Origin of the sequence: Gordonia sp. 852002-51296_SCH5728562-b (assembly GCF_001665475.1) — a bacterium.
GTDB lineage: Bacteria > Actinomycetota > Actinomycetes > Mycobacteriales > Mycobacteriaceae > Gordonia > Gordonia sputi.
The window spans coordinates 1-48,279 of sequence record NZ_LZMI01000007.1 but is presented as its reverse complement, the minus strand read 5'-3'; the positions used below and the strand labels follow the sequence as shown (position 1 = coordinate 48,279).

Annotated in this window: 41 protein-coding genes, 1 tRNA gene and 1 pseudogene; 35 read left to right on the top strand and 8 right to left on the bottom strand. The window is 65.1% G+C overall.

Translation table 11 applies throughout. From position 1 onward, the window contains the following. Positions 1-235: 235 nt before the first annotated feature. Positions 236-308: transfer RNA gene (locus A5766_RS01115), tRNA-Arg, on the top strand. A 50-nt stretch (positions 309-358) separates the two neighbouring features. On the opposite strand, the gene A5766_RS01110 is transcribed toward A5766_RS01115, so the two are convergent. Further along, positions 359-742, bottom strand: a complete 384-nt coding sequence (locus A5766_RS01110) for a hypothetical protein (RefSeq protein ID WP_005205762.1) — start codon at positions 740-742, stop codon at positions 359-361. Between the two features lie 191 nt (positions 743-933). Between A5766_RS01110 and A5766_RS01105 the strand changes: the two genes are divergently transcribed. From A5766_RS01105 to rho, 7 genes are all read left to right on the top strand, one after another. After that, entirely contained in the window at positions 934-1,629 is a 696-nt protein-coding gene (locus A5766_RS01105; protein WP_231894510.1) for a class II glutamine amidotransferase, read from the top strand. 156 nt (positions 1,630-1,785) lie between these two features. After that, entirely contained in the window at positions 1,786-3,438 is a 1,653-nt protein-coding gene (argS, locus tag A5766_RS01100; RefSeq protein ID WP_005205760.1) for an arginine--tRNA ligase, read from the top strand. Next, positions 3,435-4,853, top strand: coding sequence for a diaminopimelate decarboxylase (gene lysA / locus A5766_RS01095; protein WP_005205759.1), 1,419 nt, complete (start codon positions 3,435-3,437; stop codon positions 4,851-4,853). The genes argS and lysA overlap by 4 nt, the downstream gene beginning before the upstream one ends. 78 nt (positions 4,854-4,931) lie before the next feature. Continuing rightward, a complete protein-coding gene (locus A5766_RS01090) occupies positions 4,932-6,239 on the top strand; it encodes a homoserine dehydrogenase (RefSeq protein ID WP_039855539.1) in 1,308 nt (435 codons plus the stop codon). Beyond that, positions 6,232-7,326, top strand: a complete 1,095-nt coding sequence (gene thrC, locus A5766_RS01085; protein ID WP_005205757.1) for a threonine synthase — start codon at positions 6,232-6,234, stop codon at positions 7,324-7,326. Before A5766_RS01090 ends, thrC begins: the two co-directional genes overlap by 8 nt. A gap of 19 nt (positions 7,327-7,345) precedes the next feature. Then, on the top strand, positions 7,346-8,284 hold the full coding sequence (thrB, locus tag A5766_RS01080; protein ID WP_174273049.1) for a homoserine kinase: 939 nt from the start codon (positions 7,346-7,348) through the stop codon (positions 8,282-8,284). A gap of 399 nt (positions 8,285-8,683) precedes the next feature. Beyond that, the gene (rho, locus tag A5766_RS01075; protein WP_005205755.1) at positions 8,684-10,702 is read left to right on the top strand and encodes a transcription termination factor Rho; all 2,019 of its coding nucleotides are present in this window, start codon (positions 8,684-8,686) and stop codon (positions 10,700-10,702) included. Positions 10,703-10,759: 57 nt separating this feature from the next. Here the strand turns inward: rho and A5766_RS01070 are convergent, their stop codons facing one another. The 4 genes and pseudogenes from A5766_RS01070 to A5766_RS01055 form a co-directional block, all read right to left on the bottom strand. Further along, positions 10,760-11,299, bottom strand: coding sequence for a CGNR zinc finger domain-containing protein (locus A5766_RS01070; RefSeq protein ID WP_039855515.1), 540 nt, complete (start codon positions 11,297-11,299; stop codon positions 10,760-10,762). A 197-nt stretch (positions 11,300-11,496) separates the two neighbouring features. Continuing rightward, a complete protein-coding gene (locus A5766_RS01065) occupies positions 11,497-12,519 on the bottom strand; it encodes a heme transporter (protein WP_231894509.1) in 1,023 nt (340 codons plus the stop codon). A 35-nt stretch (positions 12,520-12,554) separates the two neighbouring features. Then, positions 12,555-14,426: a sulfite reductase subunit alpha gene (locus A5766_RS01060; protein ID WP_064903101.1), complete on the bottom strand. Its 1,872-nt coding sequence runs from the start codon at positions 14,424-14,426 to the stop codon at positions 12,555-12,557. A 1-nt stretch (position 14,427) separates the two neighbouring features. Next, positions 14,428-19,829: pseudogene (locus A5766_RS01055) on the bottom strand (glutamate synthase-related protein). A 409-nt stretch (positions 19,830-20,238) separates the two neighbouring features. Between A5766_RS01055 and rpmE the strand changes: the two are divergent. The 15 genes from rpmE to A5766_RS00980 all read left to right on the top strand — a co-directional run bounded on the left by rpmE (position 20,239) and on the right by A5766_RS00980 (position 33,621). Then, positions 20,239-20,466 carry a 50S ribosomal protein L31 gene (rpmE, locus tag A5766_RS01050; protein ID WP_005179448.1) on the top strand — a complete coding sequence of 76 codons (228 nt, stop codon included), beginning with the start codon at positions 20,239-20,241 and terminating at the stop codon, positions 20,464-20,466. A 165-nt stretch (positions 20,467-20,631) separates the two neighbouring features. Beyond that, entirely contained in the window at positions 20,632-21,738 is a 1,107-nt protein-coding gene (gene prfA, locus A5766_RS01045) for a peptide chain release factor 1 (RefSeq protein ID WP_005205741.1), read from the top strand. A gap of 80 nt (positions 21,739-21,818) precedes the next feature. Beyond that, positions 21,819-22,667, top strand: a complete 849-nt coding sequence (prmC, locus tag A5766_RS01040; RefSeq protein ID WP_005205740.1) for a peptide chain release factor N(5)-glutamine methyltransferase — start codon at positions 21,819-21,821, stop codon at positions 22,665-22,667. Positions 22,668-22,702: 35 nt separating this feature from the next. Next, positions 22,703-23,356, top strand: a complete 654-nt coding sequence (locus A5766_RS01035; RefSeq protein WP_064862745.1) for an L-threonylcarbamoyladenylate synthase — start codon at positions 22,703-22,705, stop codon at positions 23,354-23,356. Next, positions 23,356-24,573, top strand: a complete 1,218-nt coding sequence (locus tag A5766_RS01030; protein ID WP_005205736.1) for an MraY family glycosyltransferase — start codon at positions 23,356-23,358, stop codon at positions 24,571-24,573. Before A5766_RS01035 ends, A5766_RS01030 begins: the two co-directional genes overlap by 1 nt. A gap of 341 nt (positions 24,574-24,914) precedes the next feature. After that, on the top strand, positions 24,915-25,331 hold the full coding sequence (locus A5766_RS01025) for a hypothetical protein (RefSeq protein ID WP_005205734.1): 417 nt from the start codon (positions 24,915-24,917) through the stop codon (positions 25,329-25,331). After that, the gene (gene atpB / locus A5766_RS01020) at positions 25,328-26,098 is read left to right on the top strand and encodes a F0F1 ATP synthase subunit A (protein ID WP_005205732.1); all 771 of its coding nucleotides are present in this window, start codon (positions 25,328-25,330) and stop codon (positions 26,096-26,098) included. The genes A5766_RS01025 and atpB overlap by 4 nt, the downstream gene beginning before the upstream one ends. An 86-nt stretch (positions 26,099-26,184) precedes the next feature. Further along, positions 26,185-26,442, top strand: coding sequence for a F0F1 ATP synthase subunit C (locus A5766_RS01015; protein ID WP_005179417.1), 258 nt, complete (start codon positions 26,185-26,187; stop codon positions 26,440-26,442). Positions 26,443-26,491: 49 nt separating this feature from the next. Next, positions 26,492-26,995, top strand: a complete 504-nt coding sequence (locus A5766_RS01010; RefSeq protein WP_005205728.1) for a F0F1 ATP synthase subunit B family protein — start codon at positions 26,492-26,494, stop codon at positions 26,993-26,995. Between the two features lie 2 nt (positions 26,996-26,997). Continuing rightward, positions 26,998-28,350 (top strand): F0F1 ATP synthase subunit B/delta, encoded by a 1,353-nt coding sequence (locus tag A5766_RS01005; RefSeq protein ID WP_064903098.1) that lies wholly within the window; start codon positions 26,998-27,000, stop codon positions 28,348-28,350. Positions 28,351-28,428: 78 nt separating this feature from the next. Next, positions 28,429-30,057, top strand: a complete 1,629-nt coding sequence (gene atpA / locus A5766_RS01000) for a F0F1 ATP synthase subunit alpha (RefSeq protein ID WP_005179408.1) — start codon at positions 28,429-28,431, stop codon at positions 30,055-30,057. A 62-nt stretch (positions 30,058-30,119) separates the two neighbouring features. Next, positions 30,120-31,058 (top strand): F0F1 ATP synthase subunit gamma, encoded by a 939-nt coding sequence (locus tag A5766_RS00995; RefSeq protein WP_005179406.1) that lies wholly within the window; start codon positions 30,120-30,122, stop codon positions 31,056-31,058. Positions 31,059-31,105: 47 nt separating this feature from the next. After that, complete coding sequence (gene atpD / locus A5766_RS00990) at positions 31,106-32,554, top strand: F0F1 ATP synthase subunit beta (RefSeq protein ID WP_005205724.1); 1,449 nt, start codon at positions 31,106-31,108, stop codon at positions 32,552-32,554. A gap of 9 nt (positions 32,555-32,563) precedes the next feature. Continuing rightward, positions 32,564-32,941, top strand: coding sequence for a F0F1 ATP synthase subunit epsilon (locus A5766_RS00985; protein ID WP_005205722.1), 378 nt, complete (start codon positions 32,564-32,566; stop codon positions 32,939-32,941). A gap of 236 nt (positions 32,942-33,177) precedes the next feature. Continuing rightward, positions 33,178-33,621 (top strand): DUF2550 domain-containing protein, encoded by a 444-nt coding sequence (locus tag A5766_RS00980; RefSeq protein WP_005205720.1) that lies wholly within the window; start codon positions 33,178-33,180, stop codon positions 33,619-33,621. A gap of 37 nt (positions 33,622-33,658) precedes the next feature. Here the strand turns inward: A5766_RS00980 and A5766_RS00975 are convergent, their stop codons facing one another. After that, on the bottom strand, positions 33,659-34,255 hold the full coding sequence (locus A5766_RS00975; RefSeq protein WP_005205718.1) for a cob(I)yrinic acid a,c-diamide adenosyltransferase: 597 nt from the start codon (positions 34,253-34,255) through the stop codon (positions 33,659-33,661). A 70-nt stretch (positions 34,256-34,325) separates the two neighbouring features. Here A5766_RS00975 and murA point away from each other — a divergent pair, with 70 nt between their 5' ends. The 12 genes from murA (at position 34,326) to A5766_RS00915 (ending at position 46,540) form a co-directional block, all read left to right on the top strand. After that, positions 34,326-35,582, top strand: coding sequence for a UDP-N-acetylglucosamine 1-carboxyvinyltransferase (gene murA / locus A5766_RS00970; RefSeq protein WP_039855512.1), 1,257 nt, complete (start codon positions 34,326-34,328; stop codon positions 35,580-35,582). 4 nt (positions 35,583-35,586) lie between these two features. Then, positions 35,587-35,895 carry an ArsR/SmtB family transcription factor gene (locus tag A5766_RS00965; RefSeq protein WP_005205714.1) on the top strand — a complete coding sequence of 103 codons (309 nt, stop codon included), beginning with the start codon at positions 35,587-35,589 and terminating at the stop codon, positions 35,893-35,895. 202 nt (positions 35,896-36,097) lie between these two features. Beyond that, positions 36,098-36,808 (top strand): energy-coupling factor ABC transporter permease, encoded by a 711-nt coding sequence (locus A5766_RS00960; protein ID WP_005205712.1) that lies wholly within the window; start codon positions 36,098-36,100, stop codon positions 36,806-36,808. Further along, complete coding sequence (locus A5766_RS00955) at positions 36,805-37,200, top strand: PDGLE domain-containing protein (RefSeq protein WP_005205710.1); 396 nt, start codon at positions 36,805-36,807, stop codon at positions 37,198-37,200. The genes A5766_RS00960 and A5766_RS00955 overlap by 4 nt, the downstream gene beginning before the upstream one ends. Before the next feature lie 2 nt (positions 37,201-37,202). Continuing rightward, positions 37,203-37,979: a cobalt ECF transporter T component CbiQ gene (gene cbiQ / locus A5766_RS00950; RefSeq protein WP_005205708.1), complete on the top strand. Its 777-nt coding sequence runs from the start codon at positions 37,203-37,205 to the stop codon at positions 37,977-37,979. Further along, positions 37,976-38,734: an energy-coupling factor ABC transporter ATP-binding protein gene (locus tag A5766_RS00945; protein WP_005205707.1), complete on the top strand. Its 759-nt coding sequence runs from the start codon at positions 37,976-37,978 to the stop codon at positions 38,732-38,734. The genes cbiQ and A5766_RS00945 overlap by 4 nt, the downstream gene beginning before the upstream one ends. Before the next feature lie 179 nt (positions 38,735-38,913). Continuing rightward, positions 38,914-40,206, top strand: a complete 1,293-nt coding sequence (gene mdo / locus A5766_RS00940) for an NDMA-dependent methanol dehydrogenase (protein WP_005205706.1) — start codon at positions 38,914-38,916, stop codon at positions 40,204-40,206. 154 nt (positions 40,207-40,360) lie between these two features. Beyond that, the gene (locus A5766_RS00935; RefSeq protein WP_005205705.1) at positions 40,361-41,629 is read left to right on the top strand and encodes an AAA family ATPase; all 1,269 of its coding nucleotides are present in this window, start codon (positions 40,361-40,363) and stop codon (positions 41,627-41,629) included. 15 nt (positions 41,630-41,644) lie between these two features. Beyond that, a complete protein-coding gene (locus A5766_RS00930) occupies positions 41,645-43,171 on the top strand; it encodes a VWA domain-containing protein (RefSeq protein ID WP_005205703.1) in 1,527 nt (508 codons plus the stop codon). A 92-nt stretch (positions 43,172-43,263) separates the two neighbouring features. Continuing rightward, positions 43,264-44,448, top strand: a complete 1,185-nt coding sequence (locus A5766_RS00925; RefSeq protein ID WP_082965411.1) for an iron-containing alcohol dehydrogenase — start codon at positions 43,264-43,266, stop codon at positions 44,446-44,448. After that, complete coding sequence (locus A5766_RS00920) at positions 44,445-45,884, top strand: MadS family sensor histidine kinase (protein ID WP_005205697.1); 1,440 nt, start codon at positions 44,445-44,447, stop codon at positions 45,882-45,884. The genes A5766_RS00925 and A5766_RS00920 overlap by 4 nt, the downstream gene beginning before the upstream one ends. Next, positions 45,881-46,540, top strand: a complete 660-nt coding sequence (locus A5766_RS00915) for a MadR family response regulator transcription factor (RefSeq protein ID WP_005205696.1) — start codon at positions 45,881-45,883, stop codon at positions 46,538-46,540. Before A5766_RS00920 ends, A5766_RS00915 begins: the two co-directional genes overlap by 4 nt. A gap of 70 nt (positions 46,541-46,610) precedes the next feature. Here the strand turns inward: A5766_RS00915 and mftM are convergent, their stop codons facing one another. After that, entirely contained in the window at positions 46,611-47,501 is an 891-nt protein-coding gene (gene mftM, locus A5766_RS00910; protein WP_231894508.1) for a mycofactocin oligosaccharide methyltransferase MftM, read from the bottom strand. Positions 47,502-48,044: 543 nt separating this feature from the next. Next, positions 48,045-48,279, bottom strand: a 235-nt coding sequence (locus tag A5766_RS24820; RefSeq protein WP_231894507.1) for a hypothetical protein, incomplete at its 5' end; no start/stop codon positions are given.

Here is a 48,279-nt window from a genome sequence, read left to right as displayed (position 1 = left end):
CCCCCCCCCCCCCCCCCCCCCCCCCCCCCCCCTCCCCCCCCCATATCTTGGGGGCACAGCCCGCATGGGGCCCCCGCCCCCCACCAACCCCCTCAGATACGACACACATCTGGAGCGCTCGGCCCCGCACGTCAGCCGGCCATCCCAGCACCGACGGTCCGCCACGGTTCTGACACGCGTACCGACCGGGTTGGGATCTGTTGTCGCCGTGGGTTAGGCTTGCTGCGCCCGATGAGCCCCCGTAGCTCAGGGGATAGAGCGTCTGCCTCCGGAGCAGAAGGCCGCAGGTTCGAATCCTGCCGGGGGCACAGTTATATTCTCCCGGCCTCCCGTCGTGGGCATCGCTCCCCGGACAGGCCTAGCCTTCAGCCCCCGCCACGAAGCCCGACGCCGCGTCGTCGGCGAGGCCGACGTACAGGCGCCGCCACGGATCGTCGCCGATCAGCTCCCACTGGTGACCGCTGCCGTCGGTGTCCTCGGCAACAAGTACGACGCCGGGCTCGAGCCGAAAGCGCTCGCCGTCGCGGGTGATGAAATCGAGGACTCCAGCAAGTGTGATCACGTACTGCCGACGCGGGGCGGTGTGCCAGGCGAACGATCCGCCCTGCGCTGTCTCCTGAAAAGCCGCCGTAGTCGTCGCCGTATCGGACGACCGCAACGTGCCGGCGTCGAGAGAGATCGTGCCGTACTCGACGTGGGATCGGCCGCCGTCGTCGTTGAAGAGTCGAATCGCCGAGATCATGCCATGAACTCTACGAGCTCGTCGCCGTGATTCCCGCGCGCAACGGCGCACCCTGTTAGCGTCGAAACCATGTGCCGCTGGCTTGCCTACGCTGGTCTCCCATTCGCATCGAAGACCTTCTCACCAGGCCCTCACACTCACTGGTCGATCAGAGCTTCGAGGCGCGGCAGTTGTACCTTCCCGGTGCGCCGATGACGTCGATGTTCCGTAACCACGCGTGGCCGACCAACGGCGACGGATTCGGTGTCGGATGGTGGGGTGATCGCAGCTTCCCGGGTCAATACCGCGATGTACGGCCCGCATGGAGTGACGCAAATCTGCATCGGCTGGCCGAACAGGTCTCCTCGCCGATGTTCCTCGCCCACGTCCGGGCTGCGCTGGGAGGCACGATCGATCGAGCAAACTGTCACCCATTCCAGTACGGGCGGTGGCTGTTTCAGTACAACGGCGAAATCGGCGACTTCTTCCGGCTCAAGCGCGACCTCACACTCGACGTGGCGCCCGAGCTGTATCCGTTCATCGAGGGCAACGCCGACACCGAACTCTGCTTCTACCTCGCGTTGACCTACGGACTCGACACCGATCCCAAGGGTGCGTTGGCGCGCCTGGTCGGGCGTGTGGAGCAGGCGCGCACCGACAACGGCGTCGGCGCCCCGTTCAGTGCCACGATCTGCGCCGCCAACGGCGAGGAGATCTACGCGGTGCGCTACTCGAGCAATCGGGCGTCGAATTCGCTCTATCACTCGGTAGGCACGATGCGATTGACCGCCGGCGACCGCGGGGGAGATATCGAACTCCCCGCTGACGGGCGCATCGTGGTGTCCGAACCATTGGAACTCGAGTACCGCGATACCAAGTGGGTCGAGATTCCGGAGTGTCGATCGTGACCGTTCGTTCAGGGGTTGAACCCACGATCGAACCCTTCACACCGACCGTGCTCCCTCACGAGCACGCCTCCTAGAGGCTTTCGGCTACCCGTACACCGACGCCACCTACCAGGGGCGTTGTCGCCCGAAGAATGCAGGCCAATAGGATGGTGACCTGTGACTCCCGCCGACCTCGCTGCATTGCTGAGTGCCGTGACCCGGACCGTCGTGTCCGACCACGGACTCGACGCTTCTCTGGTGCCCGACTCCGTGGTCGTCGAGCGCCCGCGCCTCGCTGATCACGGCGACTACTCGACCAACGTCGCACTCCAACTCGGCAAGAAGCTCGGCGTCAACCCGCGTGAGCTCGCCGGCTGGCTCGCCGACGCATTCTCCGCGGCTGACGGAATCGACAAAGCCGAGGTCGCGGGCCCGGGATTCGTCAACATCTGGCTTGCAGCGGCCGCTCAGAACAGCGTGATCGAGACCGTCCTCACCAACACCGTCGACTACGGCAGGGGCGACGAGTTCTCCGACAAGACCATCAACCTCGAGTTCGTCTCCGCCAACCCGACCGGCCCCATCCACCTCGGTGGCACCCGGTGGGCCGCCGTGGGCGACGCGCTCGGGCGGGTGCTGGCCGCACGCGGGGCGAAGGTCACCCGCGAGTACTACTTCAACGACCACGGCTCGCAGATCGACAAGTTCGCACGGTCACTCGAAGCGTCGGCACTCGGTGAGCCGACGCCCGAGGACGGTTACGCGGGCGAGTACATCGTCGAGATCGCGAATCAGGTCGTCGAGGCGGTACCGGGCGTACTCGAGCAGCCGCAGGAGCAGCGTCGCGAGACCTTCCGCTCGGTGGGCGTCGAGCTGATGTTCGACCACATCAAGTCGAGCCTGCACGAGTTCGGAACCGACTTCGACGTGTTCACCCACGAGAACTCGATGTTCACCTCGGGCCTCGTGGAGGAGTGCATCGCCGAGCTGCGCGCAAACGGAAACCTCTACGAATCCGACGGCGCGTGGTGGCTGCGCACAACGAACTTCGGCGACGACAAGGATCGCGTCGTCATCAAGAGCGACGGCGAGGCCGCCTACATCGCGGGCGACATCGCCTACTACCGCGACAAGCGCAACCGCGGTTTCAACCTGTGCATGTACATGCTCGGCGCCGACCACCACGGCTACATCAAGCGACTCAAGGCTGCGGCCGCGTCACTCGGTGACGATCCCGACACCGTCGAGGTCCTCATCGGCCAGATGGTCAACCTCGTCCGCGACGGCAAGCCCGTGCGGATGAGCAAGCGTGCCGGCACCGTGATCACGCTCGACGATCTCGTCGACGCGGTCGGAGTCGACGCCGCGCGCTACGCACTCATCCGCTCGTCGATCGACGTCAACATCGACATTGACCTCGACCTGCTGGCCAAGCAGTCCAACGACAACCCGGTCTACTACGTGCAGTACGCACACGCGCGGTTGTCGGCGATCGCTCGCAACGCCGACGAACTGGGCCTCAAGCCCCGACTCGAACACCTCGACCTGCTCGACTCCGACACCGAGGGCGATCTGATCCGCACGATCGGCGACTTCGACGAGGTGGTGGCCACGGCGGCGCAACTGCGTGAGCCGCACCGCATCTCGCGCTACCTGGAGTCGCTCGCGGGTGCCTACCACCGGTTCTACGCCCATAATCGGGTGCTGCCACAGGGCGATGAGGAACCCGGTGACATCCACGGCGCGCGCCTTGCGCTGAGCGCGGCAACCCGTCAGGTGCTGCGCAACGGACTCGATCTCATCGGCGTCAGCGCTCCGGAGCGGATGTGAACGCGCATCCGGCGGGACCGCGCCACGCCGAGACCCAAGCGGCACCGCAGTTGGCCCAGCAGCCGAATGACCCTGCCGCGGTGGCGCAGATCCCCGCAAACGTCTTCCCGCGCAATGCTGTTCGTGCCGAGTCCGGTGAGCTGACCATCGCGGGCGTCGGAGTAGGCGAGCTGGCCGAGACATTCGGCACCCCGCTGTTCGTGCTCGACGAGGATGATTTCCGCTCCCGCTGCCGCGACATGATGACCGCGTTCGGGCCCTACGGACGTGTGCACTACGCGTCGAAGGCGTTCCTGTGCAGCGAGGTTGCGCGCTGGGTCGACCAGGAGGGTCTGTCACTCGACGTCTGTTCGGGTGGTGAGCTCGCGATCGCCCTTCACGCGGGCTTCCCGGCCGAGCGAATCGCCTTGCACGGCAACAACAAGAGCCTCGACGAACTCGACGCGGCACTCGAGGCCGGTGTCGGTCACATCGTGCTGGACTCGATGATGGAGATCGAGCGCCTCGACCGCTTGGCGGGCGAGCGCGGCGTTGTTGCCGACGTACTGATCCGCGTGACGGTCGGCGTCGAGGCCCACACCCACGAGTTCATCGCCACGGCGCACGAGGATCAGAAGTTCGGATTCGCGCTGTCGGGCGGCGTCGCCATGGAAGCGGTTCGACGCGTCTTCGCCACCGACAACCTGCGACTGGTGGGGCTGCACAGCCACATCGGCTCCCAGATCTTCGACATGGACGGTTTCGAGCTCGCGGCACATCGCGTGCTCGGATTGCTGCACGACGTCGTCGACGAGTTCGGTGTCGACAAGACATCGCAGATGTCGATCGTCGATCTCGGTGGGGGACTGGGTATTTCGTACCTTCCCGACGAACGTCCGCTGCCCATCGCCGACGTCGCCGAGACACTCGCCGCCATCGTCCGCCGCGAATCGGAAGCGGTTGGCCTGCCGATGCCGACCATCGCCGTCGAACCCGGTCGCGCGATCGCGGGGCCGGGCACCATCACGCTTTACCGGGTCGGGACCATCAAAGACGTCGAACTCGGCGGCGGGTCGGTGCGTCGCTACGTGTCCGTCGACGGAGGCATGAGCGACAACATCCGAACGGTGCTGTATCAGGCCGAGTACGACGTGCGGTTGGTCTCACGGGTGTCCGACGACGACGCGGTGGTCAGCCGCGTCGTCGGAAAGCATTGTGAGAGTGGCGACATCGTGATCAAGGACTGCTGGCTACCCGGCGACCTCGAACCCGGCGATCTGATCGCCGTCGCGGCGACCGGTGCGTACTGCTATTCGATGTCGAGCCGATACAACATGGCGATGCGGCCGGCTGTGGTCGCGGTGGCCGACGGTACGGCGAGGGTGATTCTTCGCCGCGAGACACTCGACGACTATCTGCGGCTGGAGGTGAGCTGAATGAGCAACGGTGCAGGACAAGAAGAATCAGCAGGACAAGACAACTCGGTAGGGCAAGACCAATCGGCGGGACAAGACATGACAGCGCAGGACAAGACGATCGGCGTCGCGGTCCTCGGTATGGGCAACGTGGGTTCCGAGGTCGTGCGGATCATCGAGGACAACGCCGCCGACCTGAGGGCTCGGGTCGGTGCGCCCGTCGAATTGCGCGGCGTCGCGGTGCGTGATCTGACTCGACCACGCAAGATCGCTCAGGAACTGATCACCGACGACCCCGCGGCACTCGTGGCACGCGACGATGTCGACATCGTCGTCGAACTCATGGGCGGAATCGACCCCGCACGCGAATTGATCCGCACCGCACTGCAATCGGGCAAGTCTGTGGTGACTGCCAACAAGGCGCTGCTCGCCGAGTACACGGGCGAACTCGCCACCGCGGCCGCCGACGCGAAAGTGGATCTGTACTTCGAGGCGGCCGTCGCCGGAGCAATTCCGGTGGTGCGTCCGCTGATGCAGTCCCTCGCGGGCGACACCGTCGAGCGAGTCGCCGGAATCGTCAACGGCACCACCAACTTCATCCTCTCGGAAATGGCCGAGACCGGTGCCGACTACGCCGAAACCCTCGCAGAGGCAGGACGTCTGGGTTACGCCGAGGCCGATCCGACGGCCGACGTCGAGGGTTACGACGCGGCAGCCAAGGCCGCGATCCTCGCGTCGATCGCGTTCCACACTCGTGTGACCGCGGCCGATGTCTACCGCGAGGGCATCACGAACGTGACGTCCGACGACCTGGTTGCGGCGAAGAAGTTCGACTGCACGGTCAAACTTCTCTCGATCTGTGAGCGTGTGCGGGGTGACGATGGTGCGCAGCGTGTGTCGGCGCGTGTCTACCCGGCGCTGATCCCGTTGTCGCACCCACTCGCAACGGTCAACGGGGCGTTCAACGCGGTCGTGGTCGAGGCCGAGAACGCGGGAAGGCTCATGTTCTACGGACAGGGTGCCGGCGGTTCGCCGACGGCATCGGCGGTGCTCGGCGACATGGTGATGGCTGCGCGAAACAAGGTGCACGGTGGTCGCGGACCACTCGAATCGACCTACGCGTCGTTGCCGATTGCGTCGATCGACGAAGTGCCCACCCGCTACTACGTCTCCATGCGAGTCGCCGACAAGCCCGGTGTACTCTCGCAGGTCGCCAACGAATTCTCGAAGCGATCGGTGAGTATTGCCGCAGTCCGTCAGGAAGGCGCGGGCGACGACGCCCGGCTGATCGTCGTCACACACCGCGCACCCGATCGAGCTCAGTCGGAATGCGTTGCAGCACTTGAGGACATGGACTCCGTGAACACGGTTTCCAGCGTTCTGCGATTGGAAGGAACCGATGACTGACGCGACCAACGCACCCGCGCACGCGCCTGTGCACGCAGGCTGGCCGGGGCTGATCGAGGCCTATCGTTCACGACTGCCCGTCGGCGACGACTGGAAGGTCGTGACCCTCCTCGAGGGTGCGACCCCGCTGGTACCGGCGCCATACCTGTCGGAGCTGACCGGCTGTGAGGTGTACCTCAAGGTCGAGGGCCTCAACCCGACGGGCTCGTTCAAGGACCGCGGCATGACCATGGCCGTGAGCAACGCGGTCAACAACGGCAAGACCGCAGTCCTGTGCGCGTCGACGGGCAATACGTCGGCGTCGGCGGCTGCCTACGCCACCCGCGCCGGTATCACCTGCGCCGTCTTGATTCCCGAAGGAAAGATCGCGATGGGCAAGCTCGCCCAGGCGGTCATGAGCGGCGCCAAGATCATCCAGGTGCAGGGCAACTTCGACGACTGTCTCGAACTCGCGCGCAAGGCCACCGCGGAGTTCACCGAGATCGAGCTGGTCAACTCGGTCAATCCGGCGCGTATCGAGGGGCAGAAGACCGCGGCATTCGAGATCGTCGACGTCCTCGGTCGCGCGCCCGACGTGCACGTGCTCCCGGTGGGCAACGCGGGCAACATCACCGCGTACTGGAAGGGCTATCGCGAGTACCACGCCGACGGCATCAGCGATCTTCCGCGCATGCTCGGTGTGCAGGCAGCCGGTGCTGCTCCGCTGGTCAACGGAGCGCCGGTGAAAGATCCCGAGACCATCGCCACCGCGATCCGCATCGGGTCGCCCGCAAGCTGGAACCAGGCCGTCGCGGCCAAGGAGGAGTCGGGCGGCCAGTTCCGCGCAGCCACCGACGAGAAGCTGCTCGAGGCGTATCGCCTCGTGGCGGGCAAAGAGGGCGTCTTCGTCGAGCCCGCGTCCGCTGCCAGCGTGGCGGGCCTGCTCGCGGCCCACGCCGACGGTTGGATCACTCCGGGCCAGACGGTTGTGTGCACCGTGACCGGAAACGGCCTCAAGGACCCCGACACCGCGCTCCTCGGCATGCCGGAAGTCGAGGCGATTCCCGTCGATCCCGTGGCTGTTGCCGATGCACTCGGCGTCGCCTGAAGCTGGGACGGCCCGACGAATGGTCAGCCCGGATACGGTGTATAGGCAACTGCCGGAAGGTCTTTCGACCAAGGTGCGCGTGCCTGCGTCGAGTGCGAACCTCGGACCGGGGTTCGACTCGCTCGGCATCGCGCTCGGCCTCTACGACGAGGTCGTCGCATCGACGACACCCGCGGGCATCGACGTCGACGTCGTGGGTGAGGCAGCCGACGACGTGCCGCGTGATGCCAACCATCTCGTCGTCCGCGCGCTCCTCGCAGGACTCGCGCACGCGGGGGTGTCGGCCGCTGGGCTGCACCTGAAGACGGTCAACGCGATCCCGCATTCGCGCGGCCTCGGATCGTCGGCCTCGGCCGCGGTCTCAGGACTCGCCGCAGCGTCGGGGCTTGTCGTCGCCGCAGGCCTCGGCGACCCCATCTCCGACGCCGACCTGGTGCAACTGGCCAGCGCCTTCGAGGGGCACCCCGACAACGCCGCGGCAAGCGTGCTGGGGTCCGCGGTCGTGACCTGGATCGAACCCGGTGAGCATGCCCGCTATGGCGCGCGGCGGCTCGATGTCCACCCCGCGATCCGCGCGACAGCCTTCGTTCCGTCGACCGAGTCGTCGACGTCGTTCACCCGTGGGCTGCTGCCCGACGACGTCCCGCGTACCGACGCGATCTTCAATGTCAGTCGTGCAGCGCTCGCCGTCGTAGCCCTGACGTCCGATCCGAGTTGTCTGTTTGCAGCAACCGACGACCGGTTGCATCAGCCCTATCGCGCGGCCGCCATGCCCGAGACCGCGCGGCTCGTCGCCGCCCTCCGGGCGCGGGGATACGCGGCAACAGTCTCCGGGGCAGGCCCTAGCGTGCTGGTCCTCGACACGCGATCGGTCGATTCGACGACCCGCGAACTGGCAGGCGAACAGGGCTTTCGCGTGCAGCAACTCGAGATTGCCGGCGGCGTCCAGATCGGCTGAATCTCCTCATGCGGATTCGGCGTGTTGCCGGTACCATGCCTGGGGGGTTATCATAAACTGGTCTAGCCGCGCAGGCTCGTTCCGCCGTGCTTCTCACCGATCTCTGATCAACATCCGGTCGGCTCCCGGGTGTGCACATGAGCAGTCACCGATCTGGGGCATCGCGCAATCCGCGAGTCGGCACTTCTTGTCGAGAGCAGATTCTTGTCGAGAGCACAGCAGTTCAGGAGTGACATACCGCAGCCGGACCACAATCTTGTCCGCCCGTCCACCACGGACGGCGGTCATTTCCTCTGAAGGTTGACGACGCGTCGAGCCGATCGAGCGGCGTCGGACACCTCAGTAGGCGATATCACGACCTCATGCAGCATCTGACTGCGGAGGAACGAAAGGACATCCGTGACTGATACGGACCTGATCACCGCGCCAAGCGTCGCCGACGACCAAGGCGCACCCAAGACCAAGCCGCGCGCAGGCCTCTCCGGCATGGTGCTGACCGAACTCCGTTCACTCGCAGGTGAGCTGGGCATCAAGGGCACGTCCGGAATGCGCAAGGGCGATCTGATCGCCGCCATCAAGGAGCGCCAGGGCGCAGGATCACCTGCCGCCGACGCACAGAAGGCAACCGCACCCAAGGCCGAGGCTGTTGCCGGTGAGGCTCCCAAGGCGGTCCGCAGCGCGACCCGCCGTACGAAGACCGCGACATCTGCCGAGGCTGCGCCGGAGCAGATGACGATCACCTCCGAGACCACTGCGAGCCCGCAGTCGGAGAAGTCTGCCGGCAGTACTCCTGCCAGCAGTGGCTATGCCGACGGTGCTGCTACCGACTCGGCGAACGGTGCGTCGGTGGAGTCGAGCGCGCAGAGCACTCGGACCGACAGCGACCAGTCGAACAATCACCGCGGTGACAACGACCGTGGTGGCAACGGGCGCGGTGACAACGATCGCGGTGACAACGGGCGCGGCGAGTCCGACCACGCGTCGAACCAGGGCGGCAACAATCGCAACCGCACCCGCAACCGCAACGGTGGGCAGGGCGGTTCGAACTCGAACGGCTCGAACTCGGCTCAGCAGGGCGGAAGCAACCAAAGCAGCGAGGGCGGCCAGAACAGCGGCAAGAACCAGGGCCCCAACAACAATCGCGACAACAACAATCGCGACGACGATGGCGAAGGTGGTCGCGGACGCCGCGGTCGTCGCTTCCGTGAACGTCGCCGTGGACGTGACCGTGACGGATCGGGTGGCGGCGAGCCGCAGATCTCCGAAGACGACGTGTTGCAGCCTGTCGCAGGCATTCTCGACGTTCTCGACAACTACGCCTTCGTGCGGACCTCGGGTTACCTCGCCGGTCCCAACGACGTGTACGTCTCGATGAATCTCGTTCGCAAGAACGGTTTGCGTCGTGGCGACGCGATCACCGGTGCCGTGAAGGTGCCGCGCGATGGCGAGCAGCAGAATCAGCGACAGAAGTTCAATCCGTTGGTGCGTCTCGACTCGGTCAACGGGTCAGATGTCGAATCCGCCCGTAAGCGACCGGATTTCAACAAGCTGACACCGCTGTACCCGAACCAGCGACTGCGTCTCGAGACCGCCAAAGAGCAACTCGACACCCGCGTCATCGACCTCATCATGCCGATCGGCAAGGGGCAGCGCGCACTGATCGTGTCGCCTCCGAAGGCAGGTAAGACGACGATCCTGCAGGACATCGCCAACGCGATCGCGATCAACAACCCCGAATGTCACCTCATGGTGGTCCTCGTCGACGAGCGACCCGAAGAGGTCACCGACATGCAGCGTTCGGTCAAGGGTGAGGTCATCGCCTCGACCTTCGATCGTCCGCCGTCAGACCACACGTCGGTCTCGGAGCTCGCGATCGAGCGCGCCAAGCGCCTCGTCGAGCAGGGCAAAGACGTTGTGGTGCTGCTCGACTCGATCACCCGCCTCGGCCGTGCGTACAACAACGCGTCGCCCGCTTCGGGACGCATCCTGTCCGGTGGTGTCGATTCGACGGCGCTCTACCCGCCGAAGCGATTCCTCGGCGCCGCTCGCAACATCGAGAACGGCGGATCGCTGACGATCATCGCATCTGCGCTGGTCGAGACCGGTTCGACCGGCGACACGGTGATCTTCGAGGAGTTCAAGGGCACCAGTAACGCCGAGCTCAAGCTCGACCGCAAGATCGCGGATCGTCGTGTGTTCCCGGCTGTCGACGTCAACCAGTCGAGCACCCGTAAGGACGAACTGCTGATGTCTCCCGAGGAGTTCGCCATCATGCACAAGCTCCGTCGCGTGCTGAGCGGACTCGACTCGCAGCAGGCCATCGACCTGCTGATCAGCCAGCTCAAGAAGACCAAGAACAACTACGAGTTCTTGCTCCAGGTGCAGTCGAACGCCCCCGGCGCCATGAAAGACGACTGACGCAGCAGGACGACTGACGCAGCAGGACGACTGACACACAGTAAGGCCACTGGCGGGTCAGCGTCGCTGGCCTGCGTTGGGATGTGCGGCGCGGTGGCGTCGCACAGCTGCTCGGTTCGCGCACGCCGGTGAGCAGTAGCGCTGCCGCCCGTTGCGCGACGTATCGGCGAAGACATGTGTGCATTCGGCGAGTTCGCATGCACCCATGCGGTCGATGCCGCGTCCGGTGAGGTGCAGCGCGGTCGCGGCAGAGATGAGCACACAGATCTGCTGCCAGCCCGCGACGTCGTCGTCGCGGAAGTGTAGATGCCACCCGGTCTGCGCGTGGTTGGTGAGTCGGGGAGCGGCAGCGTGCTGTAACAGCAAGTCGTTCAAGAGGTCTGCGCGCGTCTGTTCGTCGGTGGCGCGCGCGACATTCCGCCAGTGTTCGAGATAGTCGAGCGTCTGATCTAGGTCGTCGGGACCGATGTCCTCGGCGTCGAACACGAAACCTGCTGTGTCGCATCTGGCGACGAGCTCGTCCGCGTCCCTCGGAGGGCTATTGGCCAAGTCGACGGCCAGCGCAACTGCATCCCGTCCGTAATGGTTGAAATGCACAATGCCATTACATCACAGTGGAGGCATGTCACTCACACACCTCGACCATGCACACCACTGGACCGTTCAGTCGCGCCACCTCACCTCGACGGGTGTGGTTGTCTACCAACGGTGTTCGTGCGGAGCGCTTCGTGTCGTCGAACATGACCTCGCGGCCACACCATCAGCAACCGATCGGGTCGTCGGGCAGGGTCGGTTCAGGCAGCCAGTTCCGTCATCAGGTGATCCCACGCGTCGAACATCGCGGGAGGTACCGCGCCGGTCTGCGTGATCACCAATCCGCATCGCGCGTGCCGGTCGTAGATCTCGATGGACCCGGTCGGACCCCACACGCCCTGCGTCCAGGTCACCCAGCACTCGGTGACGAGGTTGAAGTTGATCATCGCCCGTGCGCGCCCGGACGCCGGCAGCATCTGTCCCTCGTGTTCGCGTGCGCCGTCGAGCTGATCGTGGTGTAACTGGACACAGCCCGGCGCCGCGGCGGCCATCGTCAGTTCCACGTTGTGGAGTGCGGCATGCTCGAGTGCGGCGATGGCCTGGCGAGAGTCGATGCGTGCGAAGCCTTCTCGTGCCGGCATCGTGGCAAGACGTGACACCCCGCCGTCGCCGAGGATGCTGTCGAGCTGGGTGACCTGATCGTCGAGGGTGTCGTCGGAACAGACGATCACCTGCGGCGCATCGTTCGCGTTGTCGGACACATCGGCTCCGCCGACCTCGAATGCACCTTCGGCTTCAGACGAGAATGTCCCCGCAGACAATCCGATGGCCTCGAATGCCAATCTGTCCGACGTCTCCGTCAGATACGTTGCGTGAGCGGTGTTTCCGTCGGTGTCGAAGAGTCGGAGCATGGGGGGCGCCTGCGCGGCGGGTTCGCTGACGAGTGCGGCGCCGAGATGATCGGGGTGCAGGCGCAACGACACCCTGCCGGGGCGGCAGCGGATCGGCCCACCCGTCACGGTTGGTGTCTCGTGGACACCGACGTCGTTGAGGATGACAGGTCCCGCAACGGTCACGCCCACGATCTGATCGAGCAGCGGTAGGTGTGGACCGATCGCGGAAGCGTTGCCCCGCAACAGATGTCCCGAGAACTGCGGGTCGGCGAGCAACGCGTCGAGGTCGCTGGCGTGTGCTGCCCGGTTGCAGCGGCATGCGCCGTCGCGTGCGCAGCGTCGCGCGGAGCCGGTTGTCGGTTGTCGTGGATCGGGCGGGTTGGCTGGCATCGTTGCCATCCTTTCAACTGCTTCTCGAGGTGAGGTCAGTAGACGTCACGCATGTACCGCTTGTCCTTCTTGAGCTGAGACACCACATCCTGCGCCGCCGAGGCGCTGTGCCCGCCGTGCTCGGCGATGATCTCGTGCAACGCATCGTCGACGTCGCGCGCCATTCGAGTCGCATCGCCGCACACATACAGGTACGCGCCGTCGTCGAGCCAGCGGAAGAGTTCGGCTCCGTGAGCGCGCATCTTGTCCTGCACGTAGACCTTGTGTTCCTGATCGCGTGAGAACGCGAGGTCGAGGCGGTCGAGCAGTCCATCGGCCACGAACTGGTCTATTTCGTCGCGGTAGATGTGATCGCACGCCTCGTGTTGATCGCCGAAGAACAGCCAGTTGCTGCCCGCCGCACCGCGTTCGGCCCGCTCGTGCAGGAATGCGCGAAACGGAGCGATGCCGGTACCCGGTCCGACCATGACGACCTTCGCGTCGTCGGGTGGGAGGCGGAACGACTTGTTGGGTGTCACGAACACGCCGATCGTCTCGTCGTCGGCGATTCTGTCTGCGAGGTGCGTCGAGCACACCCCACCGCGGTCGCGCTCGCCGGACCGGTAGCGGACCGTCGCCATCGTCAGGTGGACGGTGCCGGCGTGTGCCCGCGGGCTCGACGAGATGGAGTAGACGCGGTGGGCGAGTGGCTGCAACTCCGCGAGGAGTTCGTCGGGGGTGATCGTCAGCGACTCGTCGACGTTGAGCAGATCGAGCACGTCCTTACCCCACAGCCACGCGTCGAGCGCTTCGCGGTCGCCGGTGGAGGCGAGATGGGTGAGTTCGGCATCGCCGCTACGAGCTGCGATGTAGTCGACGAGATACTTCGACGCTGTCGCGATCTCGTAGCGGTGCAGCAGTGCCTTGCGCAGCAGACGCTGCTCCTTGCGATCGACGACCGGTGTCTGCGGTGAGACACCGAGCCTGTCGATGATGCGGTCGACGAGCGCGGGATCGTTGCGCGGTACGACGCTCAGTCCGTCGCCGGGCTCGTAGGTGATGCCACTGTCGCCCAGCGAGATCACCAGGTGCCGAACCTCTTTGGCCGAACCGGTGCCGGAGAGAACGCTGTTGGCGATCACCGTCGCCGGGTAGGGATTCTTGCGACCCCACGTCGACTTGCGTTGGCGTGCCGGCTTCGGCGACTTCGCTGCGTCGGATCTGCCGGTCCCAGTGATCTCGACGTCAGTGATCTCGGCGACGGTCGTCGCGGCTCCGGTTTCGCCCGCCTGCGCATCGGTCGACGATTCGGGTTCAGATGTGGCCTGCGCGAACAGGGGTAGTGCCCGCGCCAGCCACTCGTCGGCCGTCTGCTGATAGTCGACATCGCAGTCGACACGTTCGACGACCCGTGTCGCACCTAGTTCCGCGAGCCGCGTGTCGACATTCTTGCCCGCCTGACAGAAGCCATCGTAGATCGAATCCCCGAGTGCGAGAACGCCGAATGTCAGCCCGTCGAGTCGACCGACCTCGGGCGCGGCGAGTGCCTGCCAGAAGTCCTCGGCGTCGTCTGGCATGTCGCCCTCACCGTAGGTCGACGTGACGACGAGCAGTCGAGTCGTCGTGCCGAGCGTGGCGAGGTCGAGGTCGGCAAGGTCGCTGACTCGTGCATCGAGGCCGATCTCCGCGGCCTTCGCCTTCGCCTTCTCGGCGAGCATCTCCGCGTTTCCGGTCTGGGTGCCATAGGCGATGAGCAATGGCTGGGACTGTCCGGCCGACGTCGATTCGGCCTGCGTGTGTCCGACGCCGAGCGCAGAGGCCGGTTGCGGCATGGTCATTCTCGTGTTCAGGCCCGCGAGGAAGCCTGCAAGCCAAGCTTTCTGGTCGCCCGTGAAGGGAATGTCGGTGGGAATATAGGGCAGTTGCATGTCATCCCGCCTTCGGGTGTGAGAGAGGTGCGATGTCGTCTGCCGCGACGGGGCTGTGTGGTGTCGCTGCCGCGACGGGGCTGTGCGGCTCCGCAGCCGCGAGTGCCTCGACGACCGTCGGCACGGTCCGCGAAGCGAACAGGGCGTCGAAGTCGGGGAGTGAACCCAACACGTCACGGATGTGGTTGTCCTGGTGCATGATCCAGCCGTAGGTCGCCGGCGCGTCGACGGAGCGCACGTTGCGGGCGGCGAGCGCCCGCTTGTAGTCGTCGATCCGTTTGGCGGAGATGAGCGCGGCGATCTGTTGTTCGTCGTAGTCGGCGAGGATGTCGCGGACGAACGTGCCCACGCGTGTGATGAGGTCGAAGTCTTCGGTCAGGACGAGGTTGCGTGCGGCTCGCGCGACGAGGTGTTCCGACCGCGAATCCGCACCGACGACCGTCGATCTCGAACGACGTAGACGCGTCTGGGCGATCTCGCGGGCGAGATGGAACACGGTGAACGCGTTGAGGAGCCGGTACATCGTGGCGTCATCGGTGTGACCGTAATCGGGGACGAGGCCGTCGAGTATCGGCGTCTGGCTTTTGACATGTCGCTTGAGAGTCCTGATTTGATCGGTGGCGATGGACCCGGACAGTTCGTCGACGAGTGCGCGGTGACCGATCGTGGCCAACAGCGTCGGGGCGTCCTGATGAGTCACCAGGGCGCGCGGCATCGCGTAGCTGATGTAGTGCCGCTCGGTCTCCCAGTTCTCGAGGAGCCGGGTGGCGAGTGCGGAACCGGTTGCCTCCGCATGCATCTCGAGGAGTAGGTGGACCGCGTGGTGGTGGATTGGTGCGAGCGGGTCGTCGACTCCCGTGATCGCCCCGACGAGCACCGAGTCCGAACTGATCCGGTCGGCGAGCACACAGGCCGGATCGTATTGATAGAGGAAGCCGCCGCTCATGCCGTTGCCGAGTCCTCGGCCGAATCCGCCGATGTTGAGGACGGCGCCGTTGGTCATGTATTCACAACCGAACTCGCCGATGCCCTCGACCACTGCGGTGGCACCCGAATTGCGTACGGCGAAGCGGTCTCCGGCTTCACCTTCGACGAACAGGCGTCCACCGGTGCCCCGAACAGTGCGAAGTTGCCGACCAGGACGTTGCCGCCCTCCGCGGGCGAACCTCCACCGGGAGAGCGCACCACGACCGCGCCGCCCGACATCGACTTTCCCACACCGTCGTTGCACGTACCGGTGTGCTCGAGGCGCAGGCCGTCGTTGCAGAAGGCGCCGTAGGACAACCCTGCAGACCCCGACGTGGGGATGGTGACGGAATCGGGTGCGAGATAACGACGCCCGCGTTCGTCGACGTAGACGGTCGGCGCCAGGTCGATGTGTTCGGAAGCGGGGTCGTCGGGTGCGGTGTGGTTGAGGACGCGCTCGATGTCGACGGCCAGTTGCGCACCGACACTCTTGTTCCGATTGCCGAGGATCGTCGGGGTGGTGACGACACTGGTGGCCCCGGCGTCGAAGAGCGACTCGCGCACCTGGGTCAGCAGCGAGTCGTCGACGGAGAAGTCGGCCTCGAGGTAGACCGGATCGGTGATGACTTCGCCGTCGACGCGCGCGAGGAGCGGCGCGGTGTCGAGGCGCCCGACTATCGCAGGGTGGTCGATTCCGACGAGTAGGTCGGTGCGACCGCGTGCCGCGCGCAGATCTCCGAGTGCGAGGTCGGCGAGAATCTCCCGCACATCGTGCGCGACGTTGAGCAGGTACTGCGCCATGGCGCGCGGATCCCCGTCGAACAGTTCGGGATTGGTCGTGAGGCCAGCCGGACACTTGATGTTGCAGTTCTTGGCCATCACGCAGCCCATCATCATCAGGGCGGCGGTACCGAACTCGAAGCTGTCGGCACCGAGTAGTGCCGAGACCACGACGTCGCGACCTGTCTGATGAGCCCCCGACGCGCGGAGGACGACCTTGTCGCGGAGACCGTGCGCGCAGAGCGCCTGGTGCACTTCGGCGAGGCCGATCTCGGCTGCACGTCCGGCGTAGCGCAGGCTGGTGACCGACGCCGCGCCGGTGCCGCCGGTGTTCCCAGCGACGTTGATCACGTCGGCGCCTGCCTTGGCGACTCCGACGGCGATGGTTCCGATGCCCTCCGACGACACCAGCTTCACGATCACACGCACCCGCGCTGCTTTGCAGTCGTGGATGAGTTGCGCGAGATCCTCGATCGAGTACGTGTCGTGATGCGGTGGGGGAGAGACGAGTTCGACGCCCGGAGTGCCGCCGCGGGCCGCGGCGATCTCGACGGTGACCTTGGGTGCCGGAAGTTGCCCTCCCTCACCCGGTTTCGCGCCCTGGCCGATCTTGATCTCGAGTTCGGTGAGCATGGGGTCGGCGAGGTACCCCGCCCAGATTCCGAATCTTCCCGACGCGAACTGCTTGATCCTCGACGCACGCAGCGTGCCGTATCTCGAAAAGTGCTCGCCGCCTTCGCCGCTGTTCGACAACGCGCCGACCATGTTGGTGCCGTGGGCAATTGCTTCGTGTGCCTGGGCTACGAGGGCGCCATGACTCATGGCTCCGGACGCGAAGGTTGCGGTGATCTCATGGGCGGGCTGCACATCTGTCAGCCCACGGGGTGTCTCGGCACGACGAAGGTCGAGGACGTCGCGCACGGCGCTCGGGCGTTCCGCCCGGGTCCGCGCGAGGTCGTCGGCGAATGCGCGGTAGGCATCGGTGATGGAGAATGCGTCGATCTCGGCATCGCTGAGCCTGTCGTAGCTGCTCGACGAGTACAACTGCGCGGTCTCGCCGAACGCGTCGTCGAGGTCGCCGAGCGTGAGCAGTCGTAGAAGATCCGTGGCACCGGCCTCGTCGGCGCGAACGGAGTCGACTGTCGCCGTGACGAATTGCAGCTTCTCCGAGGTCATCTGGCCGTAGCCGCGGACAGCCGCGACGCCGAAGGAGTGGCCTGCGCCGTCGGACCGTTCCTTGAAGAGCCCGAGCAGTGGGAGGTCTTTGTCCGACGACGCGGCCGGTGTGGCCATCGCGGCTCGGTGAGCACCCGTGATGGCGTCGACGACGTCGGCAAGCGCGGCTCCACCGGCCGGCGAGCGCATCGTCGGAAACCATTCTGCGAGTATGGGGTCGGAGGTGTCGAGGAAGTTCGGCTCGAAGAACTCGCCACCGATGTAGCTCTCGACGGTGCACAATCCGACGCGGCCCATGGTCTTCATGAGTGACTTCGTGGCTGCCGCAGCCCAGCGAGCGAATCCCGTCGCCGCATCCTGTGGATCACCGGAGCGCGTGGCGCGTCGCGCAACCGAATGTGGATGTGCCGCAGCGGCTCCGAAGCCGAGGATCGCGGCAAGATGATGCGACGACTCGATCTGGCCCGAATCCGCCACTAGGGACACGCGTAGCCGTGTGCCCGAGGCGATCAGGCGCTGGTTGACCGCAGAGACGAGGAAGATCATCGGCAAAGCGGCACGATCGGCCCGGATCGCACGGTCGCTGAGGACCGCGATTCCGCCGGTGGCGGAGGCGAACTCGACAACCTGGGTGCACACTCGCTCCACGGCGTCGACGACCGCGGCGGTGTCGTCGCCTGCCGTATTGGCACCCTCGGCTACCTCCGGCAATGCGAAAGTGGCGTCGAAGACGCGGACGGGGGATTCGTCCTGTGCGAGCAACACGCCGAGTGCGGCAGCGTCGAGAATCGGTGACGGGATGATGATCTGACGGTTCGAATGCGCTGTTGCCGTGGCGATCTCGCTGATCTGGGGTCGGGCGCAGAGCGCAACGCGCAGCGACATCCCGTCCGCTTCACGGATACTGTCCAGCGGTGGGTTGGTGACCTGCGCGAATCGCTGCGAGAAGTAACGGGCGACGCTGGGCTCCCGATTGGTGAGCGCATTGATCGCGTTGCCGAAACCCATTGCGGAGACGCGTTCGACACCGTCGTCGATCATCGGGTCGACGAAGTACCGCAGGCTTTCCTGGTCGAGGTGATACGCGCGGAAGCGTTGATGGTCCGTCAGCGTCGGATCGTCGCAGGGAAGGGTCGGCGAATCGCCGTTCTCGGGACTGCGTGAAGAGTGTTGTGGCGCAAGCGCTGTCAGTTCGACCCGCGCGGCATCCAGGAGTGCCGGGTAGTCGCGTGCCGCGGCGAGCTTCGCGTACGCCTGTTCGGTGGTGTAGCTGCGGTGCTCGCGATGGTCGTAGTAGATCATCCCGCCCGCGGAGACACGCCCACGGGCGATCACGCGCTCCGGTGGGAACGAGATCTGTCCCGCCTCAGAGAACGCGCACAGGTAGTCGGCGGTCTCGACGGTGCGCAGGGGGCGTAGTCCGAGTCGGTCCAGGCGTGCGCCGATGACAGTGCCGTCGCCGAACACCACGGCCGCCGGGCCATCGTTCTTCTCCTCGTAGAGAGAGAAGTACTCGAACATCGCCCGAACCTCGGGGGCGAGTGTCGTGTCGTTCTCCCAGGCGGGCGGCATCATCGACACGATCGCGGTGACGAGGTCGACGCGCTCGGACACGACACGCGCGGCGACGGTCTGGTCGAGTCTGCTGGAATCGGATTGGCCCGGCGGTCGCGAGATGGTCTTCCCGGATGCCGCGGCCGCGGTGACCTGCGCGATGCGGTTCTTCTTGTCGGTGTTGAGCTCGCCATTGTGTGCGAGGAGCCGGAATGGCTGGGCCATCGTGGGATGCGGGTCGGTGTTGGTGGAGAAGCGCGTGTGGAAATACAGCGTGTGGACGCGGTGGTCCGGATCGGCGAGGTCGGTGAAGTAGTCGACGACCTCGTTCGACGAGAGCCTGCCCTTGAGGACCTGCGTGCGTGCGGACAGCGACAGGGGATAGAGGCCCGCGAACTCGTCTGAGGTGTAGGCGATCGACTCGATGTGCAGCAGTGCCTGCTGGACAAGGTGGTCGAGATCGGCCGGATCGGGGCAGGGATCGGGTGCGGCGAACACCCATTGCCGGATCGGGAGCTGCGCTGCCGCGGATGCGGGCCGCAGCACCGAGGGGTCGACGGGAACATCGCGCACGCACAGGTCGGTGAATCCGCGGTCGTGCATCGTGCGCTCGATGAGTCGCGTGGCTCTCGCTGCTGCGGCCGGCGACGGCGGGAGGAAGAAGTTGCCGACGCAGAATCGGCCGAGCTCGAGGTCGGGTCGGCCGGTCACCGAACGAAAGAAGCGTCGGGACAGATCCATGGACACGCCGCCACCGTCGCCGATGCCGAGCGCCGACATTCCACCTCGGTGGGGTACCGAACAGAGCGCCTCACGTGCCATGTCAATGACGTCATGCGTTGCCCTGCCGTCTTTGCGCGTGAGGAAGCCGACGCCGCAGCTGCTCTTTTCGTCGCTGTGATCCCACACCAGGTGTGGTCTCCGGATCGCGTGCACGCAGGTCCTCTCGTAGGGATGTGGGTTCTAGATGCGAATGCAACCCGCTGCGGCGTTGGAGCGGCTCGCACGACTATAACTTAGGTAAGGCACAGTAAACTAAGGCTTACCTTCACAAGAAGCGTCGACGCACGTCTTCGACGCGTCACGTATGCACGTTTACGCAGCGTGTGGCGCTTTCGGCGGAGTGAGAGCTGCGCCGGAATGAATACGGGTGGGGCCGTGTTGAGGCGGGTGACAGGCAGTCGAGTCGGTTCCGGCGCCCGCGGTCGTCGCCAACCAGCAGGTTGCGATTTCCGTCTGGGCCTGGGGCGATGGCATACTGATCGGTCGAGTCCGGTACCGGTTCACACCGCCGAATCGCGGCGGTGACCCGGCGACCATAGAAAGGGACACCAGAATGAAGCAGGGAATTCACCCCGACTACCACGTGACCACGGTCGTTTGCGGCTGTGGCAACACCTTCGAGACCCGCAGCACCGCCGAGAACGGTCGGATCAACGTCGAAGTCTGCTCGCAGTGCCACCCGTTCTACACGGGCAAGCAGAAGATCCTCGACACCGGCGGCCGCGTCGCGCGCTTCGAGAAGCGCTACGGCAAGCGCACCAAGAACGCAGACGCCAAGTAGCTATCCCGACGACGCCCGCCCGGTCAGACAGACCGGGTCGGGCGTCGTTTTCGTTGTGCCAGGCGTTGTATTTGTCAGGCCAGGCGTCGTTTTGGTTGGGCCAGGCGTCGGTTGGTGTGGTCAGGCGTCGATTCGTCGGGCGAGGAAGTATCAGGAGGACGAGCGGTGAACAAGAGCGCGCAGACGCGCGACGCTTCAGGCGGCGCCAACGGCGGAGCCATCGATGACATTCTGGCCGAGCACGCCGGGCTCGAGCAGCAGCTCTCCGACCCTTCGTTGCACGACGATCCGTCGCATGCGCGACGGGTGGGCAAGCGATTTGCTGAGCTCGCGCCGATCATGGCGACGTATTCGAAGCTGCAGACCGCGCGCGATGACCTCGCCGCCGCACAGGAACTCGCCGCAGACGACGCGGCGTTCGCCGAGGAGATTCCCGCTCTCGAGGCTGCGGTCGAATCTCTGGACGCGACGCTGACCGATCTGCTCGCACCGCGCGATCCGCACGATTCCGACGACGTCGTGTTGGAGATCAAGTCGGGTGCAGGCGGCGAGGAGTCGGCGCTGTTCGCCTCCGACCTGGCACGCATGTATCTCAAGTACTGCGAGCGGCACGGATGGAAGGCCCAGGTCCTCGGTGTCACCGAGTCCGATCTCGGGGGCTACAAGGAGGCCACGCTGTCGATCAAGGGCCGCGAGCCCTCGCGCGACGGTGTGTGGTCGCGACTGAAGTTCGAGGGCGGCGTGCACCGCGTGCAACGTGTCCCGGTGACCGAGTCGCAGGGGCGTATCCACACGTCGGCCGCGGGCGTGCTGATCTATCCGGAGCCCGAGGAGGTCGAGGAGGTCGAGATCGACGAGTCCGACCTGCGGATCGACGTCTACCGGTCGTCGGGCAAGGGTGGGCAGGGCGTCAACACCACCGACTCGGCGGTTCGTCTCACCCACCTACCCACCGGGATCGTCGTGACCTGCCAGAACGAGCGGTCGCAGCTTCAGAACAAAGCCCGTGCCATGCAGGTGCTCGCTGCGCGGTTGCAATCCGCTGCCGAGGAGGAGGCCGACGCCGCGGCCGCGGAGGGCAGGGCTGCGCAGATCCGGACGGTCGATCGATCCGAACGCATCCGCACCTACAACTTTCCGGAGAACCGGATCACCGATCACCGGATCGGATACAAGGCAAACAATCTCGATGCCGTGCTGAATGGCGACATGGACGCACTGCTCGACGCACTCGTGGCCGCGGATCGTCAGGCGCGGCTCGAGGCCGAGTGAGGTCGATCGTCGTGACAAGTGACCGGCTGACGCCAGCGGTGTCTGCGGCCCAAGAGTCATCTGCGGCCCAAGAGTCATCTGTGGCGTCGGAGATATCTGCGGCGACATCGCTGCTCGCGGAGGCCGGGATCGATTCGGCGCGAAGCGACGCGGAGTGGTTGTTGGCGCACGTCCTCGACGTCGGTCGGGGCTCTCTGGCCTTCGCCGACGGACCAGACGCGGGTCACCGGAAACGGTATCGCGAACTCGTTGCGCAGCGTGCGCGTCGAATTCCGTTGCAGCACATCATCGGTCGCGCAGCGTTCGGCCCCATCGACCTGGCCGTCGGCCCCGGGGTGTTCGTGCCGCGGCCCGAGACCGAGCTGATGCTCGAATGGGCCGTCGAGAATCTTCGCGGTATCCCACACCCGCTCGTCGCCGATCTGTGCAGCGGCAGCGGAGCCCTTGCGATCGCGATCGCCGAGTCGGTGCCGTCGGCCCGTGTGGTGGCGGTCGAGAAGTCGGCGTCGGCATTGTTGTGGCTACGCCGGAATGTCGAGAACCTCGGTGTCGGCGATCGGGTGGCAGTTCTCGGCGCCGATGTCACCGACCACGCGCAACTGCGCGATCACATCCCCGACGGCTCGCTCGACCTCATCGTGGCGAACCCGCCCTATGTGCCCACCGACACCGACGTCTCGCCCGAGGTCGAAGCGGATCCTGCCGAAGCCGTGTTCGCCGGTCACGACGGCATGAGCGTGATCACGCCGCTCGCCGACGTCGCCGCGCGACTGTTGGCAGTCGACGGGCGCATCGCCGTCGAACATGACGATTCGACGTCGTCCCAGGTGGTCGGGGCACTTGAGACGACCGGGCGATTCGACGACGTCGTTGCGCGCCTCGACCTCGCTGGTCGGCCGCGGGTCGTGACCGCGCGCCGTCGACCTTGATCCGGGCCAGACGTGTCGCGTGAAAGGATGAACGGGTGAGTACCGTTTTCGATTGCTCTGACGAGGCAACCCGCTCCGCCGGAATCCAGGCGGCCGTGGGGGCAGCCAAGGCGGGACGCCTGATCGTCACACCGACCGACACCGTCTACGGCATCGGCTGCAACGCGTTCGACGCCGAGGCCGTCACCGATCTCCTGGCCGCGAAACACCGGGGACGCGACATGCCGGTCCCGGTTCTGGTTGGCTCCTGGCATTCCATCGACGGTCTCGTCTTGTCGGTGTCGGCCGTGGCGCGCAGCCTTGTCGAGGCGTTCTGGCCGGGCAGCGTGAGTCTCGTCGTCGAACAGGCTCCGTCGCTCGCCTGGGATCTCGGCGACACGTCGGGCACCGTGATGTTGCGGATGCCGCTGCATCCGGTGGCCATCGAGGTGCTGCGCGAGGTCGGGCCAATGGCGGTTTCGAGTGCCAACGTGTCGGGCAGGCCTCCCGCCATCACGTGCGACGATGCCCGCGAGCAGCTCGGCGACTCGGTGTCGGTGTACCTCGACGGTGGGAGGGCGCCCAAGGGGGAGCCGTCGACCATCGTCGACATCACCGGATCCACACCCCGCGTGCTGCGCGAGGGGGCAGTGACCACGGCCGAGGTGGCAGAGGTGCTCGACGTCGATCCGGCCAGCCTGGTCAACTGATGCTCGAGCCCGTCACCGGTACCAGCATGGTCGTCGCGGACATGCTGTCTGCCGACTCCGGCTCGGGCGGTGCCGGTGTTCCGCTGCGCGAGTTGCTGCTGGTCGGGCTGACCGCGGCGGCCATCACATACCTGCTGACATCGCTGGTCCGTGTGATCGCGATCCGAGTGGGTGCGGTGGCTGTGCCCCGTGTCCGAGACGTGCACACCATTCCCACCCCGCGACTCGGCGGAGTCGGCATGTTCGCCGGCGTGGTCGCGGCTATCGTCCTGGCCGCCAATCTCCCTGCGCTCAACCGGGGTTTCGCCTACACCAACGACATGGGGGCGGTGGTGACCGCAGGGGCGGTCATCGTCATCGTCGGGATCATCGACGACCGGTGGGGACTCGACGCACTGACGAAGTTCGTCGGTCAGCTGACCGCGGCGGGCGTCATGGTGGTGATGGGAGTGAGCTGGCTGCAGGTGCCCGTCCCGTTCGGAAACATCGGGACCATCGTCCTCGACCCGTTCCAGTCAGGACTCCTGACAGTCGTGATCACCGTCGCCACCATCAACGCCGTCAACTTCATCGACGGACTCGACGGTCTCGCCGCGGGACTCGGACTCATCTCCGCGTCGGCCATCTGCATGTTCTCGCTCGGGCTGCTTCGCGATCAGGGGGGCGACGTCAGCTACTACCCACCCGCGCTGATCTCGGTCGCACTCGCGGGCGCCTGCCTCGGGTTCCTTCCGCACAACTTCTCGCCTGCGAGGATCTTCATGGGGGACTCGGGTGCGATGCTCATCGGCTTGATGCTCGCGGCGGCGTCGACGAGTGCGTCGGGCCGTATCGCGGTGAATGCGTACGGTCCTGCCGACGTGTTCACACTGCTCTCGCCCCTGATCCTGGTTGCGGCGGTTGTCTTCATTCCGATGCTCGACATGCTGATGGCGGTGGTGCGACGCACCAGGGCAGGCGTCGGGTTCTATACGCCCGACAAGCTGCACCTGCATCACCGCCTGCTCGAACTGGGGCATTCACAGCGTCGCGTTGCGCTGATCATCTACCTCTGGGTGGGCATCCTGGCGTTCTCGGTGGCTGCGAGCACGATCTTCCCGATGTCGGTGGTCGTGCCTGCGTTTGCAGCCGGTCTCGTGGTCGCGATGTTGGCGACAATGGCACCTCGGCTTCAGCGGCGCATCGCGGAGCTGCGGACCGCGCGGGCCCTACGTTGACCACACGTCCTCAGTGGCAGCAGTGAATGATCGAAAGGCCAGGTAGGGGCCGATTCGGCAGGGTGGGGGACGGTCGGCCGACCGGTTAGGTAACCGGACAGTAAAATCGTGTACTATCAGCTGTAGTACTTGAGGGGGAAGCGTATGACGCGCCACGGGCGCGACGTGCCCCCACCTCGGGAAGCCAACACATTCTGCGAGGCCACCCCCCGGTGACCACGGCAAGCCGTGTTGATAAGGTCACTGCAAATGCAGAGCGTACGCTCGGCGGCACCTGCCGCGAAGACGGACGCTCATAGCCTGATGCCCTTGGCATTGAGGCGTTCACGTGAGGAGAGGCAATGGCGACGTCCGCCCCTGACTCGGCTCCCGTGTATTACCCGCCCGCGCCGACCGGCCTCCGACGACCGGCGATCATCGCCGCCGTACTGACCGTCATCGTCGCGATCATTGCGGTGTTCCTCGGGAGCTGGTTGTTCCCGCTGTTCTTCGCAATCGGTGTGGTCGCCGTCTTCATCAACACCAAGATGGTCATCATGTCCGTCGAACGTGTTGCGGCAGAAGAGAATCCTCGCAAGAAACTGCTCGCCGTCAACTCTGCCGCACGCCTCGGAGCCATCACTGTGCTCGCGCTGGCGGCGGCGTTCCTGTTCCGGCCCGAAGGGCTGGGCGTGATGTTCGGACTCGCTCTCGGCCAGGTTGTCCTGGTGCTGAACACGGTGATTCCGGTGATGAAAGGACTTCGTAAGCAGCTATGATCGCATCGACTTACGGCGCCGATACCCTCGTGCTGGCCGAGGCCCAGATCGAGGTCGGCCACCACAAGCAGGTGGAATGGCTGGGCATGACGTGGAACATCGACACGATCATCGCCACCGCCATCGCGGCAGTGATCGTGATCGCGCTCGCGTTCTTCGTGCGCTCGCGGATGACCTCCAAGCGTCCCAATTCGGTGCAGTTGTTCTTCGAGGCCGTCACCACACAGATGCGCAGCCAGATCGAGAACTCGATGGGCATGAAGGTCGGCGGCTTCGTCCTACCCCTTGCCGTCACCCTCTTCACGTTCATCCTCATCGCGAACTGGCTGTCGGTGCTGCCATTGCAGTACGCCGACTCCGAGGGCAAGAGCGCCGAGGTGTTCGCGCCCGCGGCCAGCGATGTCAACTTCTGTTACGCCCTCGCGTTGTTCGTCTTCGTCTGGTACATGGCTGCCGGAATCCGACGCCGCGGACCGATCGGTCACTTCAAGCGTCTGGTCAAGGGTCACGTCGCATTCCTGGCCCCGATCAACATCATCGAAGAGATCGCGAAGCCTGTTTCGCTCTCCCTCCGTCTTTTCGGCAACATGTTCGCAGGCAGCATCATGGTCGCGCTGATCGCGCTGTTCCCCGCCTACATCATGTGGGCGCCGAACGCGATCTGGAAGTCGTTCGACCTGTTCGTCGGCCTCATCCAGGCATTCATCTTCTCCCTGCTGACCGTGCTGTACTTCAGCCAGGCCATGGAGACGGACGAAGACCACTAGCTAGTCCGACCCCGGCCGGCAGCGCGTCGGTCGGACCTTAGACCTGGCAATCCGATTGCCAGTATCACCCGAAAGGAAAGTTCTCAATGGATCCGAATCTGATTGGTCTGGGCGCGTTGATCGGTGGCGGCCTCATCATGGGTGGCGGCGCAATCGGTGCCGGCGTCGGTGACGGTATCGCCGGTTCCGCCTTGATCTCCGGCATCGCACGTCAGCCGGAGGCACAGGGCCGTCTGTTCACTCCGTTCTTCATCACCGTCGGTCTGGTCGAGGCCGCGTACTTCATCAACCTCGCGTTCATGGCGCTGTTCGTGTTCGCCACCCCGATTTCCGGCCAGTCCTGATCTTCCCGGTTTTAGTCGGGTTCCTCGAACAACAAGGGACATCTGAACCATGAATCTCGCCGCAGAGAACTTCTTGATCCCCAATGGCACGTTCTTCGCGTGTCTGCTGATCTTCGTCGTCGTGCTGATCGTGATCCGCGCGTGGATCGTGCAACCGATTGTCAAGGTGCTCGACGAACGGCAGGCACGGGTCGCGAAGACTGCTGAGGACAACAATGCCGCTGCGGCGATCTACGAGGACGCCGACCGGGAGTATCAGGCCCGAATGAAGGAAGCCCGCGCCGACGCGACCAGAATCCGGGACGAAGCGCGGGCCAAGGGGAACGAGGAGTTGTCGGATGCGAAGCGGCGTGCAAAGGATGAGGCCGACGCCGCTCTCGCGAAGATCTCCGCAGACCTCAAGGTTGAGGCCGACAACGCCATGACCGAGGCCAAGCGCGACGTCGACTCACTGTCGCGGACGCTTGCTGACCGTGTTCTCGGGACACAGGGTGCCGGCGTGCAAAGTTCAGGGGCGACGACCGCCTCGCCAGAGACTGAGACGGTGAAGTAGCAGTGGACGTATTTATCGGACAGCTTGTCGGCTTTCTGCTCATCATTGCGCTGTTGTGGAAGTTCGTCGTGCCGTTCTTGCGGAAGACCGTGAAGAGCGCACAGGACGTCGTCGACCAGCAGGTGGCCGAGAGCGATGCGGCCAAGGCGCGCCTCGAAGACGCCAAGGTCGCACACGAGCGCTCGATCGAGCAGGCCAAGGTCGAGGCCAAACAACTACACGAGGGTGCGATCGAGGATGCCAAGGGCATCGCCGACGACCTGCACAAGCAGGCCGACGTCGAGGTCAAGCGCATCTCCGAGCACGGCAAGGCGCAGGGCGAACTCATTCGCACGTCGATGGTCCGCCAGTTGCGTAGCGAGCTCGGACTCACCGCGGTCGATGGCGCAGGCAAGATCGTGCGCGATCACCTCGCCGACCCGGCCAACCAGTCGGAGACCGTCGATCGGGTCATCGACGAGCTCGCGGCCATGTCGCGGGGCGGACAGCCCTCGACCGGGGTGCGGAGTTCGAGTGAACTGATCGGGTTGCACTCGATGCACGCCGCCAGCCGTGACGCGGCACGTGCGGTCGCGCGCGAGTTCAGCTCCAACACCGAGGGTAAGTCTCCGCAGGAGTTGCTCGCGGCCAGCGAGGATCTCACGCAGATCATCGACTTCCTCCAGCACAACCCGGTGCTGCGGAAGAAGTTCACCGAGGACGAGGATTTCCCGGCCCTCAAGAAGCAGTTGGTGCACAGTCTGTTCGACGGCAAGGCATCGCCGATCGCGGTCGAGGTCGTTGCGTCCGCCGTTGCTCAGCACTGGTCGCAGCCCAACGACATCCTGGTCGCGCTGCGCAGACAGAACGCGCTGGTGGTACTCACTGCGGCTGAGCGTGACGGTCAGATCGAACAGGTCGAGGACGAACTGTTCCGGGTGAGCCGTCTACTCGAGGCGAATCCCACGCTCGCCTCATTGCTGACCGACTTCACCAAGCCCGCGGAGAAGCGCAACGGCCTGCTCACCGGGCTGCTGGGGAGCCAGATCGGCAATTACACCGCGCACCTGCTCACCCAGACGATCAGCCTCCTCAACGGGCAGCCCGCGGAGTCCGCTGTCGACCAGCTCGCGCAATTGGCCGCGGCCATGCGTGGCGAAACAGTCGCCCATGTGGTGTCTGCAGCCGAATTGAGCGATGCTCAGAAGCAACGTCTCGGTGGAGTGCTCGCCGAGATCTACCACCGCAAGATCTCGGTGCAGACCGAGATCGACCCGTCGATCATCGGCGGACTGCGTATCGGTGTCGGAGACGAGGTCATCGAGGCCGACATCGCGACACGCCTGGCAAAAGCAGCGGAGACACTGCCGAGGTAGCCGCGTCTCGCAGTCGCGAACGACACCTCACCACCACGACTCACTCACACCGACCGACATCAAGAAAGACGAGAACCCATGGCGGAGTTGACGATCTCAGCAGACGAGATTAAGGGAGCGATCGAGCAGTACGTCTCGTCGTTCGAAGCCGAAGCCTCGCGCGACGAGGTCGGCACGATCACCGACACGGCTGACGGCATCGCCCACGTCAGCGGCCTTCCGGGCGCAATGGCCAACGAACTGTTGCAGTTCCCCGGCGGCATCCAGGGTGTGGCACTGAACCTCGACGAGGACGAGATCGGCGCGGTCATCCTCGGTGACTACGAGGATCTCGAAGAAGGCGGCCAGGTCAGCCGCACCGGCGAGGTGCTCTCGGTGCCCGTCGGCGACAAGTTCCTCGGTCGCGTTGTCGACCCGCTGGGCGCTCCGATCGATGGACTCGGCGACATCGAGGCCGAGGACAATCGTGTCCTCGAACTCCAGGCTGCCACCGTGCTCGAGCGTCAGCCGGTCGAGGAGTCGCTGGCTACCGGCATCAAGGCCATCGACGCCATGACCGCGATCGGTCGCGGACAGCGTCAGCTCATCATCGGCGACCGCAAGACCGGTAAGACCGCTGTGTGTGTCGATGCGATCCTGAACCAGAAGGACAACTGGGCAACCGGCGACCCGAGTAAGCAGGTCCGGTGCATCTACGTCGCGATCGGTCAGAAGGGCTCGACCATCGCGGGTGTGAAGACGGCACTCGAAGAGGCCGGCGCAATGGAGTACACCACCATCGTCGCCGCACCCGCTTCCGACTCGGCAGGCTTCAAGTGGCTGGCCCCGTACACCGGTTCGGCCCTCGGCCAGCACTGGATGTACCAGGGCAAGCACGTTCTCGTGGTCTTCGACGACCTCACCAAGCAGGCCGAGGCCTACCGCGCCATCTCGCTGCTGCTGCGTCGTCCGCCGGGCCGCGAGGCTTACCCCGGTGACGTCTTCTACCTGCACTCGCGTCTGCTCGAGCGCGCGGCGAAGCTCTCCGACGAGCTCGGTGGCGGCTCGATGACCGCGCTGCCGATCATCGAGACCAAGGCCAACGACGTGTCGGCGTTCATTCCGACCAACGTCATCTCGATCACCGACGGTCAGGTCTTCCTCGAGTCCGACCTGTTCAACAAGGGCGTTCGTCCTGCGATCAACGTCGGTACCTCGGTCTCGCGCGTTGGTGGTGCCGCTCAGACGAAGGGCCTCAAGAAGGTGTCCGGCTCGCTGCGTCTCGAGCTCGCGCAGTTCCGCGAACTCGAAGCCTTCGCTGCCTTCGCCTCCGACCTCGACGCAGCGTCGAAGGCGCAGCTCGAGCGCGGTGCCCGGTGGGTCGAGATGCTCAAGCAGGATCAGTACAGCCCCTACTCGGTCGAGGACGAGATCGTTTCGATCTACCTCTGTGGTGAGGGCCACTACGACTCGGTCCCGGTCGACGATGTCCGGAACTTCGAGACCCAGCTGCTGAGCCACCTGCATCACAACGCGACCGGCGTCTACGACTCGATCGCGGGCGGCCAGGTGCTCACCGACGACCAGGCAGAGGCACTCGTCGCCGAGACCAACAAGTTCAAGAACAGCTACCTCACCCACGACGGCAAGCGCGTCGTCAACGAGGCAGAGGCAGCCGCGATGGACGCCGACGACGTCGAGCAAGAACAGATCAAGATCCGGAAGTGATCGCGTGTCCGTCCGTGCCCGCATCGGGCGTATCCGTGCCAAGGAAGAAGGGGTGAGGGCTCATGGCCAGCATTCGTGAGCTGCGCTCACGCATCCGGTCGGTCCAATCGACGAAGAAGATCACCAAGGCGCAGGAGCTGATCGCGACGTCGCGTATCACCAAGGCTCAGGCCCGGGTGGCGGCAGCGAAGCCCTACTCGGAAGAGATGACCAAGGTGCTCTCCGAACTGGCCAGCAGCGCCGGGTCGCTCGACCATCCGCTGCTCAAGGAGCGCGAGAATCCCAAACGCGCCGCGATTCTGGTGATCACCAGCGACCGCGGCATGGCCGGCGGTTACAACGCGAACGTGCTGCGGTCATCGCGCGAGCTCATCTCGCTCATCCGTGAGGAGGGCAAGGAGCCGGTCCTCTTCGTGATGGGCACCAAGGGCGTGAACTACTTCACCTTCCGCGGTATGGATGTCGCGACGTCGTGGACCGGATTCTCGCAGTCGCCGGAGTACGCGGACGCGGCGCAGGCGAGCAACTTCCTTGTCGACCTCTTCGTGGCGGGGTCGGGGGAGAGCATCGATCTGCCGGACGGCGAGGGAACCATCGAGGGCGTCGACGAATTGCACATCGTCTACACCCGGTTCGTCACGATGCTCACCCAGACGCCCGAGGTCCGTCGCATGGCGCCACTGGTGGTGACCGAGAACGACAACCCGGATCACGGGGAGGTCGAGGTCGACGACGAGTCGCGCAACTACAGCTTCGAGCCGAGCGCAGAGACCCTCCTCGAGGCACTGTTGCCGAAGTATGTCGCCACGCGCGTCTACGCGGCGCTACTGGACTCGGCCGCATCCGAGTCGGCCGCACGTCGCACGGCGATGAAGGCAGCGACAGACAACGCCGAGGAACTGTCCAAGACGTTGTCGCGTGAGGCCAACCAGCTCCGCCAGGCCCAGATCACCCAGGAAATCAGCGAGATCGTCGGCGGATCGAGCGCCCTCGCCAACTGACGCCGATCCCACCCAAACTTCGATCAAAAGGAAGTGACCCAAGCATCATGACCGCAACTGTAGAGACACCCTCGTCGCAGTCGGCGGGGACCACCGAGGGCCGCGTTGTCCGCATCATCGGCCCCGTCGTCGACGTCGAGTTCCCCCGCAGCTCGATCCCAGGCCTGTTCAACGCCCTGCACACCGAGGTGACACTCGAGGCCGTCGCCAAGACGCTGACCCTCGAGGTCGCACAGCACCTCGGCGACAACCTGGTCCGCACCATCTCGATGCAGCCCACCGACGGCCTCGTCCGCGGTGCGATCGTGACCGACTCGGGCTACCCGATCCGTGTCCCGGTCGGTGACCAGGTCAAGGGCCACGTGTTCAACGCCCTCGGCGACTGCCTCGACAGCCCGGGCCTCGGTCGCGATGGCGAGCAGTGGGGTATCCACCGCAAGCCGCCGGCCTTCGACGAGCTCGAGGGCAAGACCGAGATCCTCGAGACCGGCATCAAGGTCATCGACCTGCTGACCCCGTACGTCAAGGGCGGCAAGATCGGCCTGTTCGGCGGCGCCGGCGTGGGCAAGACCGTGCTCATCCAGGAGATGATCACCCGTATCGCCCGTGAGTTCTCCGGTACCTCGGTGTTCGCGGGCGTGGGTGAGCGGACCCGTGAGGGAACCGACCTCATCATGGAAATGGAAGAGATGGGTGTCCTCCAGGACACGGCCCTCGTCTTCGGTCAGATGGATGAGCCGCCGGGCACGCGTATGCGCGTCGCTCTCTCGGCCCTCACCATGGCCGAGTACTTCCGCGACGTGAAGCACCAGGACGTGCTTCTGTTCATCGACAACATCTTCCGATTCACCCAGGCGGGCTCCGAGGTCTCGACGCTGCTCGGTCGTATGCCGTCTGCCGTGGGATACCAGCCGACGCTGGCCGACGAGATGGGTGAGCTGCAGGAGCGCATCACCTCGACCAAGGGTCGCTCGATCACCTCGCTGCAGGCGATCTACGTGCCAGCGGACGACTACACCGACCCCGCGCCTGCCACGACGTTCGCGCACCTCGATGCGACGACCGAGCTCTCACGTCCGATCTCGCAGCTCGGTATCTACCCCGCGGTGGATCCGTTGACCTCGACGTCGCGCATTCTCGAGGCCTCGATCGTCGGAGACGAGCACTTCCGAGTCGCCAACGAGGTCAAGAGCATCCTGCAGAAGTACAAGGAGCTCCAGGACATCATCGCCATCCTCGGTATGGACGAGCTGTCCGAAGAGGACAAGGTGACGGTGCAGCGCGCACGTCGCATCCAGAAGTTCCTCGGTCAGAACTTCCTCGTCGCCGAGAAGTTCACCGGCCAGCCCGGATCGGTCGTGCCGCTCGCCGACACCATCGAGGCGTTCGACCGCATCTGCAAGGGCGAGTTCGACGCTTACCCGGAGCAGGCGTTCAACAGCTGCGGTGGCCTCGACGACGTGGAGGCAGCCGCCGCCAAGCTCGCCGGAAAGTAGCGGTACGCCATGGCTGAGAAGTCCTTCCACGTCGAGGTCGTATCCGCCGACGCCGAGCTGTACTCGGGTGAGGCCACATTCGTCATCGCGCAGACCACGGTCGGCGAGATGGGTGTGCTGGCCAATCACGAACCGCTACTCGGACAACTCGTCCCCGGCGGGTTCGTGGTGATCGTCGAGGAGAGCGGCACCCGCAAGGCGGCCGCCGTCGAAGGCGGATTCATCTCGGTGACGGGCGAGTCGGTGACGATTCTCGCCGAGGCCGCAGAATGGGCCGACGGCGTCGACGTCAACGCCGAGAAGTCCGCGCTCGAGTCCGCAGAGCCCGGTACCACGGAGTACAACCGTGCGCATGCACGGTTGCGCGCCGCGGAGCAGATCGCCTGATCGAGAACGAGCCGATGCGTGCGGTGACGTCCTGATCTGGACGAAAACCGTTGCGTCACAATTGAATACGAGTCATCACGATGACTCGGTAGTCGTCTGCCGGCCACCCGCGCTTCGCGGGTGGCTGGCTGCGTCATACGGTCTACTGGCATGCTGGGGGGAGTCATCACCGAAACAGCCCGTCGACAGCCCGCCGACATCTCGGTGATGCAACCCGCGCGAGGGAGGTATGCCGCGTGACCGTTGTGGTCGTCCTGCTGATTCTGCTTGTGGTGGCGCTGGTTGTCTGCGGCCTGCTGGCATACCGACTACAACAATTGCGCAGCGCGGGCACCCCCGCGCTGTTGCGTGATCTGCCTGCCGAGCTCGACGAGGGCTGGCGGCACGGCACCGTCCACTACGGCGACGAATCGCTGCGGTACTTCCGGCTCAGCTCGCTGCGGCCCGGTCCGTCACGCCGCTTCCCCCGCCACAGCATCGAGATCGTCGGTCGGCGGTGTGCTGCAGGCACCGAGGGCGTCATCCTCGACGGGATGACCATTCTGCACGTGCGTGAATACCACGACGACGACGAGCCCAGCGAGTACGAACTCGCGCTGACCCTCGACGGGGTCACGGCCTTCCAGGCGTGGCTGGAGGCGGGAGCTCCGCAGCGCTCACAGCGGCGTCGGAGCGCCTGACCGGTAACGCCCGAGCCGTGACGCTCGAGCACGGCGCTCAGGGGCGGTGACGATCCCCGCCGGGAATCCAGGTGACGTCGCCCTCTCCGTCCGGTCCGCGATTGGCGACTCGGGACAGGATGAACAGCAGATCCGACAACCGATTCAGGTACCGGGCGGGTAGGACGGACGTGTGCTCGGGGTCGGCGTCGACCGCAGCCCACGCCGAACGTTCGGCTCGACGAGTGACTGCGCGCGCCTGGTGTAATAGCGCGGCGAACGGGGTGCCACCGGGCAGAACGAACGAATTCAGGGCGGCCAGGTCGGCGCCGAAGTCGTCACACCACGATTCGAGGGCATCGATATAGCTCTGTTCGATGCGTAGCGGCGGATACTTGGGGTCCTCGACCACTGGTGTCGAGAGGTCGGCCCCGGCGTCGAAGAGGTCGTTCTGGACCGTCGTGAGCACGCCGGCGATCGCTTCTGGGATCTGCCCACCCAGTGCGAGGGCCGCGCCGATAACGGTGTTGGCCTCGTCGCAGTCGGCGTAGGCGACAACGCGCGCATCGGTCTTGGGTACGCGCGAGAAGTCGCTGAGCCCGGTGGTGCCGTCGTCGCCGGTGCGGGTGTAGATACGAGTCAAGTGCACGGCCATGAATCCAAATGTAACCGCAGGTCCAGTGCTGTGCGTCGAGCACTGGCGTGAGGCGGATAAGGTATCTCACGTGAGTGATCGGTTTCTGGTGTCCGGGGGAGCACGCCTGCATGGCGAGGTGTCGGTCGGTGGGGCCAAGAACAGTGTCCTCAAGCTGATGGCTGCGTCGTTGCTCGCCGAGGGCACGACCACGTTGACCAATTCGCCCGAGATCGCCGACGTCCCGCTCATGGCCGACGTTCTGCGCGGTCTTGGTGCTGTCGTTGAGATCGACGGTGAGACGGTCACGATCGAAGCGCCCGCAGAACCCAAGTACCACGCAGACTTCGACGCGGTGAAGCAGTTCCGTGCGTCGGTGTGCGTGCTGGGACCGTTGATGGCTCGGTGTCGACGCGCCGTCGTCGCTCTCCCCGGTGGCGATGCGATCGGTTCCCGACCACTCGACATGCATCAGGCGGGGTTGCGCGCGCTGGGCGCGCACAGCTCGATTGAACACGGCTGTGTGGTCGCCGAGGCCGACGCGCTCGTCGGCGCCCCGATCGCACTCGAATTCCCTTCGGTCGGCGCCACGGAGAACATCCTGATGGCCGCGGTGCTCGCCGAGGGTGAGACGGTCATCGACAATGCTGCCCGTGAGCCCGAGATCGTCGATCTGTGCGTGATGCTGCAACAGATGGGTGCGCGGATCGAGGGCGCGGGGACGTCGACGTTGACGGTCACCGGCGTCGAGCGGCTGCATCCCACCACCCACCGGGTGGTCGGCGACAGGATCGTCGGCGCGACGTGGGGTATCGCCGCGGTGATGACCCGCGGCGACGTCACGGTCAACGGCGTCAATCCCCACCACCTGCAGCTGGTGTTGAACAAGCTCGTCGACACCGGGGCCCGCGTCGAGACGCATCCGAATGGGTTCCGTGTCAGCCATGACCGGAGGCCAACCGCCGTCAACGTCTCGACGCTGCCGTTCCCCGGCTTCCCGACGGACCTGCAGCCGATGGCGATCGGCTGGGCGTCGATCGCCGAGGGGATGTCGGTGATCACCGAGAACGTCTTCGAGGCGCGATTCCGCTTCGTCGAGGAGATGGTTCGCCTCGGTGCGGATGCACGTACGGACGGCCATCACGCGGTCATTCGTGGCATCGAGAGGCTCTCCAGCGCGCCCGTGTGGTGTTCGGATATTCGCGCGGGTGCAGGTCTCGTCCTCGCCGGCCTGGTCGCAGACGGGGTGACCGAGGTGCACGACGTCGAGCACATCGACCGGGGGTATCCGCACTTCGTCGAGAATCTGCGGAGCCTCGGCGGCGAGATCGAACGCGTCACCGGGTAAGTACATGGCCGACACTGAGCACGCTCGCGGCGTCGACATCGCGGAGTGGTCCACCAGGTTCGACCTGTTGTCGGACCCGCACCGACTGGAGATCCTGCTGCTGCTGCACCGGCATCCGGGCATCATCGTCGGCGACATCGCCACCGAGGTCGGGCGCACCGAGACGGCGGTCTCGCAGGCGCTGCGCGTGCTGCGCCATCAGGGCTGGGTCACGTCGACACGCGTCGGACGATCGGTGAGCTATCGGCTCGACGACGAGACGGTCCACGATCTTCTGCACTGGATCGGTGCTGGCCACAACCCGCCCTCCTAGGCAACAGGCAGGTCGGTCGTCGAGGAGCGTCGTGTGGCCAGTGTCACACCTGACCGTTCGGATAGTCTGCCCGCTTCAACATCTGAATAAGTGGACAGATGTCGGTGCCGGACCTAACGTCTGACGCATCGTGTTCGTTCGGACTGCACGCCAACGGGTCTGACGGCACACTCGTGTTCACCCGTTGAAGGGACACCGCTCAATGTCCACCACCGTCGTCGCCATGCACATGAGCGACGGAATCATCAATGCGCAGACGTCGATTCTGTTTGGTGTCGTCGCCGCCGCGGGACTCGCATTCTGTGCGTGGCGCGCACGGACCGATCTGGACGAGAAGGCCGTACCGATGGCCGGACTCGTCGCCGCGTTCATCTTCGCCGTCCAGATGATCAATTTCCCTATCCTGCCCGGCGTCAGCGGGCACCTGCTGGGTGGCACGCTCGCTGCCATTCTGGTCGGGCCGTACACCGGTGCACTGTGCATCGCGATCGTCCTCGTGGTGCAGTGTCTGCTGTTCGCCGACGGCGGCGTCACCGCGCTCGGAGCCAACATCACCAACATGGCCCTGATCTCGACGTTCGTCGGGTACGGCGTCGCAGTCGGGTTGTCGCGACTCCTGCGTTTCCGACGCCACGGGGTGTCGCGGCTCGGCGCGATCGCGTTCATTGCGGCGTTGTGTGGAACCGTCTCCGCTGCAACAGGATTCGTCATCGAGTACGCGATCGGCGGTGCCGCGATGACGTCCCTGACGACTGTCGCGGGCTACATGTGGGGCACCCATATCCTGATCGGAATCGGTGAGGGGCTGATCACCGCGGTGACTGTCGTCGCCGTCGCCAAAGCGCGTCCCGACCTCGTCTACCTGCTGCGGCGCGAACGCGATGCCTCCGAGCGAATCGAGGTGGCGGCATGAGTATCGCCGCGTCAGAGTCGCGCCCGCCACGAGTGCGGCGTCGACACTTCCTCATCCTGTTCGCCGTGGTTGCGCTGCTGATCGCGGGACTGCTGTCCTACTTTGCGAGCAGCTCGCCAGACGGTCTCGATTCGGCCACTCTGCAGGGTTGTCAGACCGTCACGGTCAACGGCGTCGAGGAGCTGAAGGGGACCTGCATCGCACAGCACGCCACCGATCACGCGATGTCGACGTCGCCGCTCGCCGAATATGCGGTGAAGGGTGCTCAGTACACCAACGGCATCGCCGGGATCATCGGGGTGCTCGTCACTCTCGCGGTGGCGGTCGGCGCGTTCTGGCTGATCGCCCGCGCCCGTCGAACGAGCGTCGCGCCAGCGCAGGCAAACGACTGACGATGGGCGCCGGGCACGCACATCCGCTCTACCGCGACGTCACCTCGCGTGTGCACCGCGCGCCGACCGAAGTCAAACTGGTCTGCCTCGTGGTGTTCGTGTTCGCCGTGGTCGCGACGCCGCGCGAAATGTTCTGGCCCTATCTGGGCTTCGCGGCCATCGTGCTCGTCGTGTGGCAGCTCGCCCGCGTTCCGATCCGGTGGATCCTTCCACGGATGCTGATCGAGGTTCCGTTTGTCGTCCTCGCCGTGCTTCTGCCGTTCGCCGAAGGTGGGCGTCGCGTCGATGTCGTCGGCGTATCCCTTTCCGTGGCAGGGCTTTACGCGGCTTGGGGAATCGTCGTCAAGGGCACGCTCGGTGTCGCGGCGTCGTTGACCTTCGCTGCGACGACCCCTGCTCGCGAGCTGCCCGTCGCGCTGAGCAGGCTCGGGGTTCCGCGCACGATCACGCCGATCTTCGTCATGATGCTGCGGTACGTGGATCTGCTGTCCGCGGAGGTCAAGCGCATGCAGATCGCGCGCACCGCCCGAGGTGATTCTCCGCGCGCACTGCATCAGGCCAAGGCTGTTGCCGTGAGCATCGGATCGGTATTTCTGCGCTCCTACGAACGTGGCGAGCGAGTACACCTCGCGATGATGTCGAGGGGGTTCACCGGAGCGATCCCCGACATGCCCGGCGTGGCGACGTCGCCGCGCGCGACGTCTGCGCAGTGGACGCTGGTGTTGCTTCCCGCGGTAGCAGCCGTCGTGGTGGCGGCCACAGCGTGGAGTCTGGCATGAACGCGATCGACATCCGCGCCCTCCGATTCGCTTATCCCGATGGACATCTCGCGCTCGACGGCATCGACCTGTCGGTCGCCGAGGGCGAGCGGGTGGCAGTTCTCGGCCCCAACGGAGCGGGAAAGACCACCCTGATGCTTGCGCTCAACGGCGTGCTCCTGCCGACGTCGGGTTCGGTGTCGATCTATGGCTCACCGGTGGGGAAGTCGACGCTGCGCGAGGTGCGACGGCGCGTCGGTCTGGTGTTCCAGGACCCCGACGATCAACTGTTCATGCCGACGCTCGCCGAGGACGTCGCCTTCGGTCCCGCGAACTTCGGCGTCGAAGGACCCGAACTCGCGCGGCGGGTTGCCGAGGCGCTCGAGGCGGTGTCGATGACGCGGCACGCGGACGCCAGTCCCCACCACCTGTCGGGCGGACAGCGTCGACGAGGCGCCCTCGCGACCGTATTGGCTTGTCGCCCAGACATCTTGGTGCTCGACGAGCCCTCGGCGAACCTCGACCCGGTGGCACGGCGTGAACTCGCGGACACCCTGCTCACGCTCGACACGACGATGCTCGTCGTCACCCACGACCTGCCGTATGCGGCACAGTTGTGCGACCGAGCGGTGATCGTCGACGACGGGCGCGTCGTCGCCGACGATTCCGTCGACGCGATCCTTGCCGACACCACACTGTTGGCCGCGCATCGGCTCGAACTGCCGTGGGGTTTCGACGCGGAGACGTTGCGGCGCGCGAGGGCCGGTCAACGCTGAGGTGGGTACCTGTCCGGAAGGTCAGGTGCCGACCCGGCCGGGGGTCAGTACTGGCGGCAGTATCGGACGGTTCGGTCGCAAAGCACTTCTGAGGCCGGGTGTGACGCGCGTAACGTCTCGATCGCTCACCCACTCCCGACGCCACGTGTGTCGGCAGCATCGAGAAGGTCAGGTCAGAAATGCAGGTAGACGAACTACTCAAGCCGTTCCCCATCAAGGAATTTCATCCGTTTCCGCGCGCCATGATGGGCCCCGGCGCGCACGAGATGATCGGGCCGGAGGCGCTCAAGCTCGGCTTCAAGAAGACGCTCATCATGACGACCGGCCTGCGTGGCAGCGACACGGTCCACAAGATCGTCGAGTCGTGCAAGTACCACGGACTCGAGGTCGTGCTCTACGACAAGGTCGAGTCCAACCCCAAGGACTACAACGTCATGGACGCGGTGTCGCTCTACAACTCCGAGCAGTGCGATTCGTTCATCTCGATCGGTGGCGGCTCCGCGCACGATGCCTGTAAGGGTGCCCGTATCTCCGTCGCCCATGATGGACGAAATGTCAACGAGTTCGAGGGTTTCAACAAGAGCGAGAATCCCAAGAATCCGCCGCACATCGCCGTATCCACGACTGCCGGAACGGGTTCGGAGACTTCGTGGGCATACGTCATCACCGACACCACGACAGATCCCGACAAGCCGCATAAGTACGTTGCGTTCGATGACGCGGCTGTCACGACACTAGCCATCGACGATCCGGTCCTCTACTACGATTGCCCGGTCGCCTTCACCGCACAGTGTGGTTTCGACGTGCTCGCACACGCTTCCGAGCCGTACGTCTCGCGGCTCAACTTCCCGCCGTCGATGGGCAACGCCCTCTACGCGGTGAAGATGACGGCCGAGAACCTGCGCGAGGCCACGTGGAACGGTGTTGACCTCAAGGGTCGCGAGGGAATGATGTACGCGCAGTACATCGCTGCACAGGCGTTCAATTCCGGCGGCCTCGGCATCATCCACTCGATCAGTCACGCGGTGTCGGCCTTCTTCGACACCCACCACGGTCTGAACAACGCCATCGCCCTGCCCCGCGTCTGGGCGTTCAACATGCCGGCGATGTACGAGCGCTACGCCGACATGGCTGAGGCGATGGGTGTCGATACCCACGGCATGACCAAGGTGCAGGCTGCCGATGCCGCTCTCGGCGCCGCGATTCGCCTGCTCCGTGACGTGGGCATCGTCGAGAAGTTCGCCGACGTCAAGCAGGACACCTACCCCAAGAACCGCCTCGGCCAGGGGCCGACCAAGTTCTACCAGGGTCGTCCTGACATCACCACCGATGCCGCGACCATCGACGCGCTGACCAACCACGTCCTCGGTGACGCATGCACGCCTGGCAACCCCAAGGAATGCACCTTCGAGACGGTTCGTCCTGTCGTTGAGCATTGCGTCAACGGCGACCTCGACGAACTGCTGCCGTAGGTCACGAGTCCTCCGCACGGTCATGCCGTGCGGGCACGGCCCCGGATGACGGATTCCGGTACCCCAAAACGGAATCCGTCATCCGGATCCAACCTTCCCGCCCCACACCGCACACCCCGATCGACTTGAGATCCGCACAGCACAGGAGACGCCGATGTCAGTGCAGACCGCCGCGCCCGATGACACCACCGCAGCCGGAGCCGACAGCACCGCTGACCCCTCTTACTTCGCCGACGTCGACGATGTAGTGAACCGATTCGCTGACGCGGGCTACCTTGCCGACCAACGCCTGGCGACGACGGTTTTCCTGCAGAGCAGACTGGGCAAACCCGTGCTGCTCGAAGGGCCTGCGGGAGTGGGGAAGACGCAGCTCGCCAAGACTCTCGCGGACGTCACAGGACGAGAACTGTTGCGGCTGCAGTGTTACGAGGGCCAGGACGAGACCACAGCGCTCTACGAGTGGGACTACGGCAAGCAACTGCTCTACACGCAGGTGCTGCGGGAGAAGATCAGTCAGGTGGTCGCCGACGCCGCGTCGTTGTCGGAGGCCGTCGACCGGATCGGCGCCGAGGAAAGCGTCTTCTTCTCCGAGCGATTCCTCGCCCCCCGCCCGCTGCTGGAGGCGGTGCGATCCGAGAAGCCCGTCGTGCTGCTGATCGACGAGGTCGACCGCGCCGACGAGGCGCTCGAGGCTGTGCTCCTCGAGCTTCTCGCCGAGTATCAGGTGTCGGTGCCAGAAATCGGCACATTCGTCGCCAACCACCAACCGATGATCATCTTGACCTCCAACAACACACGCGATCTGTCCGCAGCTCTGAAACGTCGCTGCCTGCACCTTTCGCTCGACTACCCCGATGCCGCACGCGAACTCGACATCATCAGGTCCAAGGACACCGGGCTCGCTGACGTCCTCGCCTCCAAGCTCGTCGAGATCGTCCGTGGTCTGCGCGATCTCGACCTACGAAAAGCCCCGAGTATCTCCGAGACCATCGACTGGGCGCGCACCCTCGCCGTCCTCGGCGCAGACGAGCTGAGCGCGGATGTTTTGTCGCAGACGGCCAATGTAGTCGTGAAATACGACAGGGATCTCACCCGTGCGCTCGATGCACTGCCGCGCCTTGTCGATCCGAATGCTCAGGTGCCCGATCACCTTCACTCGCACGGTCATGGACACGGACATTCGCACGGTCCGGGGCACTCGCATGATCACGACCACGGCGACCACGATCATTCACACGACGACAAGGGTTCGGCGGACCACTCCGGCAAGGCACGGCGCGCGGCCAAGGACGAGCCCGGCCGCCACAGCGACGAGTACTACGGATCGCCAGGGGCCAAGAGCGACGCCGGAACCAGGGCAATCAGCGCCTCGCAGGGCAGCAGGTCGTTCAACGCTCGCGGCGCGCGCAAGCGGCCGGTCTAGCGGGGGCGCGCGCTCATGGAAGGGGCTGTACACCGCTTCATTCGGCTGCTGCGGTTGCACGGCGTACGCATCGGTGTGTCGGAGGCGATGGACGCGATGGCCGCCGTGGCGACGGCTGAGATCCTCGCCGATCGGGAACTGCTTCGCTCGGCGTTGCAGGCATGTCTGATCAAGGATCGTCGAGATGAGGAGACATTCGGCCGGGTCTTCGACAGGTTCTTCGCGCTGCGCCCGGTTGTGGACAACGATGGGGATCAAGGGCACTCGCACAGCCACGACGACCTGTCCGATGAGGGCGAGCTCGACGAGTACACGCTGTCGGACGAGGTCAGCAAGACCCCCGCGCAGGGGCACAGCCACGGTCCGCCGTCGAATATCCGGCAGTACTTCGATCCGGAAGACCTCGCAGAGCAATACAACCTCCACCAGGAGTCCAACAAACTCGACATGGCCTCGTTGACCGACGAGATCGTCCTGTCGGCCGATTCGGTTCCCAACTCCGAGCAGGCTGCGCGGGTTCAGCTCAATGTGTCTCGACTGCACAACCCAGGCAGGCCGGGAGAGTTGGTGAGCGGCAACACGACACAACTCGACGCCGAGTTGTCCGTTGCGCAGGAGATGGCTCTACTCGATTGGATCGATGACACCGATGGACTCGACGGAGCGCAACCCGATCCCGAAGAACTCGCGGCGCTGCGTAGCGCATTGGCTGGAATGCTCGACGGGTTGCCGGAGAAACTGCGTGACCACCTCGAGCAGCTGATGGCCACCGACCACGAGCTCGAGGACCGCGAGATCAAGGCGAGCGTGCGCGACGTCATCGGCGAACAAGAGCGTGCCAGCCTCGAAGACTCGGTTCGACGGTTGATCCGCAGCCTGCACGGAGCTCCACGGTCGCGTCGCAAGGTGGCCTCGCGAGGCACCGTCGATGCGGCGCGCACGATGCGGGCGAACCTCCGATTCGACGGCGTTCCTTTCCGCCCGATCACAGTCGCGAAGGTCGAGGACCGGCCGAGTCTTCTGATCCTTGCTGACGTCTCGCTGTCGGTGCGGGCGACAACGAGGTTCACCTTGCAACTCGTACATGGACTGCAGAGCATGGTCGCGCACGTCAGATCGTTCGCCTTCGTATCCGACCTCGTCGAGATCAGCGATCTGTTCGCTGAGCACCCGGCCGAGGAGGCACTGTCGCTCGTCGTGTCCGGGCTACCGGCTGGTGGGGTTCTCGATGTCGATGCCGACTCCGACTACGGCAACGCGCTGCAGACCTTCCTCGACGAATATGGCGGAGCCATCACGAGGCGCACGACGGTCATCGTGCTCGGCGACGGCCGCAACAACGGCAGGGATCCCAACCTCGCTGCGTTCGAAGAGATTACGCGGCGCGCGCGCGAGACCATATGGCTGACGCCGGAGCCGACCTATTCGTGGGGTCTGGGCTCGTGCGACCTCCCCGCATATGCGTCCTTCTGTGATCGCGTGAACGTCGTGCATGATCTTGCCGAATTGGAGCAGGTCTCGGTTGCGGCTTCGGGCGCGTGAGCGATGACATCGCGCGTAGGATTCACGCCGAAGGTGATCGGTGCGATGGGCAGGTGACTTGCGTGGGGACTGATGTCGTCGACACCGTCGCGCTGAGGGCGAATCGCGAGCTGCGGGCAGTACGTGGTGGCGGTGTACACATCGCCAAGTTTCATACGCCGGAGATCATCATCGGTCGGGGTTCACTTGCCGAGGTCCCACGCGCCGCGGCAGGACTCGGGATGCGCCGCCTATTGATCGTCTCCGATCGGGGACTGGTCGCGACCCAGTGGTATCCGCAGTTGGCACAGGTGCTCCACGCCGAGCGTTTGTCGGTCTCGTCGTTCACCGATGTCTCGCCGAACCCGCGGGCACCCGAGATCGTTGAGGGCTTCACCCGATACGAGGAGAGTGGCGCCGACGGCATTGTTGCCCTGGGCGGCGGGTCGGTGATCGACGCGGCGAAAGGGATCGCGATACTCGCCGCCAACGGCGGCCACATTCTCGAGTACGAAGGCATCGATCGCGCCCGACGACCGTTGCCCCCGCTGATCGCGGCACCGACGACGGCCGGAAGCGGCTCGGACGTCTCGCAGTTCTGCATCGTCAACGATGTTGACCGAATGACCAAGGTGACCATCATCGGTCGGGGATTGGTGCCGGACGTCTCGGTGGTCGATCCGCGTACTCTCTCGTCACTTCCCGTCGACGTGGCCGCGCAGTCGGGGATGGACGCCATCACACACTGCCTCGAGGCGTACGCGTCGCTCGCGCACAATCGGCTCAGCGACCGCGCAGCGCTCAGTTCGATCAGCACCGCGTGGGACAGCATCGAGAGGTTCGTCGATGACCCGTCGGATCCCGACAGCGGCACCGACATGGCCTACGCGGCGCTCGAAGCCGGCATGGCCTTCACCAACGCGATTCTCGGGGCTACCCACGCGATGAGCCACCCAGTCGGAGGCCTGGTAGACGCCGCGCACGGCGCGATCAACGCGGTGCTCTTGCCGCATGTCATTCGGTTTAACGCGGCAGCCGATCCGATGCCCTACGTCGAACTCGCTGACGCGGTGGGTGTCCGGGGTGGAACGCCCCACGCCGTCGCCGAACGACTTGCCGACGAGGTCGCGGCGTTGTCTCGCAGAGTCGGGCTACCCGCCGATCTCAGATCGCTCGGCGTGCGCGAGGAGCATGTCGGCGTATTGACCACCAACGCGCTGCTCGACGCATGTATGACGACCAACCCCCGCAAACCGACTGCCGACGATGTCGCGCGCATCTATCGCGAGGCGCTGTGATCGGCCAGGGTGCTCAACCCGATCAGTACGGATCCGATCACTACGGGCCGGAGTTGGACTCGTTGGTCGGTTTGCATTCGGTCAAGGGCTCGCACTACGCGCAGTTTCGAGGTGTCGAGCAACGTCTCGCCCGCGTCGTCGGCGCGCTCGACCGCATCTCGCGAGCACTCGTCCAAACCGCCGAAGGGCCCGAGAACCTTGTTCTCTCGGTGGTTCGCGCGGTGCGCGAGCACCTCGACGCCGACTGGGTGGTTTTCGCGCTCAGCGACGGTGAACTCGACCGCACCGGGCCGCGGCATCTGATGATGAGCGGTGACGGAACCATCTACGCCTTCGAAGGTGTGCAGGCCGCGCGCACTCCGAGTCACCTTCCCGATGAGGTGCTCAACAGGCTCAACGACATCCTGCGCAGTCAGATGAGTGAACTGAGCCGACCGGTTGTCGCGGACCATCACCTGCACGTCCCTGTGCACCTCGACGGCCGCGTCGTCGGTGGACTCTCGGCATGGACCCCGGATCATCATGTCGTCGACTCCGCCGACCTCGTCGTGATGCGCATTCTCGCCAGACAGGCGATGGTCGCCCTCCTGAATGCCTCGCTACTCGAGGAGAGCCGGCATCAGCTCGCGCGTGCCGAGGATGCCTACGCCAAGGCGCGTGAGCAGGCGACTGACCTCGCCGTCCGAAACGCGGAACTTCAACGGACACAACGAGAATTGTCCGCCGTGATGCGCCAGCGTCTGGTCACCGAGGAACGCGAGCGCATCGCCCGCGAACTCCACGACTCCGTCACGCAGTCGGTGCTGTCGGCAGGCGTTCAGATCGAGGTGTGTCGGATCGAGTCCGACGCCGCTACGGCCGCGCGCCTCGAGGTCGCGGGGAAATTGACGCGCGATGCCGTCGAACAGTTGCGGTCGGTCATCTACGCGCTCAATCAGTCGCCGTCGGTCGAGGGGCTGAGTCTCGGCGAGGTGCTCGACGAACTGTGTTCGATGCACATGCCCGCCGATCTCGACACCGACGTCCGCGTCGTCGGACGCCCGCGTGATGTCCCAGATGACGTGCAACACGCCGTACTGCGGATCGCGGGCGAGGCGCTGTTCAACACCGCGGTGCACGCCGGGGCACAGACTGCGCGCGTGGTCCTCACCTACGCCGACGACCACGTCGGCCTGGCTGTCGACGACGACGGCGGGGGAGACCCAGGGCATCTTCGGCGAGTGATGCGCGCGGCGATGCTCGGCGACCTCGCCGGCAGGCACCGAGGGCTGGCCAACATGGCCGCGCGTGCGGATCAGTTGGGTGGCGAGGTCCGTGTCCGTCGTTCGCGACTCGGTGGGATACGCATTGCAGCCACATTGCCCGACGTCGCGTCGGCGTCGACGGGTCACACGCGGAGCGGGTCAGGGTCTCGACACGAGGAGGTTGTGCGATGAATTCCACCGAGGTCAGTACCGGCTCGATTCGGGCCATGCTGGTCGACGACCATGCGCTGCTACGGGCGGGCATACGCTCACTGCTTGAGCGTGAGGACACGATATCCGTTGTCGGAGAAGCTGGTTCGTTCGACCACGCGCTCGCAGAAGTCGCACGGTGCCGCCCGGATGTGGTTGTCGTCGATCTCAAGCTGACGGCAGGCACCGAGTACGAGGGGCTGCGACTCATCACCGAGATCGCGCAGCGGCACAGTGATGTGGCCAGTCTGGTGCTCACCACGTTCCTCGATGACGACCTCGTCGTGCGTGCGGTGAAGGCCGGGGCACGTGGATACGTGGTCAAGGATGTCGATACGACCGAACTCGTGCGGGCGATCCAGGCCGTTTCGGGTGGTGGCAGCGCATTCGATCCGCGAAGCGCGGCAATCGTGCTGCGGACGGTATCGGGCGGCGGAGAGAGTCCCGAGGCACTGACCGAGCGCGAGCGCGAGGTGCTCCGGCTACTGGCGGACGGACTGAGCAACAAGCGGATCGGCGAGACGCTGTTCATCTCGGAATCGACGGTGAAGTTCCACATTCGCAACATCATTCGCAAACTCGGGGTCACCAAACGCACCGACGCGGTCTACATCGCCAGCAAGCGGGGCCTCATTTGAGTTGGGGCCTGAGTCGGCGTCCGCCCGCTAATGGCGCTGTCGGCTCTAGCCGCTAATGGCGCTGTCGGCTCTAGCTGGCTCGAGGTGTGAGGATCAACCACCCGCCGTGGTCGTCGAGTATCTCCGCGCCCGCATGATCGACGTGTCCCGCCCAGTCGACGAGGTCGCATTCACGCAGGCAGCTGAGGTGCCCGAAGTGTGGACTCGGCTCGTCTTCGTAGGGGACGGCGACAATCACGCGTCTACGGGCGACCCGCAGAGCTTCTGCAAGCGCTCGCTGTCTTTCGTCACGTGACAAATGTTCGAGCAGGTGAATGAGGGTGACGGTGTCGACCGAATCGTCGGCGAAGGGGAGATCGGTCGCGTTCGCAACAATCGCGTCGACAACGGTTCGACGTCGCGTGGCGGCCGCCCGCAGGAGGTTGATCGCACCAGACGAGATGTCGCACGCGCTGACCTCGAGTCCACTTTCGGCGCACTGCAGTGCGAGGAACCCGAAGCAGCAGCCGACCTCGAGCACGGTCGAACCCGACACCAGGCTGCGAGCTCGACGATGGACGGCGCTGAAGGAGGCGATACCGGTGACGAGATCTCGCAGCGAGTTGTCATAGAACGACGCCCACGCGACGCCGTCGGAGGCGGCAGACGACCGAATCAGTCCGACCGCGGCCTCCTCGAACTCCCACTGGCCGGCGAGCGCGCCGTCTTCGACGAGGCAGATCAGGGCCGTCACCATGACATCGTCGGAGATCAGATCGCTGGTGAACGGATGGCGGATGTCGACCAACGTGGTTCCGTCCTGCGCAGTAGTCCGACGCCACCACAGCGAACCGCATCGTCGGAAGCCCTCGGCAGCGAGAACCCCGGTAGCCGGCTCGGCCCGACGCACAGTGATGGTGCTGGTCGTAGGTGTGCCCGCGCTCCTGGTGTCTGCGCTCCTGATCTCTGGGGCCATGGTCATACCTCGAACGGTAGGAGCCGACCCGCGCACGCGTAACTGACCTGTCAGGCGAGGTCACTGACCGAAAGTATGGGTTTCCGACTCGGATGCGTGTCGATGAACTCGCTGGTAGACGCCTCGCGCAAGGTCCACTGGGACGCCGAAAGACAGCTGGCCAGCGCAGAATGACGCAGATCACATTCACCGATTTTGGGGGCTCAGGCGTGAATTCGACGCTGCGGGGCGCGGCCTGACCGCTCGTGACCTGCGGAAACGTGCGTGGGCGCACGTGCTGACCAGGCGATTTGACCCTCGCCGACGCATTGCGTAACTTTCTTCGAGTCAGCGCGCCACGGCGCCGCCCCGGACGGCCTCCTGAGAGGGAAAGTCACGGGGAAGGGAAACCGGGTTCAGCGCAGACCAACCCCCGAGAAATCACACCGGGTGCCTCGTGCGCCCGCAACGAGATCACGGGAACCAGATGACTCCCAAACGAGAAACAACACGGAGTTGCGGATCGTCGAGAGCGTCTGGTAGGCTGGAAGAGTTGCTCCGGAAACGGGGTTAACATCCTCCAAACGGAACAAGCTTGCTGGTCAAGCCCTTTTCAGGGGTAGCGTCAGCAGGTGTGCGTTCTTTGAGAACTCGATAGTGTGTGATGAATTGTTTGATGCCATATTTTGGCATCGTGTGTCCAAGTTTTTGGATTATGTGATGATTTATTTTGTGACGCTCAGGTCTTTGGGTCTGGGTGTTGCTAGTTTTTGTTTGGTCAGGTTTTTGTCTCTCTGGCTGAGAT

Coding starts and splice junctions, on each gene's coding strand:
- A5766_RS00985 (WP_005205722.1), top strand. CDS start 32,564: ATGGCTGAGAAGTCCTTCCACGTCGAGGTCGTATCCGCCGACGCCGAG.
- A5766_RS00955 (WP_005205710.1), top strand. CDS start 36,805: ATGAGTATCGCCGCGTCAGAGTCGCGCCCGCCACGAGTGCGGCGTCGA.
- A5766_RS00945 (WP_005205707.1), top strand. CDS start 37,976: ATGAACGCGATCGACATCCGCGCCCTCCGATTCGCTTATCCCGATGGA.
- thrC (WP_005205757.1), top strand. CDS start 6,232: ATGACTGACGCGACCAACGCACCCGCGCACGCGCCTGTGCACGCAGGC.
- atpD (WP_005205724.1), top strand. CDS start 31,106: ATGACCGCAACTGTAGAGACACCCTCGTCGCAGTCGGCGGGGACCACC.
- A5766_RS00960 (WP_005205712.1), top strand. CDS start 36,098: ATGTCCACCACCGTCGTCGCCATGCACATGAGCGACGGAATCATCAAT.
- A5766_RS00935 (WP_005205705.1), top strand. CDS start 40,361: ATGTCAGTGCAGACCGCCGCGCCCGATGACACCACCGCAGCCGGAGCC.
- A5766_RS01110 (WP_005205762.1), bottom strand. CDS start 742: ATGATCTCGGCGATTCGACTCTTCAACGACGACGGCGGCCGATCCCAC.
- A5766_RS01105 (WP_231894510.1), top strand. CDS start 934: ATGACGTCGATGTTCCGTAACCACGCGTGGCCGACCAACGGCGACGGA.
- A5766_RS01025 (WP_005205734.1), top strand. CDS start 24,915: ATGGCGACGTCCGCCCCTGACTCGGCTCCCGTGTATTACCCGCCCGCG.
- rpmE (WP_005179448.1), top strand. CDS start 20,239: ATGAAGCAGGGAATTCACCCCGACTACCACGTGACCACGGTCGTTTGC.
- A5766_RS01090 (WP_039855539.1), top strand. CDS start 4,932: ATGACAGCGCAGGACAAGACGATCGGCGTCGCGGTCCTCGGTATGGGC.
- A5766_RS01060 (WP_064903101.1), bottom strand. CDS start 14,426: ATGCAACTGCCCTATATTCCCACCGACATTCCCTTCACGGGCGACCAG.
- A5766_RS00995 (WP_005179406.1), top strand. CDS start 30,120: ATGGCCAGCATTCGTGAGCTGCGCTCACGCATCCGGTCGGTCCAATCG.
- A5766_RS00965 (WP_005205714.1), top strand. CDS start 35,587: ATGGCCGACACTGAGCACGCTCGCGGCGTCGACATCGCGGAGTGGTCC.
- A5766_RS01065 (WP_231894509.1), bottom strand. CDS start 12,519: ATGCCAGCCAACCCGCCCGATCCACGACAACCGACAACCGGCTCCGCG.
- A5766_RS01015 (WP_005179417.1), top strand. CDS start 26,185: ATGGATCCGAATCTGATTGGTCTGGGCGCGTTGATCGGTGGCGGCCTC.
- thrB (WP_174273049.1), top strand. CDS start 7,346: ATGGTCAGCCCGGATACGGTGTATAGGCAACTGCCGGAAGGTCTTTCG.
- A5766_RS01030 (WP_005205736.1), top strand. CDS start 23,356: ATGCTCGAGCCCGTCACCGGTACCAGCATGGTCGTCGCGGACATGCTG.
- A5766_RS00915 (WP_005205696.1), top strand. CDS start 45,881: ATGAATTCCACCGAGGTCAGTACCGGCTCGATTCGGGCCATGCTGGTC.
- A5766_RS00930 (WP_005205703.1), top strand. CDS start 41,645: ATGGAAGGGGCTGTACACCGCTTCATTCGGCTGCTGCGGTTGCACGGC.
- A5766_RS00975 (WP_005205718.1), bottom strand. CDS start 34,255: ATGGCCGTGCACTTGACTCGTATCTACACCCGCACCGGCGACGACGGC.
- A5766_RS01010 (WP_005205728.1), top strand. CDS start 26,492: ATGAATCTCGCCGCAGAGAACTTCTTGATCCCCAATGGCACGTTCTTC.
- atpA (WP_005179408.1), top strand. CDS start 28,429: ATGGCGGAGTTGACGATCTCAGCAGACGAGATTAAGGGAGCGATCGAG.
- mftM (WP_231894508.1), bottom strand. CDS start 47,501: ATGACCATGGCCCCAGAGATCAGGAGCGCAGACACCAGGAGCGCGGGC.
- cbiQ (WP_005205708.1), top strand. CDS start 37,203: ATGGGCGCCGGGCACGCACATCCGCTCTACCGCGACGTCACCTCGCGT.
- atpB (WP_005205732.1), top strand. CDS start 25,328: ATGATCGCATCGACTTACGGCGCCGATACCCTCGTGCTGGCCGAGGCC.
- mdo (WP_005205706.1), top strand. CDS start 38,914: ATGCAGGTAGACGAACTACTCAAGCCGTTCCCCATCAAGGAATTTCAT.